At 65.6% G+C, this 56,999-nt stretch carries 54 protein-coding genes and 1 pseudogene (1 of these 55 running past the window's edge); 35 read left to right on the top strand and 20 right to left on the bottom strand.

Translation table 11 applies throughout. The features are described from left to right. From FGX59_RS25165 to FGX59_RS25125, 10 genes are all read right to left on the bottom strand, one after another. Positions 1-807, bottom strand: partial view of a tyrosine-type recombinase/integrase gene (locus FGX59_RS25165; RefSeq protein WP_171060822.1) — the 5' portion only. It extends 231 nt beyond the left edge of the window; the window shows 807 of its 1,038 coding nt (coding positions 1-807); it begins with the start codon at positions 805-807; the stop codon falls past the left edge of the window. 10 nt (positions 808-817) lie between these two features. Next, positions 818-1,042 (bottom strand): hypothetical protein, encoded by a 225-nt coding sequence (locus tag FGX59_RS37770; RefSeq protein WP_171060821.1) that lies wholly within the window; start codon positions 1,040-1,042, stop codon positions 818-820. Between the two features lie 137 nt (positions 1,043-1,179). Then, entirely contained in the window at positions 1,180-2,922 is a 1,743-nt protein-coding gene (locus tag FGX59_RS25160; protein ID WP_138469891.1) for a ParB/RepB/Spo0J family partition protein, read from the bottom strand. Positions 2,923-3,001: 79 nt separating this feature from the next. After that, positions 3,002-3,358 (bottom strand): hypothetical protein, encoded by a 357-nt coding sequence (locus FGX59_RS25155; protein WP_138469890.1) that lies wholly within the window; start codon positions 3,356-3,358, stop codon positions 3,002-3,004. Next, positions 3,358-3,660: a hypothetical protein gene (locus tag FGX59_RS25150; RefSeq protein WP_138469889.1), complete on the bottom strand. Its 303-nt coding sequence runs from the start codon at positions 3,658-3,660 to the stop codon at positions 3,358-3,360. Before FGX59_RS25150 ends, FGX59_RS25155 begins: the two co-directional genes overlap by 1 nt. A 102-nt stretch (positions 3,661-3,762) precedes the next feature. Continuing rightward, a complete protein-coding gene (locus FGX59_RS25145) occupies positions 3,763-5,073 on the bottom strand; it encodes a class I SAM-dependent methyltransferase (protein ID WP_138469888.1) in 1,311 nt (436 codons plus the stop codon). Positions 5,074-5,109: 36 nt separating this feature from the next. Beyond that, positions 5,110-5,373 carry a hypothetical protein gene (locus tag FGX59_RS25140; RefSeq protein WP_138469887.1) on the bottom strand — a complete coding sequence of 88 codons (264 nt, stop codon included), beginning with the start codon at positions 5,371-5,373 and terminating at the stop codon, positions 5,110-5,112. Positions 5,374-5,995: 622 nt separating this feature from the next. Beyond that, a complete protein-coding gene (locus FGX59_RS25135) occupies positions 5,996-6,649 on the bottom strand; it encodes a hypothetical protein (RefSeq protein WP_138469886.1) in 654 nt (217 codons plus the stop codon). 67 nt (positions 6,650-6,716) lie between these two features. Further along, on the bottom strand, positions 6,717-6,938 hold the full coding sequence (locus tag FGX59_RS25130; RefSeq protein ID WP_138469885.1) for a hypothetical protein: 222 nt from the start codon (positions 6,936-6,938) through the stop codon (positions 6,717-6,719). Further along, complete coding sequence (locus tag FGX59_RS25125; RefSeq protein WP_138469884.1) at positions 6,926-7,105, bottom strand: hypothetical protein; 180 nt, start codon at positions 7,103-7,105, stop codon at positions 6,926-6,928. The genes FGX59_RS25130 and FGX59_RS25125 overlap by 13 nt, the downstream gene beginning before the upstream one ends. Before the next feature lie 924 nt (positions 7,106-8,029). Between FGX59_RS25125 and FGX59_RS25120 the strand changes: the two genes are divergently transcribed. The 3 genes from FGX59_RS25120 (at position 8,030) to FGX59_RS25110 (ending at position 9,682) form a co-directional block, all read left to right on the top strand. Beyond that, entirely contained in the window at positions 8,030-8,527 is a 498-nt protein-coding gene (locus tag FGX59_RS25120; protein ID WP_138469883.1) for a hypothetical protein, read from the top strand. Between the two features lie 124 nt (positions 8,528-8,651). Continuing rightward, positions 8,652-8,960 carry a hypothetical protein gene (locus tag FGX59_RS25115; RefSeq protein WP_138469882.1) on the top strand — a complete coding sequence of 103 codons (309 nt, stop codon included), beginning with the start codon at positions 8,652-8,654 and terminating at the stop codon, positions 8,958-8,960. A 65-nt stretch (positions 8,961-9,025) separates the two neighbouring features. Then, entirely contained in the window at positions 9,026-9,682 is a 657-nt protein-coding gene (locus tag FGX59_RS25110; protein WP_138469881.1) for a hypothetical protein, read from the top strand. Between the two features lie 322 nt (positions 9,683-10,004). Here FGX59_RS25110 and FGX59_RS25105 read toward each other — a convergent pair whose 3' ends face one another. Further along, complete coding sequence (locus tag FGX59_RS25105) at positions 10,005-10,937, bottom strand: glycosyltransferase family 2 protein (protein WP_138469880.1); 933 nt, start codon at positions 10,935-10,937, stop codon at positions 10,005-10,007. 197 nt (positions 10,938-11,134) lie between these two features. Here FGX59_RS25105 and FGX59_RS25100 point away from each other — a divergent pair, with 197 nt between their 5' ends. From FGX59_RS25100 to FGX59_RS25000, 21 genes are all read left to right on the top strand, one after another. Further along, on the top strand, positions 11,135-11,509 hold the full coding sequence (locus tag FGX59_RS25100) for a hypothetical protein (RefSeq protein ID WP_138469879.1): 375 nt from the start codon (positions 11,135-11,137) through the stop codon (positions 11,507-11,509). A gap of 137 nt (positions 11,510-11,646) precedes the next feature. Continuing rightward, the gene (locus FGX59_RS25095; RefSeq protein WP_171060820.1) at positions 11,647-12,735 is read left to right on the top strand and encodes a sulfotransferase family 2 domain-containing protein; all 1,089 of its coding nucleotides are present in this window, start codon (positions 11,647-11,649) and stop codon (positions 12,733-12,735) included. A gap of 4 nt (positions 12,736-12,739) precedes the next feature. Further along, positions 12,740-13,408, top strand: coding sequence for a sulfotransferase (locus FGX59_RS25090; protein WP_138469877.1), 669 nt, complete (start codon positions 12,740-12,742; stop codon positions 13,406-13,408). Positions 13,409-13,410: 2 nt separating this feature from the next. Next, complete coding sequence (locus FGX59_RS25085) at positions 13,411-13,629, top strand: hypothetical protein (RefSeq protein WP_138469876.1); 219 nt, start codon at positions 13,411-13,413, stop codon at positions 13,627-13,629. Positions 13,630-13,680: 51 nt separating this feature from the next. Further along, on the top strand, positions 13,681-15,261 hold the full coding sequence (locus FGX59_RS25080; RefSeq protein ID WP_138469875.1) for a hypothetical protein: 1,581 nt from the start codon (positions 13,681-13,683) through the stop codon (positions 15,259-15,261). Positions 15,262-15,330: 69 nt separating this feature from the next. Beyond that, positions 15,331-15,585, top strand: a complete 255-nt coding sequence (locus FGX59_RS25075; RefSeq protein WP_138469874.1) for a hypothetical protein — start codon at positions 15,331-15,333, stop codon at positions 15,583-15,585. Continuing rightward, the gene (locus FGX59_RS25070) at positions 15,582-17,135 is read left to right on the top strand and encodes a portal protein (RefSeq protein WP_138469873.1); all 1,554 of its coding nucleotides are present in this window, start codon (positions 15,582-15,584) and stop codon (positions 17,133-17,135) included. The genes FGX59_RS25075 and FGX59_RS25070 overlap by 4 nt, the downstream gene beginning before the upstream one ends. Next, on the top strand, positions 17,132-17,389 hold the full coding sequence (locus FGX59_RS25065) for a hypothetical protein (RefSeq protein WP_138469872.1): 258 nt from the start codon (positions 17,132-17,134) through the stop codon (positions 17,387-17,389). Before FGX59_RS25070 ends, FGX59_RS25065 begins: the two co-directional genes overlap by 4 nt. A 5-nt stretch (positions 17,390-17,394) precedes the next feature. Continuing rightward, positions 17,395-18,261: a hypothetical protein gene (locus FGX59_RS25060; protein ID WP_138469871.1), complete on the top strand. Its 867-nt coding sequence runs from the start codon at positions 17,395-17,397 to the stop codon at positions 18,259-18,261. Beyond that, positions 18,258-18,773, top strand: a complete 516-nt coding sequence (locus FGX59_RS25055) for a hypothetical protein (RefSeq protein WP_138469870.1) — start codon at positions 18,258-18,260, stop codon at positions 18,771-18,773. Before FGX59_RS25060 ends, FGX59_RS25055 begins: the two co-directional genes overlap by 4 nt. 69 nt (positions 18,774-18,842) lie before the next feature. After that, a complete protein-coding gene (locus FGX59_RS25050) occupies positions 18,843-19,733 on the top strand; it encodes a phage capsid protein (protein ID WP_138469869.1) in 891 nt (296 codons plus the stop codon). A 96-nt stretch (positions 19,734-19,829) separates the two neighbouring features. Next, complete coding sequence (locus FGX59_RS25045) at positions 19,830-20,438, top strand: hypothetical protein (protein WP_138469868.1); 609 nt, start codon at positions 19,830-19,832, stop codon at positions 20,436-20,438. Further along, positions 20,438-22,732, top strand: coding sequence for a hypothetical protein (locus FGX59_RS25040; protein WP_138469867.1), 2,295 nt, complete (start codon positions 20,438-20,440; stop codon positions 22,730-22,732). The genes FGX59_RS25045 and FGX59_RS25040 overlap by 1 nt, the downstream gene beginning before the upstream one ends. Positions 22,733-22,758: 26 nt before the next feature. Further along, entirely contained in the window at positions 22,759-23,301 is a 543-nt protein-coding gene (locus tag FGX59_RS25035; protein ID WP_138469866.1) for a hypothetical protein, read from the top strand. Further along, complete coding sequence (locus FGX59_RS25030; protein ID WP_138469865.1) at positions 23,288-25,555, top strand: hypothetical protein; 2,268 nt, start codon at positions 23,288-23,290, stop codon at positions 25,553-25,555. The genes FGX59_RS25035 and FGX59_RS25030 overlap by 14 nt, the downstream gene beginning before the upstream one ends. Then, complete coding sequence (locus FGX59_RS25025; RefSeq protein WP_138469864.1) at positions 25,555-30,210, top strand: hypothetical protein; 4,656 nt, start codon at positions 25,555-25,557, stop codon at positions 30,208-30,210. The genes FGX59_RS25030 and FGX59_RS25025 overlap by 1 nt, the downstream gene beginning before the upstream one ends. Positions 30,211-30,263: 53 nt before the next feature. Continuing rightward, entirely contained in the window at positions 30,264-32,405 is a 2,142-nt protein-coding gene (locus FGX59_RS25020; RefSeq protein ID WP_138469863.1) for a hypothetical protein, read from the top strand. Next, the gene (locus tag FGX59_RS25015) at positions 32,405-32,635 is read left to right on the top strand and encodes a hypothetical protein (RefSeq protein ID WP_138469862.1); all 231 of its coding nucleotides are present in this window, start codon (positions 32,405-32,407) and stop codon (positions 32,633-32,635) included. Before FGX59_RS25020 ends, FGX59_RS25015 begins: the two co-directional genes overlap by 1 nt. Next, on the top strand, positions 32,632-33,189 hold the full coding sequence (locus FGX59_RS25010; protein ID WP_138469861.1) for an N-acetylmuramoyl-L-alanine amidase: 558 nt from the start codon (positions 32,632-32,634) through the stop codon (positions 33,187-33,189). Before FGX59_RS25015 ends, FGX59_RS25010 begins: the two co-directional genes overlap by 4 nt. Beyond that, complete coding sequence (locus tag FGX59_RS25005; protein WP_138469860.1) at positions 33,186-33,464, top strand: hypothetical protein; 279 nt, start codon at positions 33,186-33,188, stop codon at positions 33,462-33,464. The genes FGX59_RS25010 and FGX59_RS25005 overlap by 4 nt, the downstream gene beginning before the upstream one ends. A gap of 27 nt (positions 33,465-33,491) precedes the next feature. Further along, positions 33,492-34,871, top strand: coding sequence for a hypothetical protein (locus FGX59_RS25000; protein ID WP_138469859.1), 1,380 nt, complete (start codon positions 33,492-33,494; stop codon positions 34,869-34,871). A 269-nt stretch (positions 34,872-35,140) separates the two neighbouring features. On the opposite strand, the gene FGX59_RS24995 is transcribed toward FGX59_RS25000, so the two are convergent. From FGX59_RS24995 to FGX59_RS24955, 9 genes are all read right to left on the bottom strand, one after another. Then, positions 35,141-35,371, bottom strand: coding sequence for a hypothetical protein (locus FGX59_RS24995; protein ID WP_138469858.1), 231 nt, complete (start codon positions 35,369-35,371; stop codon positions 35,141-35,143). A 34-nt stretch (positions 35,372-35,405) separates the two neighbouring features. Further along, entirely contained in the window at positions 35,406-36,551 is a 1,146-nt protein-coding gene (locus FGX59_RS24990; RefSeq protein WP_138469857.1) for an ATP-dependent RecD-like DNA helicase, read from the bottom strand. A 146-nt stretch (positions 36,552-36,697) separates the two neighbouring features. Then, entirely contained in the window at positions 36,698-37,198 is a 501-nt protein-coding gene (locus tag FGX59_RS24985; RefSeq protein WP_138469856.1) for a DUF736 domain-containing protein, read from the bottom strand. A gap of 18 nt (positions 37,199-37,216) precedes the next feature. Beyond that, complete coding sequence (locus FGX59_RS24980) at positions 37,217-38,020, bottom strand: hypothetical protein (protein WP_138469855.1); 804 nt, start codon at positions 38,018-38,020, stop codon at positions 37,217-37,219. 10 nt (positions 38,021-38,030) lie between these two features. Further along, positions 38,031-38,384, bottom strand: coding sequence for a hypothetical protein (locus FGX59_RS24975; RefSeq protein ID WP_138469854.1), 354 nt, complete (start codon positions 38,382-38,384; stop codon positions 38,031-38,033). Beyond that, positions 38,384-39,262: a hypothetical protein gene (locus FGX59_RS24970; RefSeq protein ID WP_138469853.1), complete on the bottom strand. Its 879-nt coding sequence runs from the start codon at positions 39,260-39,262 to the stop codon at positions 38,384-38,386. The genes FGX59_RS24975 and FGX59_RS24970 overlap by 1 nt, the downstream gene beginning before the upstream one ends. Before the next feature lies 1 nt (position 39,263). Further along, positions 39,264-39,569, bottom strand: coding sequence for a hypothetical protein (locus FGX59_RS24965; RefSeq protein ID WP_138469852.1), 306 nt, complete (start codon positions 39,567-39,569; stop codon positions 39,264-39,266). Continuing rightward, positions 39,562-40,188 (bottom strand): hypothetical protein, encoded by a 627-nt coding sequence (locus FGX59_RS24960; protein ID WP_138469851.1) that lies wholly within the window; start codon positions 40,186-40,188, stop codon positions 39,562-39,564. The genes FGX59_RS24965 and FGX59_RS24960 overlap by 8 nt, the downstream gene beginning before the upstream one ends. Before the next feature lie 611 nt (positions 40,189-40,799). Beyond that, positions 40,800-41,144 (bottom strand): hypothetical protein, encoded by a 345-nt coding sequence (locus FGX59_RS24955; RefSeq protein ID WP_138469850.1) that lies wholly within the window; start codon positions 41,142-41,144, stop codon positions 40,800-40,802. A gap of 194 nt (positions 41,145-41,338) precedes the next feature. Here FGX59_RS24955 and FGX59_RS24950 point away from each other — a divergent pair, with 194 nt between their 5' ends. The 11 genes and pseudogenes from FGX59_RS24950 to FGX59_RS38190 all read left to right on the top strand — a co-directional run. Continuing rightward, the gene (locus FGX59_RS24950) at positions 41,339-42,181 is read left to right on the top strand and encodes a hypothetical protein (protein ID WP_138469849.1); all 843 of its coding nucleotides are present in this window, start codon (positions 41,339-41,341) and stop codon (positions 42,179-42,181) included. Between the two features lie 51 nt (positions 42,182-42,232). Further along, positions 42,233-42,433, top strand: a complete 201-nt coding sequence (secE, locus tag FGX59_RS24945; RefSeq protein WP_138469848.1) for a preprotein translocase subunit SecE — start codon at positions 42,233-42,235, stop codon at positions 42,431-42,433. Between the two features lie 157 nt (positions 42,434-42,590). Further along, positions 42,591-43,124: a transcription termination/antitermination protein NusG gene (nusG, locus tag FGX59_RS24940; protein WP_138469847.1), complete on the top strand. Its 534-nt coding sequence runs from the start codon at positions 42,591-42,593 to the stop codon at positions 43,122-43,124. 121 nt (positions 43,125-43,245) lie between these two features. Then, entirely contained in the window at positions 43,246-43,698 is a 453-nt protein-coding gene (rplK, locus tag FGX59_RS24935; protein ID WP_138469846.1) for a 50S ribosomal protein L11, read from the top strand. Between the two features lie 3 nt (positions 43,699-43,701). Continuing rightward, on the top strand, positions 43,702-44,403 hold the full coding sequence (gene rplA, locus FGX59_RS24930; RefSeq protein ID WP_138469845.1) for a 50S ribosomal protein L1: 702 nt from the start codon (positions 43,702-43,704) through the stop codon (positions 44,401-44,403). Positions 44,404-44,834: 431 nt separating this feature from the next. Further along, positions 44,835-45,353, top strand: a complete 519-nt coding sequence (rplJ, locus tag FGX59_RS24925; protein ID WP_138469844.1) for a 50S ribosomal protein L10 — start codon at positions 44,835-44,837, stop codon at positions 45,351-45,353. A 66-nt stretch (positions 45,354-45,419) separates the two neighbouring features. After that, a complete protein-coding gene (rplL, locus tag FGX59_RS24920; protein WP_138469843.1) occupies positions 45,420-45,800 on the top strand; it encodes a 50S ribosomal protein L7/L12 in 381 nt (126 codons plus the stop codon). 246 nt (positions 45,801-46,046) lie between these two features. Continuing rightward, positions 46,047-50,183, top strand: coding sequence for a DNA-directed RNA polymerase subunit beta (rpoB, locus tag FGX59_RS24915; protein WP_138469842.1), 4,137 nt, complete (start codon positions 46,047-46,049; stop codon positions 50,181-50,183). A 69-nt stretch (positions 50,184-50,252) separates the two neighbouring features. Next, the gene (gene rpoC / locus FGX59_RS24910; RefSeq protein WP_138469841.1) at positions 50,253-54,536 is read left to right on the top strand and encodes a DNA-directed RNA polymerase subunit beta'; all 4,284 of its coding nucleotides are present in this window, start codon (positions 50,253-50,255) and stop codon (positions 54,534-54,536) included. A 1,260-nt stretch (positions 54,537-55,796) separates the two neighbouring features. Continuing rightward, a pseudogene (locus FGX59_RS39800) lies at positions 55,797-56,618 on the top strand (transposase); the annotation flags it as partial. A 189-nt stretch (positions 56,619-56,807) separates the two neighbouring features. After that, positions 56,808-56,999, top strand: a 192-nt coding sequence (locus FGX59_RS38190; protein WP_206078429.1) for a hypothetical protein, incomplete at its 3' end; no start/stop codon positions are given.

Below are 56,999 nucleotides of genomic sequence, written 5' to 3'. Positions count from 1 at the left end.
GCGGCGGCTGACCGCCTGCCCCATGTCGTTCTGCGACTTGTAGGGCTGGCCCCGGCCGTTGAGCAGCACGCGCCCCTCGGGCGTGTCCGCCGGCGTCTCGTCATAGATCGCCTGCATCCGGGGCGTGACCGGGATCGAGACCATGCGCTTGCGTTTCTGGGTCCGGATCACAATGCGCATGCCATTCCCCGTCTCCTGGAAGTGGCCCAGGGAGAGGATGTGCAGATCGCCGGGCCGAAGCCCCGTCTCGGTCGCCGTGGCCATCAGGCGCTGCAGCCAGCCCGGCGCAGCGCCAATCTTGCGGGACGCATCGCCGTGCAGGAACAGGGCCAGCTCGGCGGGCGTCCAGATGATGTCTGACCGGTCGGCCGAATAGAGCTTGGTCATGCCCGAAAGATGGTTGGCCTTGACGTAGCTCTTGTCCACCGCCCAGTTGACGATCGCGACCAGATGCCCGGCGCGGGTATCCGCGACCTTGGCGCTGTCAAAGCGGTCGCGCCATCCGTAGACGACGCGCCTGACCTGCGGGTGGTCGAACATCTCGATCGCCGCATCTCCGAACGCAGCGTCGATGCCCTGCTCGTGATAGATGCTGATCGAGTAGTCCTTCTTGGTACGCTCGGCGAGGCCTGCAAACTCCCTGCTGGACAGGAATGCCCGCAGGACTTCCCGGAAGCGTCCCTTTGAGAGGCTGCGCGAGGCACAGGCATCCCGGTAGCCTTTCCAGTAGTCGGGCCCGTGCATCATAGGGCCGTCTGCCGACGACCAGAAGCGCGGGCCACCGCGCCAAGCATAGTGGTAGATCACGGTGGCGCCGCTAGCCAGCCGCTTTGTGACCCGGTGTATTCCTCTCGCCGAGGCTGTCATACCGTTTCAGCCATGTGTCAATGTCCTTGTCAGCCGCCGATACCTTCGCATCAGCCACAGTTTGATCCATCATCCTGATGACAACGGATGTGCTCTGTATCTCGACGGTGGATACATGGCGAGCGGCCGCATTCATGACCGCCTCTGTCACGGCCCTGGCGATTGTCGCTTTCATGATTTCCTCAGACAACTTCAACTGTGGGAAAAAAGGGGGGGGTGGCGGCGTGCCATCCCCCTTGAGTTGCCTAATAACCGTGAACATTCCACGATCATTTCAAACAACTAGGGATAGCTGGAGAAGGCTGCAAGCCGTCAAAAGGCAGGCGGCAGGAAAACCTTGCCTCCTTGGCATGCATCAGATGCCATCTTTGCGAGCTTGCCCTTGGACATGCTGTCAAGGGCAGCGTCATCCCGCTCGGAAGCGGGCGTGTGGTCCTGGATCATCCTGATAAGATGAGGCTTTCTGTATCCGTGGAAGAACTCCTCTGTCAGTGACAGGTGCTTGGACACCGCGTCTTCTGCATATGGCAGCATACTTACCGATTGGTCTGAAATTCGGTCAAGAAGCTGCTTTGCCAAAACCTTTCGCTGCAGCGCAGGGGTCGCGACCCTCAGTTCTTCCTCCGTCGAGCCGATGGCAGAAAGCTTCATCCATTCATTAGATGACCTCACCTGGTCTTCGATCCCCTCGGGGCTGACGATGTCTCTGTCATCCGTCAGGAAAACCTTTTTACAACAAGGAAGCACAGGGTTCGCGAGCTGCAGCGCAAACATGACAAGAACCTCGTCGGGCTTCTTCGCCAAATGCATGCGCAGACAGTGGAGTTTGATCCGTCGGATCTGGTCCACCAGCTTTGCAGGAATCTTCACGACCTCGTGAGTGTTGCTGTCATGACTCGAATCGGCAAAATTTCGCTCAGAACGTTGAAGCCAGCCCGCTTCGTGGAGATGTTCCCGGTCCTCGGGCAGACAATTCTCGCGGACCCGGATGGGGTCTTTCGCCGACCAGCCGAAGGCCCAGACCACGCCCAGGAGCGCCTTCAGCTCGGGCGGCCAGTAGGGCTCGGCCTTGGCTTCCAGCTCGTCGTAGCGGGCGAACCATTCGGGCTCGTCCTCGCGGTTGTGCTGCCAGCGGGAGAACCTGATGTCGCTCCATTCCTCGCGCTCGGCATCGTCCAGCCGGTCGACGCCGGGATGCGTGTCGGGCGCCGTGCTGCCGTAGATGTCGTCGGCGAACCGGATGAACGCCGCGCCGGGGTGCTCGACTTCCACGCGCGCCTCGCCGGCCACATGCGCCAGCGTTTCCAGCACCGAGGGCGTCAGGATGAAGCTCGTCTCGGCGAATAGGTCTTCCTGCAGCTTGCCCCCGGCTTCGAGATAGGCCTCGCGCGTCGTCAGCGCGGCCAGCGCCGACTTCGACCAGTCCTGGCGACTGTTCTCGAAAGTGCGGCGCAGGTCTTGCAGATCAAGGTCGCGGCGGCGCGTGCAGGTCTCGGCCAGCTCGCGCATCTTGCCCTCGTCCTCACGGAAATAGGTCAGGCCGTAGCCCTGCTCCACGCTGATCGAGCCGTCGAGGACCAGCTGGAGCACGTCTTCGGGCAGGCTGTGCACCGCGCGGCGCTGCTTCACCGCTGTCACCGACTTGCCCAGCCTGCGGGCGAGCTGCGCGTCCGAGAGCGCCGAAAGACCGGGCTGGTTGTAGACCATCAGCTCGTCCAGGTCGGAAAGCCGCTGCTGGGTAATCTGCTCGGTGGACCCGGCCGCGCCCGCCCCGTCCTTCGGGATCAGGCGCACGGGCACGAGGAAGCCGTCCTCGAGCGAGCCTTCCTCCGCCATCATGTGGAGCGCACGGGTGCGGCGGCCGCCGGAGACGGCATAGGCCATCCCGTCCTGCTCGTAGGCGATCAGCGGCACCAGCACGCCGTTCTCGGCGATGCTGTCGGCCAGCGCCGTGAGCTGCGCGGGATCGACGCTGGCCTCGGAGCGCGGGTTCTCGGGAGCGACGTGGAGCTTTGCGACGGGGAAGTGCGTGATGTCGAAGGTGGCGTGCTTCATGGGTCTCTCTCTCAATGGAGGATGGCCGCCGCCAGCAGGGCGCAGGCGGCGAGGGGCAGGATGTGGATCAGCGCAACGGTCACTCTGCGGCGCGCAGCGGCCCGATCAGCGCGGCGGGGTCGAGACCGGCAGAGCGGGCATCGGCCACCGCAGTGGCGAAGCGCTCGGCAGCGGTGTCCTCGGGGCTCGGCCTGCGCGGCAGCTCTTCGGCCCAGGTCTCGATCTCGGCCAGCAGCTCTGCCGGATCCTCGCCGAAACCGTGCTTGTTGTGCGGGGCGTAGATCGCATACCTGTCGTCATGCGCCGCGGCGTAGACCGAGAAGGTGCCGTGGTCCCATTTCCCGGCGGTCAGGCGGCACTCGCCGCGCACCCAGCCCTTGCCCTCGATCACGGTGGCGATGCGATTGCAGGCGGTGATGATCTCGTGAAGCTCCATCAGGCGGTTTCCTTCTGGATTTCCCACTTGATCGACGGTCGGCCGCTCCGGCTCGGTCCGCGCTCTCCGCTGTCGCGCACGCGCTTGCGTTCCTTCAGCTCGGTCAACCGGGGCCGGACGGACAGGAAGTCCACGCCCAGCTTCTCGGCGATCTCGTCGGCCGTCATCGGCCCGCCAGCGCAGTCGAGCGCCTGCATCACCCGGTCCCGCAGGTGTCCGGGGCGCTGCTTGCCCAGCATGGCCGCGGTCGCGGCGCTGGTGTCGGTCGGCGCGTGGCCGATCCCGTTGCGGTCATACGGCATGTGCATGCTCTCCTGTGTCGGCGCATAAGGGAGGTGTTCCCCGGCGAAACCGCCGGGGGCTAGTCGTTCCATCCATGTCCGGTAAGGGCTCCTTATCGGAACTCAGGATTTCGGGGCGGTGTAGGTGTAGATCACCGTGTTCACGTTGGTTCCGGCCTCGCGGAAACTGCCGATGGGCAGATCCTTCCAGGCATCGTTCCAGCCCCAGCGGTTGCTCTTTGGCGCGGGCAGCAGGTCATGCTCGCGCGCGGTGACGGGCAGGATCGCCCGCAGCACGCCGCCGGGCTTGAGGAACCGGATCGCGTGCAGGACGTGCTTGGCATAGTGCTTGCCCGCGAAAGGCGGGTTCATCACGACCGCATCGTAAAGGTCGCTGTCCCTGTCGGGCACGGGCACCTGCAGGAAATTGGCGATGTGCACGCCATGGCCCTTGGCCCGGGCCTTGGCCGCGCGCCCGGCATGGACCTCGATGCCGAGCACCTTGGCGCCCTTGGCGCGCAGCGCGTCCATGATGTTGCCGGTGCCGCAGGAGGGTTCGAGCACGCGGTAGCCGGTCATGTCGCCGTACTCGCGCATCAGCGTGTCGACCACGCGCTGGGGCGTCGGGTAGAACTGCAGGTCCTTCGAGACTGCCGTTCCGGTCGCCTTGGCCTTCTCGGCCGCGGCCTCGGGGCTGTCGGGCAGCACCTCGCCATAGAACTCGGCCAGGGCGCGGTTGACCGTGAGCAGCGTCTCCGGCGCGAAGTAGAGGTGCGCGTTGCCGTTCTGGTACTTCTTGCACCAGACGCCGTGGATGGCGTCCTCGGCGGTCGGATGCTTGCCTTTCGACAGGGCCCGCAGGTCCTCGAAGCTCGGCTCGGGATTTCCCTCGAGGGCCGACATGGCGCGAAGGATGTCCTGCACCTTCTCGCGGCCATAGCCGTCCCACTCGCCGAAGCCGGAGAGGATCACGCGCTTGGGCAGGCCCTTGACGCCGACTTTCATCTTGTCGTGCGACTTGAACGCCGGGTCGAGGTTGCAGAAGACCTCGGCCAACCCTTTCAGGACATGATACCGCGGCGCCGCGATGAAATCGCCGAGGATGTCGCGGATGTTCGCCAGCGTGAAGGCGGGCATCTCCTTGAGCTTCATGTCGATGCGCTTGCGGTCGATGCTGCCGGCAACCCGGTCGACATTCAGGCCCGTGCGGGCGCAGCGCCAGGCGGAGGTCAGCAGCGCGCGGGAAAGATCCCGCTGGCCCGGCAGGCGCGGCAAGGACAGCTCATTGTAGTTGCCCTCAATGCTCACGGCCGTGTTCAGCGCGCGGATACGCTCTTCGGTGGCCGCCAGCTCGGCCGCGATCGCGGCGTTCTTGGCGTCGTATTCCTCGACAATCTCGGACAGGGAACGTCGGATGGCGACGTGCTGGTTCATGGTGGCTTTCCTGCTGATCGTGGTGTGGAGCGCTGTTCAGGCCGCCCAGGGCGGCGTGGAGAGCGTGACGCGCTGCGCGGGGGCGTCGGGCGCTGCTTTCCAGAGGTCGTGCCGCGCCTTGTGGGCATGGCTGCTCCCGCCGACATTCGGCCAAGTGCAGCGCTCGCCCGCTGCAGCGAAGCAGGTCGGGCACGGGGTGGCGAGCACGGCTTCGTCATGGGCCATGCTCACCTCGCGTCCGTAGCGCTCCCGGCGCTGAGCTTTCGTCTTGCGCTTGCCGGTCTTGGTGGTCGTGGTCATTAGGCATCCTTTCGGGGCTGGTCTGTCGCCGCCCTCGATTCCGCGCTGTTCTTTCCGGGGGTGAATCGTCAATTCCGCAATAATGCGGCAGGCTGACGCGGCCTGCAGTCCGTGCGGACGGAGTTCAGGCACCCGTCCCGGTGGCTCTTGCCGCCCCAGCCCGCTCGATCCGGCTGGCCTCGATCCGCCCCTCTTCGGTGGGAGCGCTTACCGGCATGGCAGTTGTCACGGGGTGCCTGCCCTGCCTATTAACTTCATCTCGTCGTCCATGGAATTTCGACCCGGGGGTGGGGCTCTATTTCCGAAGGATCCAGTTGATCGCTTTCACCACTAGAATTGCGAAAACCAGAAGAAGATATGCAATCTTCATTCTGAATGCCGAGAATTTCATTTTCTCGCTTTGCACTGCAATGATCTGGGTCTTCATCGGAATTGCTTTCTTGATGTGTGGAGCGCTTTTGAACTGGCGGTGTGGAGCGCTTTTTCCGAGGCCGCGAGGCCGGGCGCAGCCCGGCCGAGCGCGATTTTCTTGCGCTTGCCCAGGAACGGAAAAGCCCCGCCTGATGCCAGGCGGGGCAATTTGCGGGGGCCAGCCGGGAAGGCTGGCCGATGTGCCGGGCGATCACTTGCCGCGCAGTGCCGCGACACGGGCAAGGACTGCCTCCCGCGTCTGGTCCTTCGCGTCCTTCGCGTTCTTCGCGTACGGCTTCCACTTCTCACCGGTGATGCCTTCATAGGCGGCCTTGGTGATTTCGAAATACTCTTCGCAAGCCGGGATCTGCGTCTGCTCGGTTTCCTCGATCTGCGACACGACGCGCTCAAGGTTGCGCAAGCTGATTTCGCTGCCGTCCATCGTGGCTTCGATCTGGTCGAACTTCTGCCACAGCTCGTCCCGGCGCTGCTGGCAATTCTCAAGCATCCACTTGGCGTTGTTGGTGATGTTCTGAAGCGCGCCGCGCTGCTGGAAGGCCAGCGCGTTCGCCTCGCTCGCGTTCGGCGCGATGTAATCGGTGTTCGGGTTGTAGAGGCAGGCGCCAAGCACGGCGATTGCCTGCACGGCTTCATCGTTGCCGGCGTTGCGGTCCTTCGCGTCCTGATAGGCGTCTGCGGCAATGGCCATGTAGCGGCTGCGCTTGCGGGTGGTCGCGTCGTAGGTCTCGGCGCGGCGCTGGCGGTATTCGTCCAGGCGGTTCGCGCGGTCCTGCTCGTCGCGGTGTCCTCCGGTCTCGGTGAAACCGTGGGCGATGTCTTCGGGGTTGAATTGGTCGTATGCCATTGGCTCGTTTCCTCGTGTCTCGGGCTGTCAGGGGAAGCGGGGCGGCCTTGGCGGCCGCTCCCTCGGATCAGTAGCGGCGACGGCGGCGACGGGCGCCGCGGCTGCGATCCTCGGCCCGTGCCGTGATGCCCCAGCCGATGGCGGCGCCTTGGGCGGTGAAAAGGGCAGTCAAGCCCCAGTGCCCGAAGATGGCCACAACACCGGCACCGAAGGCGGCGGCAACGGTGGCGCATGCGCCGATTGCGCGGGTGATGTTCACGCGGCGGCGGGCACGCATCACACGTTCCATTCTTCTGCGAGGTGGGGCGGCTGGTGCTGCTTCACGACATACGAGACGGCCATCCGGTCGTCATAGTCGATCAGGCTTTCCTCGATCGGGAGGAAGTCTTCGCAGGACATGTCCATGCAAAGCGGTTGCTCAATCGCGGGTTCGCTGATACGGGCGTCAAAGGCCATGGGCTTAGGTTCCTTCTAAGCGTTTGGTTTAGGGCTTGGCCGGGGCTGCAACCCCTGCCTTGCCCATCCTTTCTATCTGCCATTCCCTGCCATTCCGAGTTGACATTTTGACTCTGATTTTCTCAGCAGATGTTGGTTCATTTCCACCTGCATTCCATTGCATTTCTGGCGTTAAGCAGAAATACAATGCTTTGCGAAGCCTATGCGGATGATATGCAAAGTCTTGATGCATGGATGGCTATTTCTCCTAGGCATTGTTTTCTCGTCTTATGAACTGCCGTTTCATTTGTTTTTTTCATGTTTTTTTATATCAATCGCCATGCACCGCATGGCCTGAATGGCGTGCGCGATAGCGCATCTTCTCCGAAGCATGCCAAGCGGTCCTGGGCGGGATTGGAGAGATGAGCCCGCAAGGGGCTGAGAAGGCTTGTCCATGGCTTGTCCATAGGCGGAGCTTCAGGGCTGGCGGAGCCTGTGGGCAAGGTGTGGGCAAGCCGGGGATGTCCCTGGGCGACAGGCCGGGTTGGCAGGGCAAGGCCAGTGCAGAAGGGATCGAAGCCCGAATGGGTGGAGACCCGCAGGGGCTCCATGCTTGCACGAGAGCCCGGTCGGGCCGGGATCAAGGCACGATGATCACGGGCCGATCTGCCAAGCTCCATGTGCGGAGACTGTTGCCAGTGGGCCACAAGCAGACATCGTTGCTCAATTGCTACATTGCAGAGAGCCAATTCGGATGGTGCTTCCTACTTCTCCGGGGGCCGGGGGCCGGAGGCACACATCGCGGGTATCCGCAGGTGAAGGCGGCAGGCGGCGAAGCAACGCCACGTATTCGCAAGGCTCGCCCGACTGACCAAAGCCAGACATTCGCCAATCAGCAAATCCTCTAGCTTGACGCAATGCCTCCCGCAAGATCACGCGCAAGCCATGAAACAGCAGCACCAATCACCCGCCGTCGTAAACCAAGCAGAGCTCCCGACGCTCGAAGACATCGCACCGCTCAAGCTCGCTTCAGGCGACACGCTCGATGCAAGACAGAGCCTCGCATGTACGCTGCGCGCAATAACGCAGCTCAACATCGAGCAGATCGCACAACAAGCCGGATACTCCGGCAGAGCAGCAGCCTCGCATTTCCTGCGATCCAGCCGGGGAAGGATGGGGGTTCAAGCAGCAATCACACTGCACCTCGCCGACGCAGGGCGGATCGGCTTGCAGGCCATGATCCAGCTGGCACAGACCAGCAAGTCGGACACGGTGAGGCAGGCAGCAGCAGCAGACCTGATGGACCGGGCAGGCCTCAAGCTTGATGGACCTGAGCAGCAGCCGGGCAGCGCAGCACAGCAGGCGCCGAGCATCACGATCAACATCGGGCAGCCTGAACAGCCTGTCACGCTGGACGTTACGCCCGAGGACGCAGGCCATTAACCCCTGCTTAAGGGTTTTGCTTCAAGCAAGGGAGGGAGGGGGCGGGGCAAAAACGGAGTTAGCCCCGCATAGTGACCCGAGCGCCCCATATAAAATGCAGAAGCAAAACAAGACGGAGGCTTTCATGCTGAAATTGCACATAATCCTGACCGGGAACTTCGACCAAAGTCTCCTCGATTTGGCTGATGTTCGCATCAGTTTGGACCGCACGCGTCTTTCGGGCATCATGCGACGTGATGGCGGCCAGTGCCGGTATCAGCTGATCTCCGTTGACCTTCCCCAGAGCTTGGAGGGATTGCGCCCGCAGAGTTTCGAGATTCACGCGAGCGCGCACCGCAATCCTCGTTGCCTGGCCCGCTGCATCTCAATCTGCGAGTTCTTGGAACGGCGCTTTCACAGCACACCAGTTCCGTCCGACAAAGATGCACTGTAGACGGTGGGTAGGTATACCTCTATTCTTTTCCACATAGAGGAACCATAGGCCCCACGACACTCCAGATGAAAGAACTACTAGAATTACCTTGGCAAATCCAAGTTGTGATTGTCGGAGGATATTTTGGCTACATTGTAGCCTACTCAGGAAAGCGCTCAGCTCACAAATCAGTAGACACCTTAGGCATTATCTTGTGCTTTGGTGGAATTTCCCTTCTTACATTCAATAGCTTGGAAGAACTCGTTCCGAAGCTCATGATTGTCGGAATATTCGACTTCTCCTATCTGAGAGGATTTATCATTTCAGGAGGAGCAATTTCGTCCTCCCTGCTAAGCGCCGTCTTTTGGCGACGCCTTTTGAGCGCGCAAGTCGGACAAGCAATTAGGAAGCTATCCAAAAGCGACGACGATGGACTCTATTTCGGATGGGAAACTCTAATCCAGCACCCCAACTTAGAATACAATCAACTTAACGTTACGTTGAAGAGTGGACGAATTATAGAAAGCTATCCACTTTCTCGCTTCGACAACCTCCCAAACGGCTGCTGCCTTTTGGGAGGTGACGGCTCAATTGGTATGTATGTCACTCACATCACGGAACTTGACGGCACCCGCCGCGAGGCCAAAAATATCATCTGCGACACCGAAGGCGCTCGAATCACTTTCATTCCAGCCAACGAGGTTTCAGAAGTTGATTTTCGACGCAAGATCGTCAAATCTTAGATGGCTTCTCTCACTTGTTTCCGCCATTATCACCCACTCGTGGAGCAGAGGTATTTTCTCCAGAACTGATCGGCTGCACAGACCCCTGAACCCCTCCAGAACTAGTCGGCTGAACGGAACGAATCGATGGCTGCACAGATTTCGTTGTGCTTTCTGGCGTCTTTGTCAAGGCGATTTCCATTTCTTCTTAGGTTGGAATCTGTCACTACACTTTGTAGCAACACTGGGGACATTTCAACTAGCCATTTCCCAATTGAGTATCCGGGCCATTGCTGAAAACACTCGCACAAATTCTTCAGTAAAAGGGTCGAAACCGATGCGCTCACACCCCACTTGTGGAGAAGCTATCGGGGAGAACATGCCGTTGCTGTCGCAGTAACCGAACATTTTTCCTGGATACGTAGTCAATGAAACGCCATTTCTTAGGTGTGGGGCGGCGTATCCGCTTTGCTCCATTGTCACCCCCGATTTTCACTGGGTTACTCTGCCCAAATAGCATCTCGCCCTGAGTCGCTCCGGAAAATGGAGTCTCGGCCAACGGTCGTCTTTCCATTCTTGCCAGCTGCTTGACAACCCCTTCGTCGTCCCATTTCCATGGCCCCCAGCCAACGGCGCCAGCGGCATCCAACGCTCGGCGCTTAGCCTGGCGGAGCCGCAACCGGTCGACATCAACGAATCGAAGATGGAAGAGATACAGATCTGGATCGAAGGTAAAGGGATGCGCTACCGCATGAGGCCGCAAAACACTCTTCCTCCCGAGAACATGTGGTTTAGTGTATAGAGGCGACGCAAAAACATTTCGTCTCTGCGAGAAAATGGGAGCTTCTGGATCGAACGCAGTTTCGCTCTGACGATCATGGAATAGCTCCAACCCCACTCCAGCGCGAATTTCGCCAATAGCAGCACGTTGCTCCAAGTAGTGAGCCAGATTTCGATAGCGCGCCGGGTCTGCCATAAAGATTTCATCCGTGTCATTGAACAACACGAAATCATAGAAAGACAGCAGACCGTTAACGATCCCGCTGATTGCGCCGAAACGCTGATTATCGAAGCTATCCTCGCACCGAGATTCAGAAGTTTCTTCTCGCGGAGGAATCTGAAAAACATTGATACAGGTTCCGCGCAGACCGGTCGGCAGCATCTCAGCTGGCGCCTTAGACGACCCGTTGTCCAAAATGAAGAGATTCTCTCCTCCAAAAATCTCAGAATAGTATCGAAACCAGATTGGCAGGAAAAACTCCTCGTCCTTCATCATCGTTACGCAAGCAACCTTAACCATAATGCACTCCACCTCGAGGACGCCACAAAGCCCTGAACTTTCGTGCTAGCTTCCTCTAGTGCTTCATCTTGACAAGTTGGCAATCTGTCACTGGACAAACGGGACAAGTTATCCCCTTGCTCAACCTTCTGGCGGAAGTTTAGCGAGGGTGAGTTCGTGCAGATGGAGGTGAAATGAGCTTCTTCTACCGCCCTCAGATCAAGGTGCCCCCAATTTCCATGGGCCCCGCCAACGCGCCGTCCTCCGCCTACCTGCGCGGCGATCGGGTGATTGCAGAGCCCCCAAAGAAGCGCCCCGCCTCTCCGCAGATTTCAGCCCGTGAGCATGGCCTGAACAGCCGGCATGTCCTCGCGACCGAGCCTTACGGCGTGCTGTTCAAGGTCGGGCGGGGCTGGTTCGACCTGCGCGGCTTCTGGTGCGTTGAGCGCCTGGGCAAGGTCGAGGTCCGGCGCGGGTCCTCCAAGAAAGTCATGCGCGAGCTCACCGCGGCGCAGCGCAAGGAGCTTGGCAGGGTCCGGCTGAATGCGCGCAGGAACGGTCTGCGCTAAGTCGCGCGCCGGGGTGCGATCCTTTCGCCGCTTGACGGACGGTCTTCGAGCTACGATCAACCACGTGTTGACGGAAAGCAATTCGCCTTGAAAATGCCTTCCCTGACTGGATGATTACGGCACGCTCCGAGGACCATATGAAAAAGAACATCAGCAACCGGATCAAGAACACATATGCTGATGGTCATATCAGCGACGTGGAGGCCGGGCGCCGGCTGTTCTTCAAGGCCGAAGACGATGCGGGCGCCGTCGAGTTCCTGAAGGCCCGGTATCTCGAAGCGCCCCGCCCGATGCTGCTCGAAGAGCTGGGCAACATCCATTTCCAGCGCGGGCAGCTGGTGGAAGCCGAGATGGCCTACACCTCGGCCCTCTTCCGCTCCGGCAACCTGCAGTCGCCGAACCTGATCCAGCTGCGCTATCCGGCCGTGGCCGCTCATGTCGATGACGCGAAGAAGGTGCTCTACATCCCGTCGCCGAAGAACGCATCCTCCACGATCAAGAACTATCTCTCCCTGTGCACCGGAGGCGAAGAGCACGGCGAGGCGATCCATTTCAACATGAAGGTCCCGCGGGTGCTGGTGACGCTCGAAGACATGCGCACCAAGTACGCGGACTACTTCAAGTTCGCGGTCATCCGCGATCCCGTCGAGCGCGTGGCCAGCTACCTGAGCCGCAATGTCGAGGGCGGCGCGCTCGAGCGCTTGGCCTACGGCGCGGGCGTCTGCCGCGACCTGTCGACCAAGCCCTGCGCGGACGAGGTTGCCGAGAAGTTCGACCAGTTCCGCCAGCTCTTCCTCGACTTCCGCCACCACACCAACGCCCAAGTCTACTACCTGTGGCCCTTCATCGGGAACAACTCAGGCCTGGAAATCTATACCATGGGCGGCGTCGGGACGATCCGCCACAAGCTGCAGGACCTCTATGGCTGCGAGCTGCCGGAGCTGCGCTCCATGAGTTCCGGCCCGGCCTCTCCCGAGAAGAGCCTGATGCTCGAACGCCTCGCACCGCTGCGCGAGCACTACCAGGACGACTACCACGTTTTCGGCGAGGCCCTGCAGAGAGCGGATTCGCCGAATCCGATCGTCAAGTGCACGGCGTGGAGGCCGAAGGAAGCCGCGGGCTGGCGGAAGGCGTCGACCTATCACACCGCCGCCTCTGCCCTGCTCGAGGCCCGTCGCCTGCGGCGGCTGGCGAAATGGGCCATCAGGCGCGTCGGCCGGCGCTGAAGCCATGGAAGTTGTCCCGACCACCCTCCCCGTGTTCGAGAACGCTGCCTCCCGCGGAGCCGCCGAGAAGACATTCGTCATCTTCGGCGGCCGCCGCGGCGGCACGACAGCCGTTGCCGGCGTGTGCCAGCGCCTCGGGCTGCACCTTGGCGACAATCTTGAAACGAACCTCGAAGACCTGGTTTTCCGCAAAGAGACCGGGATCGAGGAAATCGCCGAGGCGATCGCGGAGCGCAACGCGGCCCGTCCCGTCTGGGGCTGGAAGCATCCCACGCCGCACGCCTACCTGAAGCAGATCGTGCCGAACCTGCGCAATCCCCGTTTCATCGTGGTCAGCCGCGACACCACGGCCCATGCGGCCGGCATGCTCGAAAGGGAAGAGCGCGACATCGAAGAGAGCCTGCGGCTCCATGTGCGCACAGAGCGCCAGAACCTCGATTTCGTCTTTTCGCACCAGCTGCCGACCCTGTTCGTCAGCTACGAGAAGCTGGTGGTGAAACCGGCCGCGACGATCAAGGAGCTGGCCGACTTCCTCGGCGCCGAGGTCACGTCCCGCAAGTTCCGCGAGATCGGCAGCTTCATCCATCCCGGCTACTACGAGCCCGTCGACCGGTCCGGGAAGGTGAAGACCCGGATCAAGCAGTTCTTCCGGCGCACGCGGGCCATGGCCTAGCCATGTGGAGACGCAGGCCGGACCTCCGGGACGCGACGTCCTTCGACGCGCTCGATGACGAATACCATGACGACGTGATCGACCTGCGCCCCGACCCGGCGGGGCCCGCCGATCTGGCGGATGACGAGTTCCACGACGGAACCGGCGATCGCGCCGCCTCCGCCCTGGGGCGGGCGCTGCAAGGCGCCCGGCGCTTTTTCGCGAGAAAGCTGTTGCTCTAGCGCCACAGGAAAGAACAGCGTCCCCCTGATTTGCAGCAGGGGGCTCCTTCCATGGCCATCAACTACACCGCCGACGGCAAGGTGATGGGCGACTTCTTCCGGTCGCCCGCTTTCGTGCGCGGCCTGCAGGGGCCGATCGGCTCGGGCAAGTCGGTGGCCTGCGTGATGGAATGCCTGCGGCTGATGCTGTCGCAGGAGCCGAGCTTCGACCCCGCGACCGTCCATGAGGTCGAGCACGGCGTCTTCGACGGCGAGCGCACCGGCAAGCGCCGCTGCCGCATCGGCATCATCCGCAACACGACGCCCCAGCTCGAAACCACGACCATGAAGACCTGGCTCGAATGGCTCCCCGAGCACGAGTACGGCCCGGTCCGCTGGCGTGCGCCCTACCGGCAGAACATCCACATTCCCATGCCCGACGGGTGCGATGTGGAGGCAGAGATCTGGTTCCTCGCGCTTGACCGGCCCGAGGACGTGAAGAAGCTTCTCTCCTTCGAGTTCACCTTCATCTGGCTCAACGAGGCCCGCGAGCTGCCGCGCGAGATCGTCACCGCGGCAATCTCCCGCGTGAAGCGCTTCCCGCGGCTGGTCGACGGCGGCTGCACCCGCGCGTGCATCATCATGGACACCAACGCGCCCGACGAGGAACACTGGTGGGCCATCATGTCGGGCCAGGTCGATGCGCCGGACTGGCTCTCGGAAGAGGACCGGCTCACGCTGCTCAAGCCCGACGACTGGGAGTTCTTCGCCCAGCCGCCCGCGGTCCACGATGTCTGGAAGAACGGCAAGCTCGACGGCTACGAGCTGAACCCGGCGCGCGAGAATGGCCGCTTCACCGACAAGACCTACTACATGGGACTGATCCAGGGGCAGACCCGCGACTGGATCATGAACATGCTGCAGAACAAGGTCGGCCGCATTTTCGCTGGCCGACCGGTCTATGCGGGCTTCAACGAGCTGACGCACCTCGTGGACGATCTGGAGCCGGACAGCGAGTACGTGATCGACGTGGGCGTGGACTTCGGCCTGACCCCGGCCGCAGCCTTCGCCCAGGACGTGCGCGGGCAGGTCCGCATCTTCGACGAGCTGGTGACGCGCGACACGCATACCGAGCAGTTCGCGATCATGCTCGCCGGGCACATCCGCCAGCACTACCCGGGCTTCAAGTTCCGCTTCACCGGCGACCCCCGCGGCGACGACCGGCAGCCGAACCAGACCGAGGCGGCGATGACCGCCTTCAAGATCCTCAAGAAGCACGGCATCGACATCGAGCCGAGCTGGTCGAACGACCCGCTGATCCGCACCGGCGCGGTGCAGACCCAGCTCAACACGATGGTCGAGGGCCGCCCCGGCTACCTGCTCAGCCGGAAATGCACCTACCTGATGAACGCCAAGAAGGGCGGCTACTGCTACCTCAAGGACGGCGACACGATCGACAAGAAGTCGATCTTCTCGCACGTCTCGGATGCCGAGCAATACGCCTTCCTGCGCATGGGCTACGGCAAGAAGCTGATCCGCACCGAGGGCCACGGCCATGCCGCCGTGCAGGCATCGACCGGCGGCAACATCCACCGCCACCGGCAGAGCGCGCGGGCGCGGCGCACATCGAAAATTCTCAGCATCGGCCGTTGACAGCGGCCCGGCCCGAAGAACAGCCGGCAAAAAAGGAGTTCCATCATGTGCGGCGGAGTTGTGAAGAGCGTGGCCAAGGCCATCAAGTCGACGGTTGACACCGTGACCGGCGCGAGCGCCCGGCGCGCGCAGAAGCGTGCGGCCAAGGAGGCCCGGCAGGCAGCCGAGGCGCAGCAGGAGGTTGCGGAGGAACAGCGCGTGCAGGAAGCCTCGGCCGCGCATGCCGAGCGGCGGCGCACCTACGCGACCAATTCCCGATCCGGCTCCCGGTCCTCCTACTCCGCCTATTCGGGCGGCATGGGATCGCGGAGCTTCTTCCAGTGAGGGACGCGGGCGACATCCTCAAGCGGCTGGGCAAGGCCCAGACCGAGCGGGCCCGTCTGGAACCGATGTTCGATGATGCGATCAGGCTGACCATGCCGGGCCGCAAGGGCTTCAACATGGCCGACTGGGATCCGGCCTGGGCGGACATCTACGACGAGACCGGCGCCAACGCGGTCGAAGAGTTCGTGAGCCGCATGCAGGCCGGGTTCTTCCCCAGCTTCTCCCGCTTCGTGCAGCTCGAAGCATCGAGCCTGATCCCGAAGAACGACCGGGCCGCCGTGAACCGCGACCTCGAAGAGATCTGCGCCTACATGTTCGAGGAAATCTGGATCTCGAACTTCGCGACCGAGGCCGCCGAGAGCCTGAACGACCTCGCCCTGTCGACCGGCACGCTGTGCGTCGAGGAAGGCTATGCCGGCAACCGGCTCCACCACCAGTCGGTGCCGCTCACGGAGCTGATGCTCGAAAACGGCCCCTCCGGGCAGGTCGGCGGCCAGTTCCGCGAAGAAAAGGACGTGCCGGTCACGGACATTCCCGAGAAGCTCGGCCTGCACTACGACGACAGCGAGGCGCCCGTTCTGGCGGCCGACATCCGGCAGGGCGTGGACCGCAAGGTCACGCTCGTGACCTACACCTACCGCGACTTTTCCAGCCGCGACACCGAGCGCAGCTGGCACATCGTCGTGGTGAAGGACACGAAAGAGGTCGTCTGCAAGCGCGAGCTGACCGGGCGCGGCTCCAATCCGTTCATCAGCTACCGGATGGGCAAGGCGTCGGGCGAGGTCTGGGGCCGCGGGCCGCTGATGCGCTCCCTGGGCGCGGTGCGGACCACGAACCTGATGGTCGAGCTGGTGCTGGAAAACGCCGCCATGTCGATCGCCGGGATCTACCAGACCGACAACGACGGCACGGTCAACGCCGACAACATCAGCCTCCTGCCCGGCACGATCCTCGCCCGCGAGATCGGCACGCGCGGCCTCGAGCCCGTCAACGCGGCCACCGGCAGCTTCAACATGCAGGACGTGGTGCTGGGCGACCAGCGCACCAACATCAAGCGCGCGCTCTACAACGACATGCTGTCGGACCCCAACAAGACCCCGGCCACGGCCTACGAGGTCTCCGAGCGCATGGCCGACCTGGCCCACCGTACCGCCGCGGGCTTCTCGCGCATCTTCTTCGAGTTCGTGCAGCCCTACATCTGGCGCACGCTCTACCTGCTCGAAAAGCGCGGCGACATCCAGCTGCCGACCCAGAACGGCCGGGCGCTGAACTTCCGCCCGACCAGCCCGCTTGCCCGCGCGCAGGCCGGGCGCGACCTGCAGGCGCTCATCCAGGACTTCTCGCTGCGCTCCCAGCTCTACGGGCCGCAGGCGGCCGCGCTCTCCTACGAGACCGAAGAGCTCGAAACCTGGCTGCAGGCCCGCAACGGGCTGGACGAGCGGATCTTCAAGACGCCCGCGGACATGGCGCGTTCCGTGAAGGAGATGCAGGAGCAGATGATGCAGATGCAGGCCCAGATGCAGGCCATGGGCGGAGGCAGCGGCCAATGAGGGACCGCCCCCAGAAGCCCGTCAACATCGACGGCATTCCCCGCACCGCACAGGGCGACGAGCAGATCAACGACATCTGCCGCGCCGCGCTGAACACCCCGGCCGGCGAACGGCTGATGGACTACCTGCGCTCGATCACCGCGAGCGTGGTCATGCCCCCGTCCGCCTCGGATGCGGAGCTTCGCGACCTGGAAGGCATGCGCCGCCTTCACGGGATCCTCGACTACCGGCGCAAGACGACCCCCAAGGAGTAGCAGCCATGCTCAAGCACACCCTCTTCGGCGCGATCTGCGCCATGCTCTTCGCCCCGGCCGACGACACCGGCGGGAGCTTCTTCACGCCTCCGGCCGACACGGGCGGCGATGCTGGCGGCGGCACGGGCGGCGTCGACGCCCAGAGCGGCGATGCGGCAGCCGCCCAGGGCGATGCCGATGCATCCGGGGCCGGAGACACCGGCGAGACCGGAGGCACGCCCAGCGGCGATTCCAGCGACCCTGAGCGGCCCGAATGGCTGTTGCCCAAATACAACAGCGCCGAGGATCAGGCCAAAGCCTACCGCGAACTCTACGGCAAGTTCTCCAAGAAGACCGACGATCTGCGCGCAGAGATCGCCGCAGAGCGCGCAGAGGGCGTGCCGGAGGCGGTCGACGGCTACGAGTACCCTGAGGGCTGGGACGCCCCCGGCGAGGACGTGGACGGCGCGCTGCGCGCGTGGGCGCACGAGAACGGCGTGAAGGGCGAGGCCTTCCAGACGCTCATCAACGACGTGTGGGCCAAGACCATGCCCGACCCCGAGGTTGAAATGCAGGCTCTTGGCGAGAACGCCGAGAGCCGGATCGGCGATGTGAACCAGTGGGTCCACAAGAACGTGGACAAGGCGCATTTCCCCGTCGTGCAGGGCATCATGACCTCCGCCGCGGGCGTGGCCTTCATCGAGAGCCTTGCCGGGCGCGGCGCGTCCTCGGGCTTCGTCACGAATGCAGGCGAGGCGCAGACCCAGCCGCTATCGCGCGAGAGCCTGCGCGAAATGCAGTTCGATCCCCGCTACGGCACCGACGAGAAGTACACCGCCAAGGTCAGCAGCCTGTGGGACAAATGGGGCGCGCAGCAGGAGGCCCGCCGGTGAGGACCGCGGCCGCCACCCCGGAGGACATCGAAGAGCTGGCCCTGAACATGCGGGCCATGGACCGCTGGGAAATGCGCCATGTCGCCCGCGTCTCGGGGCGCGGGCACATTTCCATCCTGGGCGACTTGATGCAGACCTACCGGCAGGGGCCGCTCACGGCGCTGCACCATGACGATGGCGTGCTCGGCATCGTCGGCGTCGTGCCCATGCCGGACATGCCCGGCGCGGGCGCGATCTTCTTCCTCGGCACCGATCTGGCTGACAGGCACACGCTGCCCATGGACCGGGCGCTGCGACGCTGGCTCGCGGCGGAGCTGGCGTCCGGCCGGTGGCCCGGCGGCTTCGGAAACGTCATCCCCTCCGAGCTGCGCTATCGGCGCATCTGGCTCGAAAAATTGGGGTTTGACTTCCCTGTGGCCGAAGTACAACAGCTCCACGACAGCCTTGAAATCTTCTGGATGGCGGGCCGTCGCGATGTCGGCCCCAATGACGCCACAGCGGCCCGCGCCTAGCGGAACACCCGCACCCGGTGATCGGCGGAACACCCGGACCCCCGTTCAATCGATCACCCGGAGGCTACCATGGCCAATGATATTCCCGTCAGCTTCGTGGAGCAGTACCAGGCTGACGTTCACCTCAAATTCCGCCAGATGGGCTCGCGCCTGATGAACACCACCCGCAAGGGCACGGTGCAGGGCTCGACCGTCCACTGGCAGATCTTCGGCACCGTCGTTGCGCAGTCCATGCCGACCCGCGGCGAGCGCCACGTCTTCCAGGAGCCCGGCCACGACCGCGTGTCGGCCACGATGGAAGACTTCGTGGTCCCGACCTATGTCCGCAAGCTCGACCTGCTCAAGCAGAACATCGCCGAACGGCAGGCCCACGCCGCCGCCCACACCTCCGCGCTCGGCATCAAGACCGACGACGCGCTCTTTTCCATCATGGAAGCTGGCAAGGAGAAGGAAGCGGGCGATGCGGCCTACGGCTTCGGCTACAACCACGCCATGTCGATCGTCACCGGGTTCAACAACTCGTATGTGCCCGACGACGGCAACCGCTTCTGCGCGCTGCACCCCAACGCCTGGGCGCAGTTCCTCAAGGTGCCGCAGTTCGCCAATGCCGATTGGGTCGGCCATGAGAACCTGCCCTTCAAGGGCGGCATGTCCGCGAAGATGTGGATGGGCGTCCTGTGGATGCCGCTGCCGAACACCCCATTCGACGGCGACGTGCTGGACCCCGACACCGGCGAAGTCACCACCCCCGGCTCCAACGTGGCCACCAACTACGCATGGCACCGCTCCGTCGTGGGCCACGGCGTGAACCAGGAGCCGGAGACCAACTGGCAGTGGCACAACGACTACAGCCACTATTCCTGCGTCTCGGACATGAGCTTCGGCGGCGCGGTGATCGAGAACAAGGGCTGCTACTCGGTCAAGTCCCTCTCGCCGGCGCCGGATCCCGCGGACGGCTGAGACCCGGCTTGGGGGCCGGATACCCGCTGACAGGCTGACAGCGGACCAACTGGCCGGGCGTCTTTGGCGTCCGGCCTTTTTTCATACGGGGGCCGCATGGCAATTCTCTCGGTATCCAACAGCACCATCAAGGTGATGAACGCGGCGCTCGCGGAGCTGGGCGTTCCGCCGATTTCCAACTTCACCGACAACTCGATGACCGCGCGCACCGGCAACGCGAAGTTCCTCGACACGCTCGAAGGCGCGATCACCGCCTATCGCTGGCGCTTCGCGCAGCAGGTCGTCACGCTGCAGCAGTCCGGCGGCGTGCAGCTCCCGCCCGACTTCCATTCCGCCTGGCGCATCCCGCGCGAGGCCGCGGCCGTGCATGTCGCCTATGCCGACGACCTGCGCGTGCGCTGGGACGTGATGGGCGAGGACGTGCTGATCGCATGGCCCTACGCCAAGACGCCCGCCGTCACGGTCGAAGCCTCCGTTGTCAAGCCGCCCGAGGGCTGGCCCGGCCACTTCCGGCGATACTTCATCCCGCTGCTGGCCGCCGAGCTGGCCATGCCGATCACGCAGGACGAGGGCCTTGCCGCCGGACTGCTCCAGCTCGCCGAACAGCGCTTCGAGCTGGCCAAGAGCCGCGACGCGCAGGGCCGCAGCCCGCGCCGCATTGACACGTCCGCCTTTCTCAAGGCCCGCCGGAGAGGCCGCTACTGATGCCCAGCCTGAGAGACTTCCGCTCGAACTTCGCCGCCGGGCGCACCGGGGAGGCCATTTCCGCCCGCCCCGACGCGCAGTCCTACCAGATGTCCGTCTACGACGCGCGCAACTTCATGATCACCTCCGACAACATCGCCCGCCGCCGCTGGGGCACGGAGCTGATGCAGTGGCGCGATGCCGCAGAGCGGCTTGAAACGTGGGTCGTGTCCGAGAGCGACGACATGCGGTTCCTGCTCGCCTTCTCGCCCGGCCGGCTGGAAATCCTCGACGGCACGCTGGCCAGCCGCGCGGTCTTCGAGGACATGCCGTGGACCGAAAGCACGATGTGGTTCCTGACGATCGGGGCAGAGCGCTACAACGCCGTGATCGCGGATGCCAGCTTCCGCACGCAGATCCTCGCCTTCGACACCGCGGCAGGCACCTTCTCGATGGAGCCGTTCGACTTCGACACCAGCGGGGACGAGCGGTACTACCTCGCGCCCTTCTTCGCCTTCGACAAGGAGGTGAAGTGCAGCTTCACCACCCTGACCGCGCCGGGCGTCGACACCGCGCTCGCCGCCGCGCTCGAGAGCATCCTCGGCACGGAGGCCGGAGAGTTCGACCTCGCCGCCGGGACCGGCACCGTGACCACCGACCAGGACGTGTTCACCGACGAGCACGTGGGCCTGCGCATGAAGATCGCCGACGGCGAGTTCGTGGTCGACAGCGTGGCCGGGCCGCGCGAGGCCTCGATCTCGGTCATTCGCGACATCGCCATTGCGCTCGACGACACCCCGTTCTGGTGCGTGAACGGCAGCAATATCGTGGAGGTCTCCTGCGAGGACCACGGGCTGAAGGTCGGCGATCAGGTCGTGTTCTTCAACTTGCAGCAGGACACCGCGACGGAAGTCCTGCACGGCGCGCTCTACCTCGAATATTCCAACACCACCGACCGGTCGAACGGCACGCCCTGCGCCTATACCGTCAAGCGCGTGGTCGATGAGAACTTCTTCTGCGTCGAGGGCGAGGGCACGGCGTCGAGCACCGACCTTGCCGGGGGCAACAGCGTGAAGATGATGCGCTTCTGGGATCTGCCCGGTCTGCGCGAGCCGGTCTTCTCGCCCGCCCGCGGCTGGCCGCAGGCGGCAGGCTTTCACGAAACCCGCCTATGGCTGGGCGGCTCCGTCCCGCTGCCCGATGCCGCATTCGCCTCCGCGCCCGGCTCGATGCTCGACTTCGACCCCGGCACCGGCGAGGCCGACGACGCCGTGACCATGTACGGGATCGGCGACCAGTCCCGCGTACGGCACTTCGTCAGCTCCTTCGACCTGGCCATTCTGACCGACCGGGGCGCCTACTACGTGCCGGGCTCGACCGAGCGGGCCATCACGCAGGAGACCGTCCGCGCGCCCAAGGCGGCTGACGGCGGCGCGGCTTATACCAAGCCCTTCCTGTTCGATACCGCGTTCCTCTATGTCGATGCCAACGGCGCCAGCGTGCGCGAGATGTCGATCCAGGGCGACGACAGCCAGTATTACATCGCGCCGATCTCCACGGTGGTCTCGGACTGGATCAACGCGCCGCGCCACACCGCGCGCTACGACGGGGCCGCCGATGTGGTCACGCCCTACCTGATCTGGTCGAACAGCGACGACGGCGGCGCGGTGGTGATGCACTCCAACCGGGCCGACCAGGCCATGGGCTTCATGCGCTGGGACATCGAGGGCGCCAGCTTCGCCAGCTTCGCGGGGCTGAGCCGGGATCTCTATGCCTCCGTCGAGCTGGACGACGGGCGCTTTGCGCTGGTGCGCTTCGACACCGAGGGCCGGACCACGCTCGATCTGGCCGAGCGCCTGACCGGCTCGGCCACCGACGAGTGGGTCTCGCAGATGCACGCGGACGAGACCCTTGCCGCGCATTCCGGTCTGCTGCGCCTGAGCGACGTGGAGCTTGACGGCGCCGGGGCCTTCTTCACCGCCGACACGCTGGACGAGCTGTGGATCGGCAGCCCCATGCCCTACGAGCTTGTCGCCCACACCCCCATCGCCGCCTCCGGGCAGGGGCCGCAGCTCGGCAACATGGTCCGCCTCGTCTCCGCGGACATCCTGTGGAGCGGGACGTGGACCGGCACGGTCGGCGGGCAGGAGGCGCTTTCCGCGCTTGACTTCCCGGCGCTGGAAGTGCCGACGCCGATTAGCGAGTGGCGCAAGTACATGATCGGCGAGTGGGGCACGGCCCCGCGCCTTGCGATCGAGGGAAGCGCCGTCGGGGAAATCGCGGTTCGCGCCATGGTGCTGAAGGTCTATTTCTGATGTGCGACGTCCAATCCTTCCTGAGCATGGGTCAGTCCCTCATCGGCGGGCAGCTGCAGGCTGCCGATGCGCGCCTGCAGGGCGACCTCGAAGCCATGAACGCCCAGACCGCGACGATCCTCGCAGGCACGCAGGCGATCCGCCAGCGCGGCCAGCTCTCGCGCGAGTACAGCCGCCAGCAGAGCCAGAACCGCGCCGCGATGGCGGTCTCCGGGCTGGCCGCCGAGAGCTTCGAGGGCGTCGAGGCGGGCAACGAGGCCGACTACCGCCGCGCCTCCGGGCAGATCGACAGCGACCTCGCCATGACCACCGCATCGAACGACGCGCAGGCGACCATCTCGCAGGCCCAGGCACGCCGGGACGCCTCGCTGGCGATGTGGTCGGGCCGCATGGACGCGATCCAGACCGGCGTGCAGGCCGCCCAGAGCTTCGCCTCGGCAGGCATGGGATCCTCCGGCGCGGGCGGCGGCCTGGCCGGAGACCTGTGGACCTACAACACCGGCGGCACGGGCACGCGCGGCCAGCAGAACAGACAGCGGATCAGGAGCTTCTTCTATGCCGGTTCTTAGACGGCCCATCGAAATCAACACGGGCGCCAGCGTGCGCCCGGTCGCCATGACCCGCTCCGCCGCCGGCGACATGATGGCCGCGCAGGCCGGGCGCATGGCGCAGCGGGCCGCGCAGTACGGGCAGGCCATGGCCTCGGCCGCGCAGGAGGAAGGCGAGGCGCTGGCGCGCGCCGCCACCTTCTCGACCGGGCCGAACGGCATGCCCCAGATGCCCGATGCCTCCGGCCAGCGCATGAGCGCCATTGCCCGGCGGACCTATGACGGGGCCATGCAGGACCGGATGGGCCACCAGATGGCAACGGCGATCAAGGGCCGGATCGCGGCCGTGGAAAACCTGCATCCCTACGACCTCGACGCCTTCCAGGACGAGGCCGCGCAGGCGATCGCCGACATGCGCAGCGACATCCCCGAGGGCTTCGAGGGCTTCTTCGAGGACACGATCGCCGGGGCCATGGTCTCCACCGGCGCCAGCATCGGGCACCGGCAGGGGCAGATCGAGCTTCGCAATGCCGCCTCCCGCGCGCCGGTCATGGCCGACGACCAGGTGCGCGCGATCCGCGACATGGTGCTGGCAGGCGACGACGCGGGCGCCGCGGCCATGGCGGCCAACACGCAGTGGATCGACGACCTATCGCCCGCGATCATGGATGACGGCGAGAAGGCCGACCTCAAGCGGCGCATCGCCACGGCGACCGGCATGGCCCGCATGAGCCGCGACCTCGATGTGGGCAACCTGTCGCCCGATGCGCTGATGGACCTGCAGGCCCGGCTCCTGTCCGGCACGGATGAAGAGCTGAACGAGTATTTCACGCTCGAGGACGGCACCGTGGACCGCGAAGCCATGCGCTCCGCCTCCGGCACGGTCACGCAGTTCATCGGCAACGCCAACCGGCGGCTGGCCGCGCAGGAGGCCGCGGCGCAGAAAGCCTACGACCTGTCGGTGCTGCGCCGGGGCGGTGCGACCTCGAACCCGAAGAACCGCGCCCTGCTGGACGAGGACCTGTCGAACGCCCTGCAGCTGACCACCGAGGACGGCCGGCGGCGCGGGATCGACATGGCCGACTGGCTGACCATGGACGGCGACGACCGCTCGAACGCGCTGGCGCTGGTCAAGGATGCCGGGATGCTGCCCGACACTCTCCGGCAGGTGCTCGACCGGATGGACACCAACCCCGACCCGGCCGAGCTGGTGGCGGGCTTCGAGCTGGTGCGCGATCTCTACGAGGGGCCCAACAGCGCGGGCGCCACGGTGAACCTGGGCGATGCGATCCCCGACGACCTCGCCGCGGTCTACGGGATGGTCTCCGACCTGCATGGCGACGGCAGCTACACGCAGGAAGGCGTCGAGCGGGCCGTGTCCAAGGTCTGGGCGCTCCGGGACGAGAAATGGGACGATACCGAGCTGGCCCGCGTGATGAACGCGCAGAACCGGCGCTGGGATGGCCGGGGCCGCGTCACCGCGGACGATGCAGGCGAGGTGCTGATGCGCGACCTGCGCGACACGCTCTACGACGGCGGCGACATCGAGCCCACGCCGGAGGAAGCGCGGCAGGCGGCGTCGGTCTTCACCACCTACCTGCGGCTGGGCAACAACTACCAGCTCGCCATGGACATGACCCGGCAGAGCATGGAGGACCGCTACGTGACCTCCGAGTACATGGGCGGCGTGCGCTCCGCCTATGCACCCGAGAAGTTCTACGACGTGCCGTACCAGGGCATCGGCGACATGCTGTCCCATGTCTCCGGCGAGGCCGCGGGCTGGCTCATGTCGGGCATCGGCTTCTCCCGCGCGGGCGGGCGGCTGGCCTCCACCCCGTTCGAGGCGATCGCCGACACGCGCATCCGCGAAATGATCGCGGGCTTCGACGGCTCCATGGCAGGCGATGCCTTCGAGGGCGAGGCAAGCGGGGAGCGCTTCGGCATTGACGATGCGGACTTCCTGCGCCCGGGCGAGGACTACCAGCTGCGCGCGCAGACCGGCCGGGGCACGCCGCCGGTCTACACGGTCATGATGCGCGACGAGACCGGCACCATGTACCCGGTCGGCACGCTCGACGTGCGCGACGACATCGCCGAGCTTCAGCAGTTCGACCAGTCGCTTGCCTCGCTGATGCGGGCCGAGAACCTGGGCGAACGCGAATGGCAGATGATCAGCGACGAGATCGTGCGTGCGGCCGAGGCGGGCGAGAAGCCGCGGCATCCCTATGCCGTGCTTGAGGAGCACTTCGAGAAAATGCGGGGGCCGAGGGACTGATGGAACAGTATCGCAACCTTCTGGATTTCATCTACCGCGCCGAGAACGGCGGCAGGATCGACTACGATGTGGTCTATGGCGGCATCCGGCCCGAGCACCGCCCGCCGAAGCCGGTCACGAGCATGACCGTGCGCGAGCTGCTGGCATGGCAGGACCGGGTGAACCCGCACTACAATTCCGAGGCCGCGGGCGCGCTGCAGCTCATGCCGAAGACGCTGCGCGGGCTGATCCGCAACGGCAAGGCCAGCCTGGACGACGTGTTCAGCCCCGAGACGCAGGACCGCTATGCAGTGGAGCTGATGCGCGGGCGCGGGCTGGACCGCTGGGCGAGCGGGCGCATGTCGACCGAAGAGTTCGGCAATTCGCTGGCGCGGGAATGGGCCTCCCTGCCCGTCCTGGCCCCGACCTTCCGGGGCAGCCGCCGCATCGAGCGCGGGCAGGCCTATTACGGCGGCGTCGGCGCCAACCATTCCCGTGCGCTGGTCGGCGTGGACGACTTCGAGAGCGTGCTGTCCGGCCGTCCCGTAGCCGCCCTGTCGACCTCCGGGCCGGGGGCGGACGGCGCGCCGGGCACGCAATCGCCGCCTCCCCCCTCGCAGAGCTGGGGCGAGGCTTTCGACGCGGCCTACCGCTTCGAGCGGCCCGAGCCGGATCCTGCTGCAGCGTGGGAGACGCCCGACGTGGCCCTGGACCAGCCGGGCGCCGTAACGGGGCAGCAAGCTCTTCCCGAGATTGATTACGCGACCCGCACCGGGAGGGGCGGCGGGCCGGTTGCCCCTGCGACATCATGGCAGAGTTTTGCCGATGCGGCAACCGACAGCGCAATTGTCCGCTCGGCGCAGATGCAATGGCTGGAACGCCAGCACGAGTTCGACCCGGATTTCGACGTGGCCGCGCAGATCGGCGCGGACGGCATGGCGGGCTTTGCGCGCTATCTCTCCAAGGCGCAGAACGCTGAGCATTACGAGGTCCTGAAGCGCCGCATCCGCGAAGAGGAAATCCGCTCCCGCCGCGCCGAGGAATACGACGGCTGGCTGGTGCCGCTGGCTGGTGGGATCTTCAACCCCGACAACATCCCGGCCATGCTGGTCCCCGGCGGGCTTGCCCTGCGCGGCGGCGGGGCGGCCCTGCGCGGCGCGGGCGTGGCGGCGGGGGCCTCCTTCGCCCTTGATGCGCCGATCGAGGCTGTGCGCGCGGAGAACGACCCGCTGTCGAACCGGCTGGAAAGCCAGCTCAATGTCGGCCTGTCCATGGCCATCGGCGCCGGGATCGGCGGCTACCTGAACCGCAACGGGCGCCGCGCGGCGGTCCGGCAGATCAACACGCAATTTGCCGACTACGCCCAGGAGCACCCCTCTGCCGCCCGGATCGGCCCGCCCGGCCCGGAGCGCCCGGCACTGGACGCCCCTGCCGCGGAGCGGGACATGGCGGCCTATGACCGGATCGGCGAGACCCGGCGCGAAATGCACCGCTCCGAGGCCAACTTCTCGCGGGACCAGCCCGAGGACGGGCAAGCCGGGCTGACCCGCCGCGGGCGCATGCTGGCGCGCATGGTCGACGGCCCGTTCAAGCGGCTGAACCTCACCTCGCTGACCCGCTCGGTGAAGGGCATGGCGGACGACCTGGCCAATGACGGCGGCATGGCGCGCGCCGAAGGCGGCCCGAACGGCCCGTCCGTCTGGATGCGCTCCCGCGTCTGGCATGGCGAGGTCGATACCATCTACCGCCGCGAGACCGAGCTCTACGAGCGCTACCTCGGCTTCGAGCGGAACCCGGAGGTTGCCGGCATCCACCTCAACAAGAGCTTCCGGCGCAAGCGGGCCGATGGCGAGGAAGCCCTGCCGGTGGAAGAGTTCCGCCGCCGGGCCTCCCGCGCGCTGGTCACGGGAGAGCAGGACGAGATCCCCGAGGTCAACGAAATGGCCGGGCACCTGCGGGACAGCTGGAAGCGCTACGAACGCGATGGCGTCGAAGCGGGCGTGCTGTCCACCCGCGCCTCGAACCAGGCCCGCATGGACAAGCTGCGCGCGCGCATCGACCGGCTGGACCGCAAGGCGGCCAATAGCGAAGAGCTGTCCGACAAGCAGCGGCAGGATCTTGCGGTCATGCGCAACCGCGTTCGCGACTTCGACAATGCCCGCCAGGCCGAGGACGTGCCGGAGGACTACTTCACCCGCGTCTGGCGGCCCGCCGCGATCCGCGAGAACCGCGAAGCGTTCATCCGCTACGTCATTGTGCCGCACCTGCAGAAGAACCCGGAGAGCTGGACCTGGGTTCCGTCCAAGTCGCACCTGCAGCGCGAGATGAACGCGCTTATGGCCCGCGCGCCGACGCAGGCGCAGATCGACGCCATGCGCCAGCGCATCCGCGAGGCCCCCGACGAGGGCGGCTGGCAGCGCTTCACCTACTCGCAGGAGGAAGGCGCGGTGCGGGCGCGGGCGGAAGAGATCGTGGAGACGCTGCTGGGCGACGTGGACAACGACCTTGCCCACCTGGGCGCGCTGACCGAGGAAGCCCGGCCGAGCTTCGGGCGCATGCGCCAGCTCACCATGCCGAACGCGCATCTGCTCAAGGAGCACAACGGCATCGCCGACTTCATCGAGACCGACTACATGCATGTGGCCAAGGCCTATGCTGACCGCATGGGACCGGCTATCGAGATGGCGCGGCGCTATGCCGCCCCGAACGAGGGCGTGAGCGCGGCCGATGGCTTCCACAGCGCCCTGCAGCGGGCGCAGCGCGACGAGTTCCGCGCCTTCCTGCGTCGCGAGAAGGGCGACAAGCCCCTGTCGCGCACGGAATCCATGGACCTGATCGAGTACCTGCGCGGGCAGCGCCCGGCATGGCTGCCCCTGCATACCGCGATGAAGCGCATGGAGAAGGAAGCCCGCTCCGCGCTGCGCGCCGCCGGGCTGGACTGGACGGACTTCTCGTTCTCGCTCTTCACCGACGAGACCCGCTCCGGCTCCTTCCGCGCGGCCAGCGGCACCGATCCGGTCAGCCAGATCGGCGTCGATCCGTTCGGCGCAACGCCCGTCGAGACCTTCAACCACGAGTTCATCCACGCGCTGAAGGCTGCGGGCAAGTTCGGCACGGGCGAATGGAACGCCATGGTGGAGCTGGGCCGCCGCCTCTCTCCGCTCTTCGACCTGTCGCGCTACACCAGCGCCGATGCCGACGAGGAAGCCGTCGCCAACCTCTTCCCCATGTGGGCCGCGCTCGGCGGCGACCAGCGCGCGATCGCGCTCATGGAGGAAGCCGCAGGCGTGCGCCCGGCCTTCTCGTCGCTGCTGTCAGAGGGCAACGCCGGCATGGCGCTGACCGCGCTGCAGGCGTTCAAGCCCATGGGCACCGCCCTGCGCTCGGAGGCGCGCTTCAACACGCACTGGGCGCCGATGGAGCGCGACATCCTGCACCTGCGCGACCGGGTGCAGAACCGGGTGATCCGCAACCCCGATCGCTGGGACAACCGCGCCGCCACCTTCCTGCGCAACTATGCCAACCTCGCATTCATGGGCCAGTCGGCCCTTCCGGCGGTCCAGGACCTCGGCACGCTGGTCATGCGCCACGGGCTCGGCCGGACCTTCCAGCACGCTTTCGGCAAGCTGGACGACGAGCTGGCGCAGGTCGTGAAGGCGGGCGGGGACGAAATGCGCAAGGCGGGCGGCATCCTCGACGTGGTGGAGGGCGTGGCCCTGTCGAAGTTCGCCGATCCCGGCATGGACGCCTCGGGCCTGACCGCTCCGGAGCGCTGGTCCCGCGTGCTGTCGAACCGCTACTTCGCCTGGAACGGCCTTGCCTCGCTGACTGCGCGCGTCAAGGAAATCGACGCGGGGCTGCGCGTCACCGACACGCTCGACCGCATCCACCGCGTGGCCGGCGATTACGGCACGGAGGCCGACCTCCGCGAGCTGGCGCGCTACGGCATCACGCCGGATGCGGCAAAAAGCATCGCCACCGAGCCTGCCGCGCGGCAGCCGGGCGGGCACTGGCTGGCCAATACCGACGCCTGGAAGAGCCGCGAGAACGTGATGCGCTTCCGCGCGCTGATCCGTCAGGGGTCCGAGAACGCGGTGCTGATGGCGACCGCCGCCGACAAGCCGGTGATCGCGGACGGCACGGTCTACCTGCGCCGCGGCCCCCGGGTCGATCCGCTGGCGCGCCGCGCCGGGCTGGAGGTCGTGGGCGACTACTGGCAGATGCAGTCGGGCCTCCTGACCCTGCCCTTCTCCTTCTGGTCCTTCGCCTTCGCGGCCCATACCAAGATCCTCACGACGGCCGTTGACGAGCCGACCGCGCGGAACATGGCGGGCGTGGCCTCGCTGGTGGGGCTCGGCTACATGGTCGCGAGCTTCCGCCAGGGCGAGAGCTGGGACCGCCGGGAGCCGGAGGAAAAGCTCTACGAGGCCATCGGCCAGTCGGGCGTGCTGGGCATTCTTCCGCAGGTCCTCGCCGTGGGCGAGCAGCCGACCGGCTACGACATGGCGATGCGTGCCGCCGGGGCCGGGCCGAACGCGGCCTCGAACCTCATGCACGGCGCCGCGACCGGCGACTTGATGGAGACGAGCTGGGGCCTGCCCTTCCGCAACCACTTGCTTATCAAGGATTTTGTCGACCAGATGGTGGACGGGTCGGAAAGGGCAAAAAGCTACTAGACAATCCCCCGCGGGAAAGAACAGCACCGGGTAAATCAACGACCCGGTGCCCAATGTCCGAGACGATCTATCCGCGTAGCGCAACCTACGTGGTCGGTTCGACTGCCAGCGCAGGGCCGTTCGGCATCCCGTTCCCTTTCGTGGACGAGGACGAGATTGCCGTCCATGTGAACGGCGAGCCGGTCACGGCCTATTCCGTCACCGTCGCCAGCCGCTACGGCACCGAGGGCAACAGCCTCACGCTCGAGGCCGCGGTCTCGAACGCGACCGTCGTGGTCTCGTCCGACGTCCTTCCCGCCCGGTCCATCGGCGATGCCTTCACGCAGGTGGAGCTTGCCCGCGAGCTGGACCGCCTGTTCTATCTCTCGCAGGAGGCGTCCGAGCGCGCCGTCACGGTCGATCCGGGAACCGGCGTGGCCGACATCGGCAGCGGGCGCATCCAGTCGACCGCCGATCCGGTCGAAGATCGCGACATGCTGACACTGGGTTATGCCGAGCGCGTGCTGACCGGCGACGCGGCCAACGGCTACGAGATCGAGCGCGGCACGCTGCTGGGCCAGCCCTGGCGCTACGAGCGCGACGAGACCGCCCCGCCTGCCGCCGCCTTTGTCGACACCGCCGGACGCCGCTACCGCCTGCTCAACGACGAGCTGGGCCTTCGCTACTTCGACCGTGACCTGCGCGACGGCGGCCAGATCGGCACCGCCCTGCTGGGCTTCATCGACTATGCCAGCGAGACCGGCCGCGCGGCCGGGGTGATCCCGCCGGGGCTCTACGAGCTAGAGCAGGCTGTGGCCGCCGATGTCGACGGCATCGCCCTGTACCTGCGCGGCTGCGGGCGGTGCGCGACCGGCATCTGGGCCGACAGCGCAAGCGTGCCCGCCACGGCGATCAGCCTGACCGGCGGCAGCCTGCCCGGCGCCATCGAGCTTGCCGACTTCACGCTGGGCTACCGTGGCCAGCAGCAGGCCGGAAGCTGGGCGCTCGACCTGCCCGGCGCCGCGGCTCCCGGCTACAGCCATCGCTCGCTGGCCCTGCGCCGCCTCGATCTGGCTCCTGCCGAGCTTCTGACCGGCGAGGAAGGGCAATCCGCCTTCGCGGGAATGATCCGGGCCGACCACCACATGAACCCGTTCCTGGGCGACGTTCACCTGCAGGGCGGCTCTGGCGACTGGCCGACCGCGACCGGCCTGCAGATCGACGGCTGCACCGGCACGGAGCTTCGCCAGGTCTCCATGCACGACATCGCAACCGGCCTGAGCAGCCTTTCGGACGGCACGACCGGCGGCACCCTCTCGCTGGACGGCTGCCTGTTCGACGGCGTGCAGACCGGCCTCGACTGGCAGCGCGGCGGCATGCTGGCACAGATCGTTGCGTCCGGCAGCACCTTTCTCTATCGCGATGCGGGCGTGAAGCTCGACGGCGCCGGGTCTGCCAGCCTGAGCCGCTGCGGCTTCACGCAGCAGGAGACCGCGCCGGGCGATGCGCCCGCGGACATCTCTTCGCTGAACGTGGCGAGCCTGACGGTCGATGCCTGCACCCATGACGGCGCAGGCGATGCCCGCCGCATCGGCATCCAGGTCGGCAGCGGGACGGACCGGACGCGCCTCACGGGCAGCGCCATCCTGCCGGGCGCGGACATGGCGACTGCCTTCGACATCGCCGACGGCGCCGGGCGCGTGCAGTTCGAGTTCCCGCGCATCGCGCAGGGCGCCTCGGTCGCGCAAAACATCGTCAATGCGGACGGCGCGGACCTGCACAGGGTCGCCGGCGAGCCTCTGGAAATCACGCTCACCGAGAGCGACGACTTCGACGTGATCGCGAATGCCGTCTGGGCCGAAATCTCGTTCGACGCCAGCTCCGGGCACGAGCTTCTGGACGGCTCGGCCGGGGCGAGCGGCGTGACCGTGCCCGCCGGGCTCGGCATCAGCCATGCCCGCGTCATCGTAAACAGCGAGTTCGACAGCAACACCACCGGCAACCGCGGCATGGCCGTGCTCCGCGACGGGGGCATTCCGAACGCGGGCGCCCAGACGACGGTGAATGCCGTGGTGGGCCGCCCCACGTCGCTGAGCGCGCAGACCGCATGGTTCCCCGTGTCCGCCGGTCAGGTGCTTGGCGTCCAGGTCGTGCAGACCTCGGGCGGCGACCTGGCCCTGACCTCCCCCAGCAACATGAGCGTGGAGTTCCGCTGATGCAGAAGCTGCAAGACTACCTGCCGCTGCTGGCGGCCGTCGTGGCCGCCGTGTCGGCCTTCTCCGTTGCCGACATGCGCGGGCAGCTGAACAACGCCCGGCTGGACGATCTGGAAGGCCGGACCCGCACGCTCGAAGCCCGGTCGATCCGGCTCGATGAGCGGCTGCAGACCATCCTCGACGTGCAGCTCGAAATCCGCGAGCAGATCAAGGAGCTGAAAAGCCAGTGAGCTACATCACCGACAGCGCCGTCAAGTTCATCGTCGTGCACTACTCCGCGACCTGGGAAGACCAGAAGGTGACAGCCGCCGACATCGAGCGGATGCACCTCGCGCGTGGCTTCGCCAAAATCGGCTACCACGCCTTCGTGCGCCTTTCCGGCGTGACCGAGCCGGGCCGGGACATGACCCGGCCTGGCTTTGTGGAGCAAGGCGCGCAGGTCTACGGCCACAATGGCCACAGCATCGGCATCTGCTGGGCTGGCGGCCTCAAGCGCGGCCACACGATCAACGAGGGCTTCGACACCCGCACGCCCGCGCAGACGGCCTCGCTAATCCGGTGGATCGACGCCCAGCTCGAACGTTTCGGCGGCGACGGGATGGACCCGGCAAAGGGGCCGGTCGTCGTCGGGCACCGCGACTTCGCCGACGCAGCCACGCAATGCCCCGGCTTCGACGCCGCGGTCTGGTGGTCCGCCGTGCAGGAACAGCGGGCCAGGGCCTCCCGCGCCAAGCCCGCCGGGCTCGCGACGCTCTTCCAGTGCATCAAGGAGATCTTCGCATGACCGAAGTCAGCACGACCGTCAAATCCGCCACCAAGTCGAACACGATCCGGGCGAACCTGCTCGGCGCCATCGGCGGCGCCGTCGCCGCGATCGACCCCGGCACCGTTGTTTCCGCCCTCACCGCCGCGTCCAGCATGACCGGCGGCAACGGCGAAATCGTGATTCCCACCGGTCAAGTCACGGCATCAGGCATAGTCCTGCTGCTCTGGTCGGTGGTGAATGCGCTCATGCGCCTCAAGACCGGCAAGCCGGTTTCGCTGCGCATTGGCAAATAACCCAAGTCAAGAAAGAAGGCTTACCTAGTGACCCGAACTACCCTTCAGGCCGAAGCGGCCATGCCGCTGTCCAACTTCGATGCTGACCTGACCGATGGCACCACCACGGGGCAGGACATCGGCCCGGCAATTGTCGATGCCGTGCGCTATGCCCAGGCCAACGGCAGCGCAACCCTCATCATCCCGCCGGGCGACTGGGAGCTGCGCACGAATGTCGATGTCGATCTCGACACCGACGAGAACGGCAACGAGGTGACGTGCCATTTCAAGATCGTCGGCCAGGGTCCGACCGTCTCGAAGATCGTCTCCAAGGTGTGGCGCTTCCCGGCCCAGGACCGCATCCGCATCGACGTGTCCAAGCGCAACTCGACGCTGGAAATCTCCGATCTGGGTTTCCTCGCGCAGGGCTCCGGCATGAACGACGGCACCTACCTGCTGCGCTCCCGGTCCACCCGCCGCGGCGGCCAGATGCACCGCACCGCAGTGATCCGCAACGTCTATGTCGGCGGCTATGACGACTTCTACGGTCTGAGCCAGGACGGGGAATACTTCGCCAATCTGTTCGACCTGAGCTGCCACAACCGGCCGCTGGTCGAGAATGTCGTCGTCGCGTCCGGCAACCACGAGAACGTCTTCGAAACCGGCGCTGACAACACGGGCGACTGGTCGGACGACAGCGAGCTGTGGACCATCGTGAACGGCATCGTCCTCGACGGCGCCTATGCACCCGAGGTCAACCAGTGCGTGATTTCGCGCGCGAAGTACCCGATCATCTGCCGCGGCAACATCCCGCAGAACGAGACCAGCCCGATCAGCTTCACGTATGATCCGAACGACACCGGCGGGCAGCCCGAGATCGGCGTCTTCACCAACAACCGCTTCCCGACTTGCATTATCGGGATCGTCTGGCACCGCGACGGCGCAGAGCCGGGCTTCTCGGCGCGGGCGAACTTCATCGACTTCCGCGACTATGGCGTCTACGTGAAGGGCGCGGCCATGGGCGAGATCCTTCTGAACAACTTCGTGCAGAAGACCGTGGATGAAGAGGACTATGTGAACCGGGCCAACCCGAAAGACATCTACCTCGATCACGTCATCGGCATGTTCATTGAGGACAACTACTTCCAGGGACCGAACCCCGCACGCCTGGAACCGGAAGGCAGCAGCGCGGATCCGCTCCGGATCGCCATCGACATGCACAACGACGATCCCTCGTCCTATGCCACGACCGATGTGATCGTGGGCCGGAACTATGTCGCGAACGCCGCGATCCTGCAGTATTACTGCCGGAAGATGGCTGACACCGGCGAGCTCTACTACAAGGATCCGGTCGTTGCCGGAGCAGCCACCATCGGCGGGCTCCTGCAGGAAGGCGCCGCCGCGGTTAAGCACACGCCGTATCTCTGATCGCTGCATCAGCATGAAAAAAGGCCCGCCGGATCGCTCCGGCGGGCCTTCTTGTTCATGGTCCATCCGGGCAGGAAAAGGACCCGGCGTCCATGATGCAGGTGTTATTCGTCCCCACCGCCTGCCGGGGTCTCAAAGACGGGCATTTCAGCTCCGTGAGACCCGGCTGTTCTTCGAGGGGGCACGCTGTCAAGCCAACCCCATCCACACATTGCAAAGTGCGAGCACGACCTTTTCCTCGGCAATGAGAAACTGCTCCGTGCTATCGTTCACAGCTTCAGCACTCTTTCCAAGAACGTCATCAGGATTTCCGCGGCGAACGTCACCGGCCAGATCAGGGCCAGCAGCACCACAACGAGCCTGTAGGCCCATTTCCTGTCCGCAATACGCAGGAAACGGTTTGCCATCGCAGCCTCACTCAGCAGCTCCCGCGGCTCCGGCGGATCGAGGAGGATATGGAGAAGGGGCAATAGGTAAAGGATGAGGGCGACGTAAATCACGTACATCTCCTAGATTCTTATGCGGAGGGGAGGATCAGCCGGTCACCAGCGTCAATCGCTCCTGAGCACGGGTAACGGCCGTATAGAGCCAACGTTCGGCATCATCACGGAAAGTCTCGCTTTCGTCGTATACAATGACGTGTTGCCACTGGCTACCCTGCGCTTTGTGGCATGTCATCGCGTATCCATAATCGAATTGCTGGCTGTGCTTGAGGTCGCGCCATTCCAGGTTCTCCACGCCGCCGAGGAAGAACTCCTGGCGCACGGACGTGATGAACGCGCCCCGCTTGCCGTTGTCGTCGTCGGTCAGCTTCATGCGAAACTTGGTGGAGCCGCGCTTGCGGTGCAGCATGTCGCGCACGGTGAAGAGTCCCCCGTTGAAGATCCCGAGGCTCTTGTCGTTCTTCAGGCACAGCAGTCGATCGCCGATTTCCGGCGTGGGCCCGGCGCGGCCGAGCGTGCGCCGGATGCGCTTGTTGAAGCCGTTGCGCAGGGTGTGCGTGCCGACGATCACCTGATCCGCCTTCACGACCTCCTGCGGGGTCAGGGTGCCGCGGGACACCATGCGCACGGCGCCGCCGCGGTCCCAGCTCTGCGGGATGTCGCCATTGCGGATCATGGTCGCCAGGGCGATGATCGGATTGCCCTCGGCCTGCCGATGGATCTCGGTCAGCATCGCGTCCGGCTCGGCCTCGGTGAAATAGCCTGCGCTCGAGACTGGCGGGAGCTGCGCGGGATCGCCCAGCACCAGGACCGGCTTGCCGAAGCTCAGGATGTCCTTGGCCAGTTCCTCGCCGACCATGGAGCACTCGTCAATGACGATGAGCCCGGCATGCACGCAATCGCTGTCCTTGTTCAGCACGTAGGTCACAGACCCGTCCTTGCCGTCTACCGGCTGGTAGATGGTCGAATGGATGGTCGACGCGCCGTGGCAGCCCGAGCGGCGCATCTGCAACGCCGCCTTGCCGGTGAAGGCCATGAACACCACGTCGCCCCGGATGCCCTTGGCGATGGTCTTGGCGATCGTCGTCTTGCCGGTCCCGGCATAGCCGAACAGCCGAAAGATCTGCGGCCGGCGCTCGGCCGGGGTTGCCAGCCAGTCCATCACGCTTTCGAGCGCGATGATCTGTCCGGGGGAATAGTGCCCGACTTCGGGGGCAAGCAGCGCGGAGCCGTCCATGGAATTACCTCTTGAAAAGCGGGACGAGCGCCACCGCTGCAACGATGGCCAGAACAATCCCGAGAGCTGGGGAGGCCATGAGCGCGGCTCCGAGAACCACGCCCAGGCAGAAGGCGCGCGCCTGCGGCATCAGGCGCGCGGCGCGATCAGAAAGGGATTTCATCGTCCGAGTAGCCGCCGCCATACGCGCGCTGCTGCTGCGGGGGCTGCTGCTGCGGGTTGTGGGCCGTGCCGCCGCCATAGCCCTGCTGACCATAGCCGCCGCCGTCATTGCCCCAGCCGTTGCCGCCGCCCTGCTGGCCGCCGCCCTGCTGCTGCCGCTCGCTGATCTTGAGGCTCAGGTAGTCGCGCCCGTCCTTCGAGCGCTTCCACGCGGCGAGCCGCATGTGCGACAGGGGGCCGTCGCAGGGGCCGGAGAACTGCGGCGACCGCTCATTCTCCTGCCGGTCGTTCGGGAAGAGCGGCCCGATGCGCTGGTAGAGCACGAGCTGCTTCTGGCCGTCCCGGCTGACCTGCTCGTACATCATGACGATCCGCGTATCCTGCCCGTTGATGTTGAGCTTGCCCGAGCCGGAAAGCACCTGGTCGTGATGCGGCTTGAAGACCATGCCGCTGTTGGTGTTGTCGTAGCCGCTGCCGTCTGCCATCTGTCTTGTCCTCTTGCGTTACCAGCCCGAGGGGGTGCTGGTCTGTCTCTGGTGATCGGGTTGGCGCGCCTGCTGCTGGCGCTCTGCGTGCTCGCGGTTGACCTGGTTGGCCACGCGGTCGAAATCGTCTGCGGGATCGCGCCCTGCCTGGGTCTGGCCGGTCAGGTGCTCGCCCTGCGCGTCCCAGCCTCCGCCGCCCTGCGGGCCGTAGTCCTGCCGGGACTGCTGCTGGGGCGGGCCGTCCATGCCCGGCGCGTTGTGCGGCTGGCTGGTGTACTTGTCATCGAAGATGCCGAGGAAAATGTCGGCGCAGGCCCCGAGCCAGCTTGCCGCCTTGGTGTAGGCGTCGGTCAGGCTCTTCTTCGCCGCGTCCTCGTCCACGATCCACTTGCCCGACTTGGCCATGTAGACCATGGGCGTGCCGCCGAAGGCCGAGAAGGATCGGCGCTCGCCGCTCTCCCGGTCGATCAGCCAGAACTCGATTTCGAGCTGGTGGTGCTGCTCGCGGATGATCTCGTAGCGCACGCGCTTGGATTTCATCCGCGGCTCGGAGCCGGAGGTGTCCATCTCCTGCTCCTGCTCGACAATGATCGAGTGCGGAACGCCCTCCCGGACGGTCTCCCGGACCACGTTGAAGCCCCAGCGCGCGCCGATCGGCCCGAGCGCTTCGGTCAGCTTCATGATGATGTAGGTGGGGTTCGGGCTGTCGCCCTTGTAGCTCTTGCCGGTGATCGGCTTGGTGTAGCTCCGGTCCACCGGCCGGAGCGTTTCCCACAGCGCGATGTTCGCCGTGAACTTGTTGTCGAAACTGCCGTCGGGCATGGGAGCCTCCTTAGAACGCTGCCTGCCGCGCTTCATCGAGAAGCTCGGCCATGAACGCCTCGCGCGCCGCATAGCCGGGCTCGCAATGGCCCAGGCCGCTGCGGAAGGCGTCCATCAAGGGGTTGATGATCCAGTGATCCGCGGTCTCGATGACCCAGCGGTTGTCAGGCTCCCCGGCGAACACGCCGGAGAACTTGATGGTGGCCAGCCCGAGCCGCGGGTTGGGCCGGGCCGAGACATAGCAGCGCTTGGCGTCGAGCTGGTCGCCCCGCTCGATCCGGGCCAGGATCAGGTCCTGCACCGGCCGCGCGGCGTCCTCGATGTAGCCCATGCCTTCCAGTTCACGCAGGTTCGAGCCGTCCATCAGGCAGCCTCCTTCTTCGCTTCGTCGTGGATGGCGATCAGGATCGCGCCGCGCTTGTTGCGCTTCATCGTGATCCGCGGGTGGTAGACCTCGCTGTCGGTGTCCTTCACGAGCTCTTTCAGCTCTTTCTTGACCTCTTCGTGCCGGGCGGCCGCCAGCTTCGTGGTCACGAACTCATCGACCAGCGCGGGGATCTGGTTGTTGTCGCTCAGGTCACGGCGCATCATGCCGTTGAACGGCACGGTGTTCTTGATCGCGGCCGGAACGATCGGCTTGGGCTTCATGGAGCTGTCGAAGAAGCGCGGACTCGGCGGCGTCTTCGACTTGACGTGGTGCCAGAAGGCATCGCAGCGCTCGATGTAGTGGCGCTGCCAGTCCTCGCTTGCGCCGATCCAGATGTATTCGGGCTGCGCCGCGCCGACGATCACCGAGAACAGCAGTAGCTCCGATCGCCAGCAGAGCATGTGGTGCTGCAGCTGGGGCATGTAGAAGTCGGCGGCTTCCTCCGCGTCCGCCCACCGGCCCGTGTGCTTGACCTCCATGGGATAGACAAAGCCGTCGGGCGTGCGGATCAGGGCGTCGGGATGCGAGCCGATCACCGGGTTGTGGAAGGTGCCCTCGGGCTTGAAGACCGCCTCGTGCTGGTCGCCGTCGTCCTTCAGCTTCGAGTGCTTGAAGCCCTCGCCGTGTTCTTCGGCCAGCTTGGCGATGGTCCAGTCAAGGTGCGCGTCCTCGGTGGCGAGGCCAAGCTGGACCGGCCAGGAGCCCGACAGATCTTCGCGGGGCTGCAGGCCCATCTTCTCGCGGTACATGCGGTTCCAGTCGCCCGAGAGGATGTCGCGGGCATCGGACGAGCCGAGGTATTTGTTCCGGTCCATGTCAGTGTTCTCCGAATGGGGCTTGGTAGATCGCGTCGTGGTGGACGATGGTCGCCTCGTTGGGCGTGGGGCCGTAGCGTTCCTCGCAGCCCTCCTTGACCGAGCTGAACAGCCCGGCCAGGTCCTCCATCTGGACGCCGAGCCAGACGAGCGGGATCAGCGCGGCGCAGGCGTTGTAGAGCACTGCGTCGACCAGCTGGGAGGCCTCGGCGTCGTAGGGCAGGAGCTTGTTCTGCTCGGCCACGAATGCCCGCTGGCGCTTGTCCTCGAGCGAGAAGGCGAAGAAATGGGTTCCGGCGTCATGCATTGGCGGTCTCGATCTTGCGGTAGAGGATGCGCAGCCCGGCAGTCAGGGCGGCGCGGGCAATGGACAGGCCCGACAGGCGCGTGTGCAGCTCTGCCCAGGCAGGCCAGAAGCGCTCTTTCTCGGCATACTCGGCGAGCACGAGCTGGACCTGCTCCGGCGGGTAGGCTGCCAGATTGCGCGCGTACTCGGTGAGCATCGCATTGCGGTCGTCGTCGGCCATTCGCTCGTGCTTGGTCTTGAGCCAGAGCTGGTAGAGGCTGACGCGCAGCGCGGCGGAGTCGGCAGGCTGGTCGACCAGCGCGGCCCCGGCGGCGGCGATGCTCTCGCGCGTGACCGCCTTGGGCACGAACCAGCTCCGCATGTGCAGCCGGCAAAGGTAGAGCGCGTCGAAGTTGCGCTCGATGTCCTTGATGTTCGCCCATGTCGGGCTTTCGTCAGAGGGCCATGCCCCCAGACAGGAAAGCGCGGACCGAACCCGGGCGATCTCCGCGTCCTCGATCTGCAAACGCAACTGGGCCGGGCGGCCTGCGCTCAAGGATCCGGGCGATGTTCGCGACGAAATCGCCGTCTGCGTCTCGGTGGAGCCGCCCGGCACGATGGGACCAGGATGCGAAGTCATGGATTGCCTCTTCCTCGTTGAAATCGTGGTGGGGGAAGCGCGCCCTGAGTTCTGACAGGGCGCGCTCCGAGGGCCGCCATTCGGCAGCCAGCGGCACGGCGCGGGAAGGGGAGGGGTCGCCGTGCGGCGCAGGCGTCCACGCGACCTGCTGGTGCAGGGCCGTATTGAGCGCGTGAACGATCTGGTTGACGCTCAGGCCGGTGGCGGCGGCGATTGCGTCGAGAGGGCCTGCAAGCCCGGTGAATGGGCTTGTCGCGGGTAAAGGCACAGGTTGAAGTCCTCGGCGTTGACCGGGACGATCCGCGGCGCCCATCGCATGGCTTTGCCGCCGCGTTTCACCTTCACCCTGCGCCATCCATGAACGATCACCTCGAACCCGCCCAGGAGGCAGGCGAGAGCACGGGGCTCTTCGAGGATCTTGGAGACGCGGGCGGAGACGTTCGACCCGGAAGTGACTTGGACCAGCCGGGGGACAACCCCCGGCTGCACGGCTATTAGGTCTGCAAAACCGAACAGGTCTTGCCTTATGCGGGCGTGAGGATTCCACCGTTCTACGACGGCGGTTTGAAATCCCTCAGCCTTCAGGAGCGCGAGGCTCCGCTGGGAGGGTGTCACGGGGTGCTGACGTTCAGGGTCCGGGTGACTTTCGCGACCTGGCCGACGAGTTCGCGCATGACGGCGTTCTCTCTCAGGGCGCTGGCGAGCTGCTTTTCGAGCTGGCCGGTGGTCTGGCGGGCTGCCGCCAGTTCCTTGCGAAGCTGTTCAGCCTCCTGCGAGGCGGGTTTCTCCCAATCAGGTGTGCTGAGTGTGATCGGGGATTTGGCGAGCTTCTGCGCTTGCCGCAGGGTGCAACCCTTCGGCAGTAACGGTCGGTTATCAGGCATGTGCATTCCACTTTTTGCGGACTTTTTGCGTTCGAGCACCGTCAGCCGGTTTACAGTTTCCTCGTAACCCATTGGCTTTAGGTGCTCGATTTCAGGTCTATTCTACAGAAAAACCCATTGCAAACAGTGATTTGACGCGGACTCCAAAACCGTAGGTCGCGGGTTCGAACCCTGCTGCCCCTGCCACTTTCTCCAGAGACACGGACCCGGGTGACGCTTCCTTAGCGGATCGGCGCTATTCCTCCGCGCGACCAGCGGAGGGAGCCATGCCAGCCCGCGACGCGTCGGCCTGCCGTATCCATCTGGGCCTCCACAAGACCGCCACCACGCATCTGCAGGCCGCGCTCGGCCGGGCGGAACCGGCGCTGCGCGCCGCCGGGATCGCCTATCTGGGGCCGCAGGCGATCCGCGCCGGGGGCACCGGCATCCGCGAGGCGCTCGAGGGCGCCGCCGCGCCCGGACGCGCCCGCCGCCGGCTCGCCCGGCATGCCCATGGCAGCCGCCTGCTGCTGATCTCCGAAGAGAACATCCCCGGCACGATGGAGGACAATTTCCTCGGCCCCCGCCCCGGCCCCTATCCGGAGGCCGCCGAGCGGCTGTCCCGGCTCCTCGCGGAGCTCGGCCTGACGCAGGTGCAGCTCTTCCTGGCGCTGCGCCACCCGGCAGACTACTACGCCTCCTGCTACCGCTTCCACCTCCGCCAGCACCCGTTCCTGCCCTGGCGGGACTACGCGCGGCAGCTGCCGCTGCGCCGCCTGCGCTGGCTGCCGCTCTGCCGCGCCCTGGGGTCCGTGCCGGGCGTGGCCGGGCTGACCGTCTGGCGCTACGAGGACTTTCCCTCCGTCGGCCCCGCGCTCCTCCGGGCGCTGCTCGGCCCCGGCCATCCTCCGGTCGACCTCTCGGGCCAGGCGAATGGCGGCCCGGGCGGGTCCGAGATCCGCGCGCGCTACGCCGCCGCGGGCTGCCGCCCGGATTTCCGCGGCCCGGGCTTCCGCCCGTTCGGACGGCTCGCGCGGCTCCGCGCAGGCGCGGCCTATGCGCGCGACACCGCCGCGATCGCCGCCCTGCCCGCGACGGTCCTGCTGCGGCCCGGAGTCCACGGGACTTGAACAATCCCGCCGCACGCAGTATCTGCGCCAGGATTCAGAGAGGTTCAGGACATGGCGACAACCAACCCCGTTCAGTTCATCCAGCAGGTGCGCGGCGAGATCTCCAAGATCGCCTGGCCCACCCGCCGCGAGGTGCTGATCACCAGCCTCATGGTGCTGGTGCTGACCGCCATCTTCGCGCTGTTCTTCTCGGTGGTCGACATGATCATCCGCTTCGGGCTGCAGTCGGTCCTGACCTTCTTCGGCAGCTGACGGCGCGCCCTGCGGGGCGGAAAACGGCTCTTGCCATTTCGGGCGGCGGGAGCTAGCACGCACACTCACTCAAAACGTGGCGTGCCGCGATTCGCGGCGTGCTCTGCTGTTCCGCAATGGAACGAGCCGCCGCGGGCGGGACGAAGGAAAAGGCAAGATGGCGAAACGGTGGTACTCGGTCAGCGTCCTCTCGAATTTCGAGAAGAAGATCGCGGAACAGATCCGCCACGAGGTCGCCGAGAAGGGACTTGAGGACCAGATCGAAGAGGTTCTCGTCCCCGAAGAGGAAGTGATCGAGATCCGCCGCGGCAAGAAGGTCTCGGTCCCGCGCCGCTTCATGCCGGGCTACGTGCTCGTGCGGATGGAAATGACGGATCAGGGCTATCACCTGATCAGCTCGATCAACCGGGTCACCGGGTTCCTCGGGCCGCAGGGCAAGCCGATGCCGATGCGCGACGCCGAAGTGAACCAGATCCTGAACCGGGTCGAGGAAGGGGTCGAACAGCCCCGCACGCTCATCCATTTCGAGGTGGGCGAGAAGGTCAAGGTCGCCGACGGCCCGTTCGAGGATTTCGAAGGCCTCGTGGGCGAGGTGGACGAGGACAACCAGCGCCTGAAGGTGACGGTGTCCATTTTCGGCCGGGAGACCCCGGTCGAGCTGGAATTCACGCAGGTCACCAAGCTGATCTGAGTGCAAGGCGTGGGAGGCCCCCCGGACGCGTCCGGGACCTGACCACGGCAACTTTGGCTCTCGGCGCGCCGGGAGCCGTTGGAGGCGGAGCGATCCGCCGCTTGTCAGAAGGAGAGGCCAGATGGCCAAGAAACTGATCGGCACCCTGAAGCTTCAGGTGAAAGCCGGCCAAGCGAACCCGTCCCCGCCCGTCGGCCCGGCTCTGGGTCAGCGCGGCATCAACATCATGGAATTCTGCAAGGCGTTCAACGCCAAGACGCAGGACATGGAGCCGGGCGCCCCCTGCCCGACCGTCATCAGCTACTATCAGGACAAGTCCTTCACGATGGACATCAAGACGCCCCCCGCGTCTTACTACCTGAAGAAAGCTGCCGGCCTGAAGCCGGTCGGCAAGCGCAACCGTCCGAAGGGCGCCGAGAAGCCGGGCCGCGAGACCATCGCGACCGTCACCGTCTCCCAGGTGCGCGAAATCGCAGAGGCCAAGATGAAGGACCTCAACGCGAACGACGTCGATGGCGCAATGCAGATCATCCTGGGCTCCGCGAAGTCCATGGGCATCGAGGTGAAAGGCTAAGTCATGGCAAAGCTCGGTAAGCGTACCAAAGCCGCCCGCGAAGCCTTCGTCGGCAAGGAAAACCTCTCGGTCGAGGAAGCTGTCACCCTGATCAAGGGCGCCGCCTCCGCGAAATTCGACGAGACCCTCGAGATCGCGATGAACCTGGGCGTCGACCCGCGCCACGCAGACCAGATGGTCCGCGGCGTGGTCACCCTTCCGAACGGCACCGGCAAGACCGTGCGCGTCGCCGTCTTCGCCCGTGGCGCCAAGGCTGACGAAGCCAAGGCCGCAGGCGCGGACATCGTCGGCGCGGAAGAGCTGATGGAAACCATCCAGGGCGGCACGATCGAGTTCGATCGCTGCATCGCGACCCCGGACATGATGCCGATCGTCGGCCGCCTGGGCAAGATCCTCGGCCCGCGCAACCTGATGCCGAACCCGAAAGTCGGCACCGTGACCATGGACGTGGCTCAGGCCGTGGCGAATGCCAAGGGCGGTGAAGTCCAGTTCAAGGTCGAGAAGGCAGGCGTCATCCATGCCGGTATCGGCAAGTGCTCCTTCGACGACGGCAAGCTGGCCGAGAACGTCCGCGCCTTCGTGGAAGCGGTCTCGCGCGCCAAGCCGTCGGGTGCCAAGGGTGCCTACCTGACGAAGATCTCGCTCAGCTCCACCATGGGCCCGGGCGTGTCGGTCGACGTCGACAGCGCAGCCTCGGCCTCCTGAGGCCCGGTCGCGGCCTTCGGGACCGACGGACTGCAGAAATCGGAACGCGCCCCCAGGGGCGCGTTTCCGCGTTCATGGGGGCGGCCCGGCCGCGCCGGAATGCCCGTCCCGGCAAGCGTCCGGCGGGGCCGTTTCATTTTCCCTCTTCCCTTCCGCGGGAATCGGGTCTACAGAACCGGCTCCTGTCCGGAACGAGTCGCTTGCTCCGGGCAGTCTGTCCGAGACGGAGGGTGCGTCGAGGGAAGCCGCCAGGGGCTGACCGAAGGCGCTTAATTTCCTTCCCGAGATGGGGATCGAGACATTTTCTCTGGGAGCAGGCAGCGACCTGCTCTTTGGCGATCTAGGCTCGGGACCCTCTACGGACCCGAACGTCGGGCCCAGCCCGGCAGACATGAGCCGAGGGGGCAACCCCTCAAACTTGGAGCAAAACTGTGGATAGAGCCCAGAAAGAGAAAGTGGTCGAGGAACTCGGCCAGATCTTCGAAAGCTCTGGCGTCGTGGTGGTTGCACACTACGCGGGTCTCACGGTTGCCGAGATGCAGGATCTGCGGGCGCGCATGCGCGATGCCGGCGGATTCGTGCGCGTTGCCAAGAACCGGCTCGCCAAGATCGCCCTCCAGGGCCACCCGGCGGAAGCCATGGGTGACCTCCTGACGGGCATGACCGTGCTGTCCTATTCCGAGGATCCTGTGGCTGCGGCCAAGGCTGCCGAGGACTACGCCAAGGGGAACGAAAAGTTCCAGATCCTTGGCGGTGCAATGGGCGACACGGTGCTGGACCGGAACGGTGTGAAGACCGTGTCCCAGATGCCGTCGCGCGAGGAGCTCATCGCTTCCATCGTCGGCTGCATTGGTGCACCTGCTTCGAACATCGCCGGTGCCATTGGCACGCCTGCAAGCAACATCGCAAGCATCCTTTCGACAATCGAGGAGCGCGGCGAGGCCGCGTGACATGGGAACCGCGTGGGGTTGGAACACTTCGCGTTGGAACACATCTAGATATACGGAACCAGAGAAATGGCTGATCTGAAAGCACTCGCCGAGCAAATCGTCAACCTGACCCTGCTCGAAGCACAAGAACTGAAAACCATCCTGAAAGACGAGTACGGCATCGAGCCCGCAGCGGGCGGCGCCGTCATGGTCGCAGGTCCGGCCGGCGATGCCGGCGCAGCGGCTGCCGAAGAGCAGACCGAATTCGACGTGATCCTGAAATCGGCTGGCGCCGAGAAGATCAAGGTCATCAAAGAAGTCCGCGGCATCACCGGCCTGGGCCTCAAGGAAGCGAAAGAGCTGGTCGAAGCCGGCGGCAAAGCCGTCAAAGAAGGCGTCGACAAAGCCGAAGCAGAAGACATCAAGGCGAAGCTGGAAGCAGTCGGCGCCGAGATCGAACTCAAGTAATCACGTACGCGGATGTCGCGTACCTGATTGCACTATTCGGTGGCTGGATCCGGATTTTTTCCGGGTCCAGCTATCCGCGTCTTGGAGAGGGGCCTTTTCTGCGGCTCCTCTCCAGGGTGCGGACCGGTCGAGCGGCTCCCTTTGGGACGGGAGCCAGGAATGGACCGATCCCCCTGATTTCATCGGCGCGCTGCCGGCCACCCCACCGGGCCGCGCGTTGGCGAAACACGAAAGGTGACGACGCGCATGGCTCAGTCCTTCCTCGGCCAGAAACGACTCCGCAAATATTACGGTCGCATCCGTGAAGTTCTCGAGATGCCGAACCTCATCGAGGTTCAGAAAAGTTCTTACGAATTGTTCCTGAAATCGGGCGATGCCCCTCAGCCGCTGGACGGCGAAGGCATCATGGGCGTGTTCCAGTCGGTCTTCCCGATCAAGGATTTCAACGAGACCGCCGTCCTGGAATTCGTCAAGTACGAGCTGGAAAAGCCCAAATACGACGTCGAGGAGTGCATGCAGCGCGACATGACCTTCAGCGCGCCGCTGAAAGTCACGCTCCGCCTGATCGTGTTCGATATCGACGAAGACACCGGCGCCAAGTCGGTGAAGGACATCAAGGAGCAGGACGTGTTCATGGGCGACATGCCGCTCATGACGCCGAACGGCACCTTCATCGTCAACGGCACCGAGCGCGTGATCGTGTCCCAGATGCACCGCTCGCCGGGCGTGTTCTTCGATCATGACAAGGGCAAGACCCATTCCTCGGGCAAGCTGCTCTTCGCCTGCCGGATCATCCCCTACCGCGGCTCCTGGCTGGACTTCGAGTTCGACGCCAAGGACATCGTGTTCGCGCGCATCGACCGCCGCCGGAAGCTTCCGGTGACGACGCTGCTCTATGCGCTCGGCCTCGACCAGGAAGGCATCTGCGACGCCTATTACGACACGGTGAACTTCCGTCTCGACGGCTCGCGCGGCTGGGTGACGAAGTTCTTCCCCGAGCGCGTCCGCGGCACCCGTCCGACCTACGACCTCGTGGATGCCGCCTCCGGCGAGATCATCTGCGAAGCCGGCCAGAAGATGACCCCGCGCAAGGTCAAGCAGCTTCTGGACGAAGGCTCCGTGACCGAACTGCTGGTCCCCTTCGACCACATCATCGGCCGCTACGTCGCCAAGGACATCATCAACGAGGAAAACGGCGCGATCTACGTCGAGGCCGGCGACGAGCTGACCTGGGAACTCGACAAGGGCGGCGAGATCTCCGGCGGGTCGCTGAAGGCCCTGCTCGATGCGGGCGTGACCGAGATCCCGGTGCTCGACATCGACAACATCAATGTCGGCCCGTACATCCGCAACACCATGGCGACCGACAAGAACATGAACCGCGACTCCGCGCTCATGGACATCTACCGCGTCATGCGTCCGGGCGAGCCGCCCACCGTCGAGGCCGCCTCGACCCTGTTCGACAGCCTGTTCTTCGACAGCGAGCGCTACGACCTCTCGGCCGTCGGCCGGGTGAAGATGAACATGCGCCTGGCGCTCGATGCCGCCGACACGCAGCGCACGCTGCGCAAGGAAGACATCATCGCCTGCATCAAGGCGCTGGTCGAGCTGCGCGACGGCAAGGGCGAAGTCGATGACATCGACCACCTCGGCAACCGCCGCGTCCGCTCTGTCGGCGAGCTGATGGAGAACCAGTACCGCGTCGGCCTGCTGCGGATGGAGCGCGCCATCAAGGAGCGCATGTCCTCCGTCGAGATCGACACGGTCATGCCGCAGGACCTGATCAACGCCAAGCCCGCGGCTGCCGCCGTGCGCGAGTTCTTCGGCTCCTCGCAGCTCTCGCAGTTCATGGACCAGACGAACCCGCTGTCGGAAGTCACGCACAAGCGGCGCCTCTCGGCGCTCGGGCCGGGCGGCCTGACGCGCGAGCGCGCGGGCTTCGAGGTCCGCGACGTCCACACGACCCACTATGGCCGGATGTGCCCGATCGAAACGCCGGAAGGCCCGAACATCGGTCTCATCAACTCGCTGGCGACCTTCGCCCGCGTGAACAAGTACGGCTTCATCGAGACCCCCTACCGGGTGGTGAAGGACGCGACGGTGACCGACGAGGTCCACTACATGTCCGCCACCGAGGAACAGCGCCACGTCATCGCCCAGGCGAACGCGTCGCTGGACGAGGGCGGCCGCCTCACCAACGAGATGGTCAACACCCGCCAGTCGGGCGACTACACGCTGAACCCGCGCGAAAGCGTCGACCTGATCGACGTGTCGCCGAAGCAGCTGGTCTCGGTCGCGGCCTCGCTGATCCCGTTCCTGGAAAACGACGACGCCAACCGCGCCCTCATGGGCTCGAACATGCAGCGCCAGGCGGTTCCGCTCCTGCAGGCCACCGCGCCTCTGGTCGGCACCGGCATCGAGCAGGTCGTCGCCCGTGACTCCGGCGCGGCGATCATGGCCAAGCGCGGCGGGATCATCGACCAGGTCGACGCGACCCGGATCGTGGTCCGCGCCACCGAAGATCTCGAGCTCGGCGATGCCGGCGTCGACATCTACCGGATGCGCAAGTTCCAGCGTTCGAACCAGAACACCTGCATCAACCAGCGTCCGCAGGTGAAGGTGGGCGATCTGGTGACCAAGGGCGAGGTCATCGCCGACGGCCCGTCGACCGACATGGGGGAACTGGCGCTCGGCAAGAACGTCATCGTCGCCTTCATGCCCTGGAACGGCTACAACTACGAGGACTCCATCCTCATCTCCGAGCGCATCGTGCGTGACGACGTCTTCACCTCGATCCATATCGAGGAATTCGAAGTCGCCGCCCGCGACACGAAGCTCGGGCCGGAGGAGATCACCCGCGACATCCCGAACGTCGGCGAGGAAGCCCTGCGCAACCTCGACGAGGCGGGCATCGTCTATATCGGCGCAGAAGTCGGTCCGGGCGACATCCTCGTGGGCAAGATCACGCCGAAGGGCGAAAGCCCGATGACGCCGGAAGAAAAGCTCCTGCGCGCCATCTTCGGCGAGAAGGCCTCGGACGTGCGCGACACCTCGCTGCGCCTGCCCCCGGGCGATTACGGCACCATCGTCGAGGTCCGGGTGTTCAACCGCCACGGCGTCGACAAGGACGAGCGCGCGATCCAGATCGAGCGCGAAGAGGTGGAACGCCTCAGCCGCGACCGCGACGACGAGCTGATCATCCTGGAGCGCAACATCTACGCGCGCCTCAAGGACATGATCCTCGGCAAGCCCGCGGTGAAGGGTCCGAAGGGCATCCGCCCGGGCACCGAGATCACCGAAGAGGTCCTTTCCGGCCTGAGCCGCGGCCAGTGGTGGCAGCTCGCGCTCGAGAACGAAGCCGAAGCGCAGATGATCGAGGCGCTCAACGCCCAGTACGAAGCGCAGAAGCGCGCGCTTGACGCCCGCTTCGAGGACAAGGTGGAGAAAGTCCGCCGCGGCGACGACCTGCCGCCGGGCGTGATGAAGATGGTCAAGGTCTTCGTCGCGGTGAAGCGCAAGCTCCAGCCCGGGGACAAGATGGCCGGCCGTCACGGCAACAAGGGCGTCATCTCCCGCGTTGTGCCGATGGAGGACATGCCGTTCCTCGAGGACGGGACCCCGGTCGACTTCGTGCTGAACCCGCTGGGCGTGCCTTCGCGGATGAACGTCGGGCAGATCCTGGAAACCCACATGGGCTGGGCATCGCGCGGCCTGGGCATCCAGATCGACGAAGCCCTGCAGGCCTACAAGCATACCGGCGACCTCACCCCGGTCCGCGACGCCATGAAGTTCGTCTATGGCGACGAGATCTGGGAAGAGGGCATTGCCGGCATGGACGAGGGCCAGCTTCTCGAAGCGGCGGGCAATGTCACCGGCGGCGTTCCGATCGCGACTCCGGTCTTCGACGGCGCTAAAGAGCATGACATCAACGACGCGCTGACCAAGGCGGGCTTCAACACCTCCGGCCAGAGCCGTCTGTTCGACGGCCGCACCGGCGAGGAGTTCGCGCGCAAGGTCACTGTCGGCGTGAAGTACCTGCTCAAGCTGCACCACCTCGTGGACGACAAGATCCACGCGCGCTCGACCGGCCCGTACTCGCTCGTCACCCAGCAGCCGCTGGGCGGCAAGGCGCAGTTCGGCGGCCAGCGTTTCGGGGAGATGGAGGTCTGGGCACTCGAAGCCTACGGCGCCGCCTACACCCTGCAGGAAATGCTGACGGTGAAGTCGGACGACGTGGCGGGCCGGACCAAGGTCTACGAAAGCATCGTCAAGGGCGAGGACAACTTCGAGGCCGGCGTGCCGGAATCGTTCAACGTTCTCGTCAAGGAGGTCCGGGGTCTGGGCCTCAACATGGAACTCCTGGACGCGGAGGGATCGGAGTAACGGCGCCAGCCGCCTGGCGGGCCTGCGGGCCCGCCGCTCCCCTCTCCGTGCAATTTCAAGGATAGCCCAATGAACCAGGAACTCGTGAACAACCCGTTCAATCCCCTGACCCCGCCGAAGCAGTTCGACGAGATCAAGGTGTCCCTCGCCTCCCCCGAACGGATCCTGTCGTGGTCCTATGGCGAGATCAAGAAGCCCGAGACGATCAACTACCGCACGTTCAAGCCGGAACGCGACGGCCTGTTCTGCGCGCGCATCTTCGGTCCGATCAAGGACTACGAATGCCTCTGCGGCAAGTACAAGCGCATGAAGTACCGCGGCGTCGTCTGCGAAAAGTGCGGCGTCGAGGTTACCCTGCAGAAAGTGCGCCGCGAGCGCATGGGCCATATCGAGCTGGCATCGCCGGTCGCGCATATCTGGTTCCTGAAGTCCCTGCCCTCCCGCATCGGCCTCATGCTCGACATGACGCTGCGCGACCTGGAGCGGATCCTCTATTTCGAGCAGTACGTGGTCATCGAGCCGGGTCTGACTGACCTGACCCAGGGCCAGATGCTGTCCGAAGAAGAGTACATGGACGCGCAGGATGCCTACGGCACCGACGCCTTCACCGCCAATATCGGCGCCGAGGCGATCCGCGAGATGCTCTCCATGATCGACCTCGAAGCCGAGGCCGAGCAGCTGCGCGCCGACCTCGCCGAGGCCACCGGCGAGCTGAAGCCGAAGAAGATCATCAAGCGCCTGAAGATCGTCGAGTCCTTCATCGAATCCGGCAACCGCCCGGAATGGATGATCATGACCGTGATCCCGGTCATCCCGCCGGAACTGCGTCCGCTGGTTCCGCTGGATGGCGGCCGCTTCGCGACGTCGGACCTCAACGACCTGTACCGCCGCGTGATCAACCGGAACAACCGCCTCAAGCGGCTGATCGAGCTGCGCGCGCCGGACATCATCATCCGCAACGAAAAGCGGATGCTGCAGGAGTCGGTCGACGCCCTCTTCGACAACGGCCGCCGCGGCCGCGTCATCACCGGCGCCAACAAGCGTCCGCTGAAGTCGCTGTCGGACATGCTGAAAGGCAAGCAGGGCCGCTTCCGCCAGAACCTTCTGGGCAAGCGGGTCGACTTCTCCGGCCGTTCGGTGATCGTGACCGGTCCCGAGCTGAAGCTGCAGCAATGCGGCCTGCCGAAGAAGATGGCGCTGGAGCTCTTCAAGCCCTTCATCTACTCGCGCCTCGAGGCCAAGGGCCTGTCGAGCACCGTGAAGCAGGCGAAGAAGCTGGTCGAGAAAGAGCGTCCCGAAGTCTGGGACATCCTTGACGAGGTGATCCGCGAGCACCCGGTGATGCTGAACCGCGCACCGACGCTGCACCGTCTGGGCATCCAGGCCTTCGAGCCGGTCCTGATCGAAGGCAAGGCGATCCAGCTGCACCCGCTGGTCTGCTCCGCGTTCAACGCCGACTTCGACGGCGACCAGATGGCCGTGCACGTGCCGCTGAGCCTCGAGGCCCAGCTGGAAGCGCGCGTCCTGATGATGTCGACGAACAACGTCCTGTCGCCCGCCAACGGCGCGCCGATCATCGTTCCGTCGCAGGACATGATCCTGGGTCTCTACTACGTGACCCTGGAGCGGAAGGGCATGGTCGGCGAGGGCATGGTCTTCGCCAACATGGAAGAGGTCGAGCATGCTCTGGCCTCCGGCGCCGTCCACCTGCACGCCTCCGTCACCGCACGGGTCAAGCAGATCGACGAGAACGGCCTGGAGATCATCAAGCGCTACCAGACCACGCCGGGCCGCCTGAAGGTCGGCGCGCTCCTGCCGCTGAACGCCAAGGCGCCCTTCGAGCTGGTCAACCGCCTGCTCAAGAAAGGCGAAGTGCAGCAGGTCATCGACACCGTCTACCGCTATTGCGGCCAGAAGGAGTCGGTCATCTTCTGCGACCAGATCATGACGCTGGGCTTCCGCGAGGCCTTCAAGGCCGGCATCTCCTTCGGCAAGGACGACATGGTGATCCCCGACAACAAGTGGGAGATCGTCAATGGCGTGCGCGACCAGGTCAAGGAGTTCGAGCAGCAGTACATGGACGGCCTGATCACCCAGGGCGAAAAGTACAACAAGGTGGTCGACGCCTGGTCGAAGTGCAACGACAAGGTGACGGACGCCATGATGGCGACCATCAAGAAGCTGCCGATCAACGAGGACGGGTCCGAGGGCGAGCCGAACTCGGTCTACATGATGTCCGACTCGAAGGCGCGGGGCTCCGTGACCCAGATGAAGCAGCTGGGCGGGATGCGCGGCCTGATGAACAAGCCGAATGGCGAGATCATCGAGACGCCGATCATCTCGAACTTCAAGGAAGGCCTCACCGTTCTCGAGTACTTCAACTCGACCCACGGCGCCCGGAAGGGCCTGTCGGATACCGCTCTGAAGACGGCGAACTCGGGCTACCTGACCCGCCGTCTGGTGGACGTGGCGCAGGACTGCATCGTCCGCCAGGACGATTGCGGCGGCTCGCGCTCGATCACCGCGCAGGCGGCGGTCAATGACGGCGAAGTGGTTTCCTCGCTCAGCGAGCGCATCCTGGGCCGTGTCGCGGCCGAGGACGTGTTCCGCCCGGGCACCGAGGAGCTGCTGGTCGCGGAGAACGAGCTGATCGACGAGCGCAAGGCCGACCTGATCGAGACCGCGCGCGTCCAGACCATGCAGATCCGCTCGCCGCTGACCTGCGACACCGAGGATGGCGTCTGCGCCAAGTGCTACGGCCGTGACCTGGCCCGCGGCACGCCGGTCAATATCGGCGAGGCTGTCGGCATCATCGCGGCCCAGTCGATCGGCGAACCCGGCACCCAGCTGACGATGCGGACCTTCCACATCGGCGGCGTGGCGCAGGGCGGCGGCCAGCAGTCCTTCCAGGAATCCAGCCAGTCCGGCCGGGTCGAACTTCGCAACCCGAACCTGATGACGGCGGCGAATGGCGACATCCTGGTCATGGGCCGGAACCTCGTCCTCGCCATCATCGGCGAGACCGGCGAGGATCTGGTGACCCACAAGGTCGGCTACGGCTCCAAGCTCTGGGTCAAGGACGGCCAGGAGATCAAGCGCGGCGAACGTCTCTTCGAATGGGACCCCTTCACCCTGCCGATGATCGCCGAAGCCGCGGGCAAGGTGAAATTCGTCGATCTGACCGCGGGCATCTCGGTGCGCGAGGATGTCGACGATGCCACCGGCATGTCGCAGAAGATCGTGATGGACTGGCGCACCGCGCCGAAGGGCAACGAGCTCAAGCCCGAGATCATCATCGTCGGCGAAGACGGCGAGCCGATGCGCAACGAGCAGGGCCGACCGATCACCTACCCGATGTCGGTCGACGCGATCCTCTCGCTGGAGGACGGCACCGAGGTGCAGCCGGGCGACATCGTCGCGCGGATCCCGCGCGAGGGCGGCGGCACCAAGGACATCACCGGCGGTCTGCCGCGGGTGGCGGAACTGTTCGAGGCACGGCGTCCGAAGGACCATGCGATCATCGCGGAGCTGGACGGCTACGTGAAGTTCGGCCGCGACTACAAGAACAAGCGCCGCATCACGATCGATCCGGTCGACGAGACGATGGAACCGGTCGAGTACATGGTGCCGAAGGGCAAGCACATCCCGGTGGCCGAGGGCGACTTCGTCCAGAAGGGCGACTACATCCTCGACGGCAACCCTGCCCCGCATGACATCCTGCGGATCATGGGCATCGAGGCGCTGGCCGACTACATGATCGACGAGGTGCAGGCGGTCTACCGGCTGCAGGGCGTGAAGATCAACGACAAGCACATCGAGGTGATCGTCCGCCAGATGCTGCAGAAGTGGGAGATCCTCGACTCGGGTGACACCACGCTGCTGAAGGGCGAGCATGTCGACAAGGTCGAGTTCGACGAGGCCAATGCCAAGGCGGAGTCGAAGGGCGGCCGCGCGGCCTCCGGCGAGCCGATCCTGCTCGGGATCACCAAGGCGTCGCTGCAGACCCGCTCCTTCATCTCGGCGGCCTCCTTCCAGGAGACCACCCGCGTCCTCACCGAGGCCTCGGTGCAGGGCAAGCGCGACAAGCTTGTCGGCCTGAAGGAGAACGTCATCGTCGGTCGGCTGATCCCGGCGGGCACGGGCGGTGCGACCCAGCGGATCCGCCGGATCGCCTCCGACCGCGACCAGACGGTGATCGAGGCACGCCAGGAAGAGGCGGAAGCCGCCCTGGCGCTGGCCGCGCCGGAAGCCGACGACATGTCGGGCGGCTTCGACCAGGTGCTGGGCGACGACATCTTCGGCGGTGCCGAGGATAGCGGTCTCGTCGACCTGCCGGAGCGCGGCGAGGACTGATCCCGCCGCGTCCCCCTCTGCAAACTCAGGAAACCCCCGCCTTTGCGGGGGTTTTCCTTTATTGAACCCTCGCTTGCGGGATGCATGGCAGCACAGCGCGCCGCCCCGTCTCCGCAAGCCGGCCTTGTTGCAGCCCCCTCCGATCAGCGGGAGTCACGGCGTGCCACTGGCGGGTTAGCCCCCCCTCCACGACGAAGCCACGGCCTGCCCTAACGCGCGAGGACCCGGAAATCCTGCAATGACGGCCGCATTCGGCGCGTTTCGCTGCTTGTCTGGCTGGACCGGGCCATGGCCCGAAGGAGGAGCGCCCAAGGCGTCCGCCGCACTTCTCCGAATAATGAGGATCAGCCGACGGTCCGGAGGACTCCGAACCGGTCCGCGCCAGCGGCGAGTCTTCCGGGGGAGGCGCCGAGGGCCGGACGGGCGGCACCCTGCCCGATGAATACCCTCCAGCTCTGACGGGTTGGAGCCCCCCATCCGGCAGCGCTGCGCCAAGCCGGGGCGGAGTGACGGTCACCGTCAAGCCGGCGTGTCGTTCATGGAGAAACTTGCCATGGCGGCAGCCGGTCTGGCCAGGACTGTCCTTCGGCTGCACGGAGCAGATGCCGAAGGCAGGGTCGTTGCGACGAGGTTCGGGCCCCGGAGCCCCTTCCTGCGGTTCATGTCCCGGATCACGCCCTGCAATATCGCGCCCCGCAAGATCGCGATGGGCCCGCGCGAGCTCGCATCGCCGGGCCCGGGAGCTGTCGGCTTCGGTCAGTGACCTGCGCCTGATCCGGCCGGCATGCGTGACGCCTTCCGTCAAGCGCCAGAGCGCGGCGGTTTCCGTAGAAATCCGGGAGGCCTTTCCGCCGCGGGCGGATGCGAATGACGCCCGAGCCATTGCCGAGGCCGCCGCGGGACCGCCGATACGGACCGAGCCAGTGAGGGCGGGGTCAGGACTGCCTCAGGACGCGGGCGCAGCAGGCGCTTGCCATGCCCTTGCGCAGCCGTGACCTGCGGGTCCCGCACGGACCCCGGCTGGTACAGGCGTTGCGGGCCCGCTTGGCCAGGCAGGGTGCCGTCGCGCCGGGCGGACGCAGGGAAGGGCGGGGCAAGTCAGCGCCGGGACCGGGGTCCGGAGCCCGCCGGTCCGGAAGGGCCTCCATCCGGGCAACTCCATGCCAGCCGGCGGCAGGACAAGGCCGCGCACCAGGGCCCTGCGCATGTCTGCAGCCGGCCACTGCCCCGCGGGACATGGCAATCATCCCGGCACGCACATGCCTCATGGCGCAGGTGCTCCTCGGCCCGGCTGCCATAGCCGCGCCAGCGGCCCGGGTGGCAAGGGCGACGCGCCAGGCGGCCGGACTGGTCTCCGGCTTCCTCGAGATGGCAGACTGACTGGCCGGCGCCCGACGTCTCCACGCTCAGCCGGTGCCAGAGCGAAACGGGGCCGCGGAAGCCCGTCGAATGATCAGCATCCAGGTGTCGTCCCGCGAGGCTCCCGGCCCTCTGAACCCGGCGGTCCCCTCTCGGGCAGCGGACAGCACAGGCCTCCAGGTCCCCGGTGAATGAAGAGGAAGCGTAGCGCCGGTGGCGCCGCGAAAGCCCGGGCTGCGTGGCCGCCAAGACGCCCTGTATGCAGCGCCGCCGCCAGCACCGCAAAATCCATCTGGCCACGGATACCGCGACAGGCGTCATCCGGGCGGTGGAGTTCACGTCCAGCCGCGAGGGCGATAGCCCGAATCTGCCGGAACTCCCCGGCCAGCTCCCGGAGGGCGGAGAGATCGGCCGCGGCGATTGCACTTTCGACCCCAGCCGGGGCCATGCCGCGATTCAGGCGCGGAGGCACAGGGGTCATTCCTGTCCGCAGGAGCGGCCCGGACTGCCCTGCTGCGCTCGCGCGGAACACCATCCTGCCGGCTACCCGGCGCCTCGGCCGCGTGCGCCGGACTTCCGTGGTGCCACTGGCGCCGCGGTTCCGGCTCACTCTGGAAACGATGGTCCGGCTATCATGTCCGCGGCCGGATCGAGGCCGGGATGAGGGCCCTCAAGTCGTCCGGCGAGCGGATCGTCTCGAGGGATCCCGACCGCCAAACCGCCGGATCATGCCCCATCGAGTTGTTCAGGCGGCCCGCACGCGGCCGGGGGAACGGCGGCAGTCATCGCCTTTCTTCGGGTCAGGTTCGGGTTGCGAAGCCTGGAACCGGCACGGAGTTGACGATGGCCGAAGAGAGAACGGCGCTGCTCGAACTGATTGACCAGCGCGCCGATGGCGATCTCCTGCGCTAGATGCCGGCCTATGCCGCCGAACGCATCATGGAATTCGACCGTGAAGCGGCGCTGTTGCGCAAATCAGCTGATGATCGCACTTCCCCTTTCCCCGGAGACGCTTATCCTGCGGCCACAGTCATCGGGATACCGATTGCTGTAAAGCGGTTGAGGAATGAGCGGCAAGCGCCACTGGTCCGAGCGCAGCCGCGA

The organism is Poseidonocella sp. HB161398, assembly GCF_005870025.1.
Taxonomy (GTDB): Bacteria; Pseudomonadota; Alphaproteobacteria; order Rhodobacterales; family Rhodobacteraceae; genus Mangrovicoccus.
This window is presented reverse-complemented; position numbering and strand designations above follow the sequence as displayed.

What these genes read in the sequence shown, in the direction of transcription:
- FGX59_RS37770 (WP_171060821.1), bottom strand. Translation starts at nt 1,042, where the DNA reads ATGAAAGCGACAATCGCCAGGGCCGTGACAGAGGCGGTCATGAATGCG.
- FGX59_RS25160 (WP_138469891.1), bottom strand. Translation starts at nt 2,922, where the DNA reads ATGAAGCACGCCACCTTCGACATCACGCACTTCCCCGTCGCAAAGCTC.
- FGX59_RS25155 (WP_138469890.1), bottom strand. Translation starts at nt 3,358, where the DNA reads ATGGAGCTTCACGAGATCATCACCGCCTGCAATCGCATCGCCACCGTG.
- FGX59_RS25150 (WP_138469889.1), bottom strand. Translation starts at nt 3,660, where the DNA reads ATGCCGTATGACCGCAACGGGATCGGCCACGCGCCGACCGACACCAGC.
- FGX59_RS25145 (WP_138469888.1), bottom strand. Translation starts at nt 5,073, where the DNA reads ATGAACCAGCACGTCGCCATCCGACGTTCCCTGTCCGAGATTGTCGAG.
- FGX59_RS25140 (WP_138469887.1), bottom strand. Translation starts at nt 5,373, where the DNA reads ATGACCACGACCACCAAGACCGGCAAGCGCAAGACGAAAGCTCAGCGC.
- FGX59_RS25135 (WP_138469886.1), bottom strand. Translation starts at nt 6,649, where the DNA reads ATGGCATACGACCAATTCAACCCCGAAGACATCGCCCACGGTTTCACC.
- FGX59_RS25130 (WP_138469885.1), bottom strand. Translation starts at nt 6,938, where the DNA reads ATGGAACGTGTGATGCGTGCCCGCCGCCGCGTGAACATCACCCGCGCA.
- FGX59_RS25125 (WP_138469884.1), bottom strand. Translation starts at nt 7,105, where the DNA reads ATGGCCTTTGACGCCCGTATCAGCGAACCCGCGATTGAGCAACCGCTT.
- FGX59_RS25120 (WP_138469883.1), top strand. Translation starts at nt 8,030, where the DNA reads ATGAAACAGCAGCACCAATCACCCGCCGTCGTAAACCAAGCAGAGCTC.
- FGX59_RS25115 (WP_138469882.1), top strand. Translation starts at nt 8,652, where the DNA reads ATGCTGAAATTGCACATAATCCTGACCGGGAACTTCGACCAAAGTCTC.
- FGX59_RS25110 (WP_138469881.1), top strand. Translation starts at nt 9,026, where the DNA reads ATGAAAGAACTACTAGAATTACCTTGGCAAATCCAAGTTGTGATTGTC.
- FGX59_RS25105 (WP_138469880.1), bottom strand. Translation starts at nt 10,937, where the DNA reads ATGATGAAGGACGAGGAGTTTTTCCTGCCAATCTGGTTTCGATACTAT.
- FGX59_RS25100 (WP_138469879.1), top strand. Translation starts at nt 11,135, where the DNA reads ATGAGCTTCTTCTACCGCCCTCAGATCAAGGTGCCCCCAATTTCCATG.
- FGX59_RS25095 (WP_171060820.1), top strand. Translation starts at nt 11,647, where the DNA reads ATGAAAAAGAACATCAGCAACCGGATCAAGAACACATATGCTGATGGT.
- FGX59_RS25090 (WP_138469877.1), top strand. Translation starts at nt 12,740, where the DNA reads ATGGAAGTTGTCCCGACCACCCTCCCCGTGTTCGAGAACGCTGCCTCC.
- FGX59_RS25085 (WP_138469876.1), top strand. Translation starts at nt 13,411, where the DNA reads ATGTGGAGACGCAGGCCGGACCTCCGGGACGCGACGTCCTTCGACGCG.
- FGX59_RS25080 (WP_138469875.1), top strand. Translation starts at nt 13,681, where the DNA reads ATGGCCATCAACTACACCGCCGACGGCAAGGTGATGGGCGACTTCTTC.
- FGX59_RS25065 (WP_138469872.1), top strand. Translation starts at nt 17,132, where the DNA reads ATGAGGGACCGCCCCCAGAAGCCCGTCAACATCGACGGCATTCCCCGC.
- FGX59_RS25060 (WP_138469871.1), top strand. Translation starts at nt 17,395, where the DNA reads ATGCTCAAGCACACCCTCTTCGGCGCGATCTGCGCCATGCTCTTCGCC.
- FGX59_RS25050 (WP_138469869.1), top strand. Translation starts at nt 18,843, where the DNA reads ATGGCCAATGATATTCCCGTCAGCTTCGTGGAGCAGTACCAGGCTGAC.
- FGX59_RS25045 (WP_138469868.1), top strand. Translation starts at nt 19,830, where the DNA reads ATGGCAATTCTCTCGGTATCCAACAGCACCATCAAGGTGATGAACGCG.
- FGX59_RS25040 (WP_138469867.1), top strand. Translation starts at nt 20,438, where the DNA reads ATGCCCAGCCTGAGAGACTTCCGCTCGAACTTCGCCGCCGGGCGCACC.
- FGX59_RS25035 (WP_138469866.1), top strand. Translation starts at nt 22,759, where the DNA reads ATGGGTCAGTCCCTCATCGGCGGGCAGCTGCAGGCTGCCGATGCGCGC.
- FGX59_RS25030 (WP_138469865.1), top strand. Translation starts at nt 23,288, where the DNA reads ATGCCGGTTCTTAGACGGCCCATCGAAATCAACACGGGCGCCAGCGTG.
- FGX59_RS25025 (WP_138469864.1), top strand. Translation starts at nt 25,555, where the DNA reads ATGGAACAGTATCGCAACCTTCTGGATTTCATCTACCGCGCCGAGAAC.
- FGX59_RS25020 (WP_138469863.1), top strand. Translation starts at nt 30,264, where the DNA reads ATGTCCGAGACGATCTATCCGCGTAGCGCAACCTACGTGGTCGGTTCG.
- FGX59_RS25015 (WP_138469862.1), top strand. Translation starts at nt 32,405, where the DNA reads ATGCAGAAGCTGCAAGACTACCTGCCGCTGCTGGCGGCCGTCGTGGCC.
- FGX59_RS25005 (WP_138469860.1), top strand. Translation starts at nt 33,186, where the DNA reads ATGACCGAAGTCAGCACGACCGTCAAATCCGCCACCAAGTCGAACACG.
- FGX59_RS24990 (WP_138469857.1), bottom strand. Translation starts at nt 36,551, where the DNA reads ATGGACGGCTCCGCGCTGCTTGCCCCCGAAGTCGGGCACTATTCCCCC.
- FGX59_RS24985 (WP_138469856.1), bottom strand. Translation starts at nt 37,198, where the DNA reads ATGGCAGACGGCAGCGGCTACGACAACACCAACAGCGGCATGGTCTTC.
- FGX59_RS24980 (WP_138469855.1), bottom strand. Translation starts at nt 38,020, where the DNA reads ATGCCCGACGGCAGTTTCGACAACAAGTTCACGGCGAACATCGCGCTG.
- FGX59_RS24975 (WP_138469854.1), bottom strand. Translation starts at nt 38,384, where the DNA reads ATGGACGGCTCGAACCTGCGTGAACTGGAAGGCATGGGCTACATCGAG.
- FGX59_RS24970 (WP_138469853.1), bottom strand. Translation starts at nt 39,262, where the DNA reads ATGGACCGGAACAAATACCTCGGCTCGTCCGATGCCCGCGACATCCTC.
- FGX59_RS24965 (WP_138469852.1), bottom strand. Translation starts at nt 39,569, where the DNA reads ATGCATGACGCCGGAACCCATTTCTTCGCCTTCTCGCTCGAGGACAAG.
- FGX59_RS24960 (WP_138469851.1), bottom strand. Translation starts at nt 40,188, where the DNA reads ATGACTTCGCATCCTGGTCCCATCGTGCCGGGCGGCTCCACCGAGACG.
- FGX59_RS24955 (WP_138469850.1), bottom strand. Translation starts at nt 41,144, where the DNA reads ATGGGTTACGAGGAAACTGTAAACCGGCTGACGGTGCTCGAACGCAAA.
- FGX59_RS24950 (WP_138469849.1), top strand. Translation starts at nt 41,339, where the DNA reads ATGCCAGCCCGCGACGCGTCGGCCTGCCGTATCCATCTGGGCCTCCAC.
- secE (WP_138469848.1), top strand. Translation starts at nt 42,233, where the DNA reads ATGGCGACAACCAACCCCGTTCAGTTCATCCAGCAGGTGCGCGGCGAG.
- nusG (WP_138469847.1), top strand. Translation starts at nt 42,591, where the DNA reads ATGGCGAAACGGTGGTACTCGGTCAGCGTCCTCTCGAATTTCGAGAAG.
- rplK (WP_138469846.1), top strand. Translation starts at nt 43,246, where the DNA reads ATGGCCAAGAAACTGATCGGCACCCTGAAGCTTCAGGTGAAAGCCGGC.
- rplA (WP_138469845.1), top strand. Translation starts at nt 43,702, where the DNA reads ATGGCAAAGCTCGGTAAGCGTACCAAAGCCGCCCGCGAAGCCTTCGTC.
- rplL (WP_138469843.1), top strand. Translation starts at nt 45,420, where the DNA reads ATGGCTGATCTGAAAGCACTCGCCGAGCAAATCGTCAACCTGACCCTG.
- rpoB (WP_138469842.1), top strand. Translation starts at nt 46,047, where the DNA reads ATGGCTCAGTCCTTCCTCGGCCAGAAACGACTCCGCAAATATTACGGT.
- rpoC (WP_138469841.1), top strand. Translation starts at nt 50,253, where the DNA reads ATGAACCAGGAACTCGTGAACAACCCGTTCAATCCCCTGACCCCGCCG.